The sequence below is a fragment of the Pseudomonas sp. YuFO8 genome (assembly GCF_035065025.1).
In the GTDB taxonomy this organism is placed as follows: Bacteria; Pseudomonadota; Gammaproteobacteria; order Pseudomonadales; family Pseudomonadaceae; genus Aquipseudomonas; species Aquipseudomonas putida_AE.
This window is the reverse complement of sequence record NZ_JAXDEQ010000007.1, coordinates 112,781-169,797: the sequence shown is the minus strand read 5'-3', so window position 1 is coordinate 169,797 and position 57,017 is coordinate 112,781. Positions and strand designations below refer to the sequence as shown.

Here is a 57,017-nt window from a genome sequence, read left to right as displayed (position 1 = left end):
GCGACGTCGAAGTAGCGGTCGTCGTGGGAGATCACGATGATGGTCTTGCCCAGGCGCTTGAGGTCCGGCAGCAGCTCGGTGTAGAAAATCCGCCGGAAGGTCGGGTCCTGGTCGGCCGCCCACTCGTCGAACACCAGCACAGGACGCTCTTCCAGCCAGGCATTGACCAGCGCCAGGCGCTTGCGCTGGCCGGTGGACAGGTCGGTGGTGGTGAAGTTGCCGTCCTTGACGCTGACCTTGTGCGCGATCTCCAGGCGCTGCAGGTACTTGTTGGCGTCTTCGGGGATATGCGTATCGCCCTGGACCACGTCGTCGAACAGGTAGTAGTCGGCAAAGATGGTGGTGAACAGCTGGCGATAGTCGTCGCGGTTGTGCGCGTCGATGGCCTCGCCGTTGACCCGGATCTGCCCCTGTTGCGGCGTGTATAGACCCAGCAGCAACTTGATCAGGGTGGTCTTGCCACAGCCGTTCTCGCCGACGATGAAGGTGATGTCGCCCTGCTTGATCGACAGGTTGACCGGGCCCAGCTGGAACGGCGCCGCGCCCTCGACCGCCGGGAAGGCGTAGCGTACGTCCGCCAGTTGCAGTTCGTGCACGGTCTGTTTGACCTTGCCCTGGTCGCTGAGCAGCAGGTGCGGTTCCGGGGTGGAAAACTGTTCGGACAGTTCGGCGATGCGGCGGAAGGCGATCTGCGCGCGGCTGACGATCGGCAGGGTGCTGATCAAGTGCTCCAGCGGGCCTTTCATGTACAGCAGCACCAGGACAAAGCCGCTCATCACGGTTTTGTCGGCGCTAGGCCAGAAGGTTTGCAGGGCCAGGGCCAGGCCGATGACCACGAAGAACAGCATCGAGCCGAAGGTCTTGGCGATGACGAAGGTGTTGATCGAGCGCACCTGGGTGTTGCAGATGAACTCGGCGGTGCCCTTGATGCCCGCGGTGAACATGCGCTGGCGGCGTGGGCGATGAATGCGCAGTTCCTTGGCGCCTTCGGCAATCGCGTTGTAGTGCTTTTGCAGCTCGTCTTCAGCCTCGCGGGCGGCCATGAAACCTTGCACGCCCTTGCTCTGGGCATAGGCCTGGATCGCGGTGCCGATCAGGATCGCGGCGACCATGATCAGGAACATCGGCCACGACAGGATCGCCAGGTAACCCATGCAACCCAGGGTCACGGTGACGGAAATCGCCAGCGGCGCGAAGGCGAAGGCGAAGTCGCTGATGGTGTCGACATCGTGGGTCAGCACCGGGATCAGGCGATGGCTGCGATAGCGCTCGATCTGTTCGATCGGCGCCGACAGCACCTTCTCGCCCAACTGTTTGCGCAGCTTGGCAATGATGTGCTGGCCGACGTAGTTGGTGCCGATGTCCGAGCAGATGGAACTGGCCAGCGCCAGCAGGCACAGGCCGGCGAACAGCGCGACCACGCCCTGGGTCAGGCCACTGTCCGAATGCAGGGCATTGTTGATGGTCGCCAGCAACACCGTGACGCTCAGGCCGCCGACCATGCCCAGGAAAATGGACGCGGCGACGATGAGTCGAAAGGGTTTGAGCAGGGCGAACAGTTCGCCGATGGCGCCGCGGGTGGGCTGGGTCATGGAAGACGGTTCCTTGGGTCGGAAGGCAGATACCCAGTAGAACGTCTGGTCGAGGGGTTAATTTAGACAGTGCTGATTGGCGGTGAGGTTGCTCACACCGCAAAACCCTGTGGGAGCCAGCCTGCTGGCGATGGCGGACGGTCAGTCGACATCTTTATTGACTGAAAAGTCGTCATCGCCAGCAGGCTGGCTCCCACAGGGGGAAAGTGGTACGCCTTAGAGCTGGCGGATTACGCGAAAGCCCATCCAGTCCCCACGTTCCTGCGGGTACTGGCTGTTGCGGTTGCCTGAGCGGGAGAACACCGGGGCTTCACCCCAGTCGTTGCCGCGGATGCGCACGGCTTCGCAGTTGGCTTCCAGCCAGGCGCTGCCGTCGGTGGGGGCGCCGACGTAGTTCGGGTGTTCGCAGTCTTCGACCCATTCATAGACGTTGCCGTGCATGTCATACATGCCGAAGGCGTTCGGTGGGTAGCTGCCCACCGGCGAGCTGAAGCTGAAACCGTCGGCCGGGCCGTAGGTGTTGGCGTGTTTGGCGATGCTGTATCCCTTGCCTTCATCGAACGGGAAGGGGAATGGGCCTTTGGTGCCTGCGCGTGCGGCGTATTCACGTTGGGCCTCGCTGACCATGCCGTACTTCTGCCCGGTTTTTTTCGACAGCCAGGCGACATAGTTTTTCACGTCGTCGAAGTTCATGCACACCGCCGGCTGGCGCGGGCTCTGCGGGTAGCGCGGCTTGCTGGCGACGCACTCGCGGCCTGGGCGGGTATCGCCGTTGGCGATGGTCACGCCGCTTTCTTTCACATAGCTGTCCCACTCACCGGCGGTGATCTGGAAGCGGCTCATGGCGAAGGGCTTGGCGAAGGTGACTTCATGCATCGGACCTTCATCGGGCTCGCGGCCGACTTCGTCATCGGGGGTGCCCATGGTGAAGGTCCCGGCGGGCAGCACGACCATTTCCGGGCAGTTCTTGCAGTCCTTGAATACCTTGCCCGCTGGCGGGGCGGTGGCGGCCTGTACGGCAGATGGCAGCAGGCTGGCGAGGAGGGCAGCCAATCCAACGGTCAGCAGATTTCGGTTCATGACTCATCTCGATCGAAGAAAAAACGGGTGTCGTGCGAGGTCCAATGTGGGAGCGGGCTTGCTCGCGAATGCGGTGTGTCAGGCAACATGAGTGTCGACTGACACACCGCATTCGCGAGCAAGCCCGCTCCCACAGGGTTTCGCGTCATGCCTTCAGGCGGTTTTGTTCAGCAGGGCCATGAAGCGGTCGATTTCGTGTTCGTTGTTGAGCAGGCCGGGGGCGATGCGGATCACCGGGCCGACGTCGCGGTCCACCGAGTCGCAGACCACGCGGTTCTGCATCAGTTGGACGGCGACCTTTTCGCAGTCCTGGCCCTTGATCCGGAAGAAGGTGAAGCCGGCGGACAATTGCGGGCTCTTTGGCGTGACCAGTTCGATCAGCGGCTGTTCCAGCAGGCGATTTTTGGCATAGCTGTTGAGTTCATGGATGCGCGCCTGGACCTCGGCCTTGCCCAGGTCCAGGTGCAGCTTGAATGCTTCGTCTGCGGCCCAGCGGTGTTCGAAGCTGTGATAGCCGCCGGGGGTCATGATGGTGGCGAAGTCGCTGGATTCGCTGAAGGTCGGAATGATCGGCGTGACGTCCCTGACCTCGGCGGAGCGGGCGCAGATGATCCCGGTACCCCGGGGGCCGAACATCCATTTGTGGGTGCCGGCGATGAAGAAGTCGCAGTGCATGTCGGGAAAGTCGAGGTCCTCGACGCCAAAGCCGTGCACGCCGTCGACCACATAGAGGATGCGGTCTTTCTCGTCGCGCTGGCGGTTCAACTCTTCGACCAGCTTGCCGATTTCGCCGATCGGCAGCTTCACGCCGCTGCCCGATTGCACCCAGGTCATGCCCAGCACACGGGTCTCGGGGCGGATGCCCTGTGTGATCGAAGCGAGCACTTCATCCACGGAAACGTCGCGGCTGTTGTCGAACAGCTTGAGCTTGCGCACCTGGGTCCCCTGGCGTTGCTGACGAAATTCCAGGGTGTAGTTGGTCGAGTAGTGTTCGTGTTCGCTGACCAGGATTTCCTGGTCCGGGCGCACATGAATGCCGCCATAGATCATCGCCAGGCCTTCTGTGGTGCTGCCGGTCAGCGCGATCTGCTCAGGCTTGGCATTGAGGTAACGACCGGCCCAGACCCGCACGTTGTGCTCGCGTTTCTCGGTTTCCTGCAGGTCCCAGTCCATGGCCCGGCCAGGGTTGCGGTCGATGTTGGCGCGGTGCATGTCGATCGCGTTGCGCACCGGCGTGGGGTGCGAGGTGACGAGGAAATTGGCGAAATGGAGGTAGTCCGGGTCCTGATTGAACAACGAGCGCAATTGCGCCCATTTGCCCTTTGGCAAGGGCTGGGGATTGCCGGCCAGCGCCGGCAGGTTCACGCCAGCAGCCAGGGGCAGGCCGGCGGCGAGAATGCCGGCCTGCTTGAGGAAGGAACGACGGTTGGTCATGGCTTGGGCTTCGCTTGGCAAAAGTGGCATCAGTTTTTCGCGACGGGCCGGGCGGATTTCTCGACCTGGTCCCAGACCCGCAGGAAGTTGCCGCCCCAGAGCTTGGCGATATCAGCCTCGCTGTAACCGCGGCTGATCAACTCGGCGGTCACGTTGCGTGCCTCGCTGACGTCCTTCCAGCCGTCCAGGCCGCCGCCATCGTTGAAGTCGGAGCTGATGCCGACGTGATCGATGCCGATTTTCTTCACCGCGTAGTCGATCGCGTCGCCATAGTCCTTGAGGGTGGCCTTGGGTTCTTCGTCGACGATCGCGTAGAGCTCGCTGGCGTATTCGCCGAACCGTTGCTCAGACCACACGGTGATGATCGGGTCGCCCGGCATCAACGCCATCTCCAGTCCCTGCAGCGGTTGCAGGTCGAAACGCGCACGCAGGGCGTTGAGTTTGTCCTGGGTGGCCTGGCTCAGCGGGCGGATGTAGGTCGGGAAACCGACAATCTGCACCACGCCGCCGCTGTCCTTGATCAGCTGCATCTCGTGGTCGCTAAGGTTGCGCGGGATGTCCACCAGGGCGCGCGGGGCAGAGTGCGAGGCGACCATCGGCGTGCGGCTCAAACGGGCCACTTGCTCCAGGGCCTTGGTCGACATCTGCGACACATCGATGATCACGCCGAGGTCGTTGAGGCGCTGCACGGCTTGCTTGCCGATGTCCGAGAGACCGCCGAGGGCGTCCCGGGAATCGTTGAAGAACGGCAACGGCCGGGACGAATCGGCCCAGGCGTTGTTGCCCACATAACTGAAGCCGAACATGCGCATGCCCCGCGCCGCCCATTTGTCCAGGGCGTTGAGGTCGTTGCCCAGCGGGTAGGCGTTGAGCATGCTCATGAAGATCGCGAACTTGCCTTCGCCATGCAGGCGGCGGAAGTCGTCGGGGGTGTAGGCGATGGCGGCCTGATTGGGAAAATCCCGCACCAGGGCGCTGATGATCTTGTAGCGGGTTTCCTGCTCGAAGCGTGCCTCTTCGATGAACCCGGCGGTGGGGCGATGCGGCGCGTTGGCGCCGTTCCAGATTTCCGGCCAGCCGAAAATCGTCAGGGCCGCGCCGGACAGGCGTCCGCGCCCGCTCTTGACCAGGTCGAACTGGCCGCTGCCGTCCTTGTCGGCTTCATTGCCGGCGGTGCCGAAGTCCATGGGGATGGTGATGTGGCTGTCGAACGAGAGAAGGCGCTCATGCAGATCATCGGCCTGTTTCATCACCTTGACCGGGTAGCCGGAATTGTCCTTGAACCAGTAGTCCCAGGCAGCAAAGCCTGCGCCCGCGCTGATCGCCAGGGCCAGCGGCAGGCCGATGAAAAGAGCCTTTTTCGAACGTGGTTTTGTCATTGCCGTCTCAGTCAGGTTCGCCTTTGCTATCTGGGGGGAACGAGTGGCCGAGGAAGGAATTTAGTGTTTGTGCTGGCCTCTTCGCTGGCAAGCCAGCTCCTACAGTAGACCGCTTTTAAATTTGTGCGGGCAACATACGTTCTAGCTTGGATAAAGCCTGCTTCATGGCTGACACAGGTAGGGCAATGACGATTTCTCGACGATGGTTCATGGCAGGCCTGGCGCTGACCGGCGCTGCCGTGCCTGCGGCTTTTTATGGGCATCGTGAATGGACGAAGCCGGACCCGACGATCACGCCGGGGGAAGCTTCATTCGATGTGGCGGATGTCGCCGGTCAACGCCTGGCGGACACCTTGCGCGGGGTCTGGCAGATCCGTTTCGAAGGTCGCGATGCCGGGCTTGAGGGCTTGCCACAGGACGGGTTGGAGCTGTTTCTCGACATCGGCCACAAGGGCCGTGGCCTGATCGGCTTTCTCGACACCGCCGAGCGTTTGCGTGGCAGCGAAGCGCCGCGTTATCGGGTGCTCGGCGATGTGGCCGGGGTCAAGCCGGCCCAATTGAGTTGGCGCTTGCTCAGCGCCGGTGGCAGCTGTGATTACGAATTCAGCATGGCACTGGACGAAGTCTGGGCCGGTTTCGGTAACGCCGGCAGCGGCAGCCTCAGTGGTCGCGTGCTGGATCTGGATCGTCCCTTGATGCTGACGGCCCAGGACAATCGCTTCGTCGCGGTCAAGAAAGTGTTCCCCGAAGCCCGCGAGCGAACCGGTCTGAATCCGCCACTGCTGGCCTGGCTGACGTCCCAGGAACATCGGTTGTTCCACCAGCTCTGGCATGCGTCCCGGGACAAATGGCACACCTTGCCCGAAGACAAACGCAACGCCTTGCGCGGCATCGGCTGGCAGCCCGGGCCGCGGGACCAGGAGCGTGACGCCCGGGGCAAGCGCAAGGATCGCAACGGCTCGGGGGTGGACTTTTTCTTCATGCACCGGCACATGCTCGGCACGGCGCGTTCGATGATGGACTTGCCGTCGTGGACGCAGTTCCCCTTGCCGCAACCGGAGCTGGCCCGGGACCGCATCGGCTTCGCCAATTATTTCGACAACCACGACGGTACGGCGCTGCCGCCGACCTGGTTGGCCGAAGACGATGACGAGTATTCGCAGTGGGTCAGCGACATCAAGACCGCCGAGACCTACCACAGCAATTTCCAGGTCTGGGAGTCGCAATACCGCGATCCGCGTTACCTGTCGAAGCTGACCCTGGGGCAGTTCGGCTCAGAGGTCGAGTTGGGCCTGCACGACTGGCTGCACATGCGTTGGGCCTCGGTGCCGCGCGATCCGTCCAACGGCCAGCCGGTACCGTTCGCCCGCGATCCGTCGGACTTTTCCGCGCGCTGGTATGCGCCGGAAAACGACTTCCTCGGCGATCCGTTCTCGTCCCATGTGAACCCGGTGTTCTGGCACTTCCACGGCTGGATCGACGATCGCCTGGAAGACTGGTTCCGCGCCCATGAGCGTTTTCATCCGGGGGAGGTGAGTCGGCTTGAGGTCAATGGCGTGCAATGGTTCGCGCCGGGGCGGTGGGTCGAGATCGATGATCCGTGGCTCGGCCCGGGGACCCATGGTTGCAGCACCACGCCGGGGTTGCAGGCGGGGAAGTCGGTGGAGATGGACCCGGAGACCATGAAACTGGCGTTGCGGATTACCTTTGGTGAGGATGAAAAGAAGCTCGCGGATCTGTTGCGCAAGGTGCCGCAGCGGCCTTGGTATGCGCGGAATCTGAAGGCCAAGACGGTTTCGAGTTAACCGCCCCCCAACCATGCGGCACACAAAAAACCTGTAGGAGCTGGCTTGCCAGCGAAGGCGGCCAGACAGGAGATATTGATATTGGATGTGCCGGCCTCTTCGCTGGCAAGCCAGCTCCTACAGGTATTGCGGCAATATCACGATCACAAGGCCTGCCACCCACCGCCAAGCGCCTTGTACAACGCAATACTCGCCTGCATCCGCGCCAACCTCAGCTGCACATTCAAATCCTGCGCCGCATACAGCGTGCGTTGCGTCTCCAGCACCGTCAGCAAATCCTCGGCCCCCGCTTCATAACGGCTTTGCGCAATGTTGAACGCGGTCTGCGCCTGGCTCAGTTCCTCGCTTTGCCATTGCCGCTGTCCGTCCAGCCCGCGAATGCTGTTGAGGGCTTTTTCCACGTCGGCGAATCCATTGATGATCGCCCCGCGATAGGTCTCCAGCAGTTCTTCCTGGCGGCCCAAAGCCTTGTCGCGTTGAGCGCCCAGGCGCCCGTTGTTGAACACTGGCGCCAGCAGCCCGGCGGTGAGGTTGTAAAAAGGGCTGCGCAGGATGTCGCCAGCACTGTCGGCACCCGAGCCGATTTCCGCGCTCAGGGTAACGGTCGGCAGCATGGCGGCGCGGGCGACGGTGACGTCGGCCTGGGCGGCGGCCAGTTGCGCTTCGGCCCGGGCGATGTCCGGGCGCCGGCTGAGCAATTCACTGGGGACACCGGCGTCGATGGCGGGCCAGGACAATTGATCGAAGTGTTCCTGGACCAGCGCCAGTTCCTGCACCGGGCGGCCGAGGAGGGTGGCGAGGCTGATCTGCGCGTCCCTGGCCTGTTGTTGCACCAGGGGCAATTGGCGTTGCTGCGCCGCCACCAGGCTTTTTTGCTGGGCCAGTTCCAGGGCGGTCGCGGAACCTGAGTCGAAGCGGGTCTGCACCAGTTTCAACACGTTCTGCGCGTTAGCCAGGTTCAGCTCGGCAATGCGACTCTGCTCCTGCAACGACAAGGTTTGCGCATAGGTGTTGGCCACGCCGCTGAGCAGCGTCAACTCGACGGTGGCCTGATCGAACTCGCTAGCCTGCAAGGCAAATTGTGCGCTGTCACGGGACGCACGCTGGCCACCCCAGAAATCGATTTCGTAGCTGGCACTGAGGCTGGCGTTGAAGTAATCGACGGCGCTGTTGTCGCTGTCCGCATCCAGTTGGCTGTAGCCATCGCCGCGCAGCAGTTTCTGCCGGTTGGCATTGAGCCCGGCCTTGACCTCCGGCAGCTGCGAACCAGCGGCGACCACCGTTTGCGCCTGAGCCTGGCGCACCCGGGCGATGGCGGCGGCCAGGTCGTAACTGCCCACCCGGGCCTGTTCGATCAGGCGACCCAGTTGCGGGCTGCCAAAGCGGTTCCACCATTGCTGGTTGTCGTGGCTGGCGCCGGCGGTGTGCGGCGATTGCCAGGCGGCGGGCGGCGTTATGCCGCTGTCCGGGCGCTGGGCAGAACTGCCACAGGCGCCGAGCAACAGGCAGAGGGTCAACACACTCAGTTGCGGCTTCATCGAGAGATCATTCACTGGTAAGGGCCGTGACCGGGTCGAGTCGGGCAGCTTTGCGGGCCGGCATGAAGCCGAAGACAACACCGGTGACCAGGGCGCAGCCGAAGGCGCCCAGCACCGCTATCAGGGAGAACGCCACGGCGACTTCGCTGAGGATCAGCACGCCGCCGACGATCAGCGCCAGGGCGATCCCGGCCAGGCCGCCGACCACCGAGAGCATCACCGCTTCGGTGAGGAACTGGCGCAGGATGTCCCGCTGGCGGGCGCCGGTGGCCATGCGGATGCCGATCTCGCGGGTGCGTTCGCGTACGGTCATGAGCATGATGTTCATCACGCCGATGCCGCCCACCAGCAGCGAAATCGCGGCAATCGACCCGAGCATCAGCGACAGGGTGTTTTGCGTGCGTGCTTCGGCCTGGATCATGGCCGCGTTGTTGGTCAGCTCGAAATCCTTTTTGCCGTTGTGCAGGCGCAGCATCAACTGTTCGATGGCGTGCTCGGTCTCCTTGACCTTGCGCGCATCGGCGGCGGCAATCGCGATGTATTCCGGGTTGTGGGTACCGAACAGCCGCACGCTGGCGGCGGAGTAGGGGATGGCGATGCGGTCGTCGCTGTCGGAGTCGCCGGAGCTGGCGCCTTTTTCCGCGAGCACGCCGACCACCTGGAACGGCACGTTTTCGATCAGGATGTACTGGCCGATGGGGTTGGCCACGTCCTTGAGCAGTTTGGTCCGCACCTTGTGGCCGATCACCGCGACCGCAGCTGCGTTCTGTTCATCGGCCTCGGTGAAGTAACTGCCTTCGACCACCGGCCAGTTGAAGATGGCCGGGAAGTTGGTGTCGTTGCCGCCGACGTAGCTCAGGTGGTCGAGGTTGCCGAAACGTACCCCGGCTTCCTGGCCATTGACCGGCATGATGCGCATCACCTGGGGCAGGCTCGCCACCGCCTTGACTTCGTCCAGGGTGACGATGCCCAGCGGCGTTCGCGGGTTGGGCGATGAGCCGCTGAGGTAAATGATGTTGGAGCCGAACGCGCCCATCTGGGCCATGACCTGGCGCTTGCTGCCTTCGCCGACGGCCAGCATCACCACCACCGACGCCACGCCGATGATGATCCCCAGCAGGGTCAGCGCGGTGCGGAACTTGTTGATCCACATCACCCGCCAGGCGGCTTGCACCGCGTCGACCAGTTCGCCTTTCCAGGCACCGTTGGCTTGCGCGCCTTCCGTCAGGCGCTTGCGCAGGTCCACGGCCTGCAGCGCACCGGGATTGGCCGAGGTTTGCGCGGCGGGATTGTCCCGGGCGCTGTCGCTGATGATCAGGCCGTCGCGGATCTCGATGATGCGCTTGGCCCGCGCCGCCACTTCGCGGTCGTGGGTGATGAGGATCACCACGTGGCCCTGGCTCGCCAGCTCGTCGAGCAGCGCCATGACTTCCTTGCCGCTGTGGCTGTCAAGGGCGCCGGTGGGTTCGTCGGCGAGAATGATATGGCCGCCGTTCATCAAGGCGCGGGCGATAGACACCCGTTGCTGCTGGCCGCCGGACAGTTGGTGCGGGCGGTTGCCGGTGCGCGTGGCCAGGCCCAGGCGTTCGAGCAGGGCCGCGGCGCGGGCATGGCGCTCGGCGGCCGGAGTGCCGGCGTAGATCGCCGGCATCTCGACGTTTTCCTGGGCCGAGCCCGACGGGATCAGGTGGTAACCCTGGAACACGAACCCGAAGGCTTCACGGCGCAGCCAGGCCAGTTCATCGCTGCCCAGGGCGGCGACGTTTTCTCCGGCGAAACGGTATTCGCCTGAGGTAGGGCGGTCGAGGCAGCCGAGGATGTTCATCAGTGTCGACTTGCCGGAACCGGAGGCGCCGACGATCGCCACGAACTCGCCGGCATGGATCGACAGGTCGATACCGCGCAACACATGGACTTCAGGGGCGTCGCCACCGCCGTAGGCTTTGCGGATGTCAGAAAGGCAGATCAGGGGCGTCTGCATTCAACCGCCACTCCCGTCGGCCGGGCCGATCAACAAGTGATCGCCCTCCTGCAGGCCGTCGAGGATCTGCACCCGCAGGCGGTCGCTGATGCCGGTGCGCACGTTGCGTTGTTCGATGCTGCCGTTCCTGGCCACCACTTGCGCGGTCTGGCTGTCGGCTTGCGCGCCGGCCTGCAGGGCGGCGATCGGCGCGGTCAGCACGTTCTGCGCCTGATCGGCGACGAAAAATACCTGGGTGGTCATTTCCGCCATCAGCGCGTTGTCGGCGTTGTCGACGTCCAGCAGCACGGTGTACAGCACCACCCGCGCGCTGCCGCTTTTGCTCGAGCTGGCGGGGCTGCCGCCACCCTGGCTGGTCTGGTCCAGGGGTTTGGGCGGTACGGGCAGAATCTGCCGCACGGTGCTTTGCCAGCGCCTGGTGCCGCCGCTGAGGGTGGTGAACCAGGCGTTCATGCCGGGTTTGACGTGGCCGATGTCGGCTTCGGAGACCTCGGCCCACACGGTCATCGGCGACAGCTTGGCGATACGCAGGATCAACGGGGTCTGCTGCTGGGCATTGAGGGTCTGGCCTTCCCGGGCATCCAGCGCGACCACGGTGCCGGACATCGGCGCATAGATCCGCGTGTAGCCGAGCTCGGCCTGATCGCTGCGCAGGCTGGCCTGGGCCTGGCGAATCTGTGCCTGGAACATGTCGATGCGCGCTTGGGTGGCACGCAGTTCGGCCTGGGCGGTCTGCACGTCTTCTTCGCGGGTGGCGTTGCCGGCCTTGAGGTGCTGCTGGCGCTGGTATTTCTGCTGGGCGAGGTCGTGTTGCGCGCGTTGCTCCTGGAGCTGCGCTTTCAGGTTTTCGATGGAGAAGCGCCCGGCATCGAGTTTGGCCTGTTGCGTGGAAGGGTCGATTTCCACCAGCAACTGACCTTCCTTGACCCGGTCACCGACTTCCACATGGATCTTCTGGATCTGCCCGGAAGCCTGGGCGCCGACGTCGACATAACGCCTGGGTTGCAGGGTACCCAATGCCGTGACACTGCTTTCGATGTCGGCGCGGGTGACCTGCACGGTGGCGAACTGGTCACGCCCGGGCGGGATGAACTGCCAGGCCGCAACGGCGATAACGGGGATCAGGCTGAGTGCTACAAGCAGGGCGCGTCGGGTGTGACGGGGACGTTTCATGCAGGGTTCCAAAGCAGTTGAACACTGCCGTGGAGCCGGCAGGGACATGGAGCTGTCCTTGTAGACGAGGACAGCAGCAGGGAATTTAGGCCCGGACACACGGCGTTACACCTGCCCCTGTAGGAGCTGCCGAAGGCTGCGATCTTTTGATTTTAAAGATCAAAGGATCGCAGCCTTCGGCAGCTCCTACGGGGGCGTGCAAGCCGTAGACCATGACTATTTGTCGGGCAAGCCAAAGCAATACTTTAAATCTATATGAGAATTACTATAAATTACGCATCTCAAACTGCCACTATCGTGCCACTGCCAGCTTTTGTGGTCGAGTAGCGGGCTCAAGGACAGTAACCGCACCCGTGCGGACGGGAGTCATGTTGGAAAACTACTATCGAGAGCTGGTGTGTTTCCTCAACGCCAAGCTCGGCAACCGCCAGGTCGCCGAAGATGTGGTGCATGACGCTTATCTGCGAGTCCTGGAGCGCTCCAGCGACACGCCGATCGAGCAGCCCCGGGCCTTCCTCTATCGCACGGCCTTGAACCTGGTGATCGACGATCACCGGCGCAATGCGTTGCGCCAGGTCGAGTCGCTGGACGTGCTCGACAACGAAGAGCGCTACTTCAGCCCATCGCCCCTCAGCAGCCTCGATCACGGCCAGCGCCTGGACATGCTCCAGCGCGCCCTGGCGGAATTGCCGCGCCTGTGCCGCGAGAGTTTCCTGCTGCGCAAGATCGAAGGCCTGTCGCACCCGCAGATCGCCGAACACCTGGGCATTTCCAAGGCCTTGGTCGAAAAACACATCGTCAATGCGATGAAGCATTGCCGGGTGCGGATGCGCCAATGGGATGCCCATTGATCTTCGCGTACATCCGTTCTTGTTAAATTTTATTTCACTGTCCTCGTTCCTAATCAACAGACGACCTGCTGTCCTGCTCAAGGCCGGTCAGGTCACTTAGGCTTATCTCCCCGCCGCTCGGGGGCTTATCCAGAGGACACTGGAAATGACACAGGCAATTGCATCGCCCATCGTTCACGACCTGATCGGCGTTGGTTTCGGCCCTTCGAACCTGGCGCTGGCCATCGCCCTGCAGGAGCGCGGGCCGACCCAGGGCGAGCTGGATGTACTGTTTCTCGACAAGCAGGCCAACTACAGCTGGCATGGCAACACCCTGTCGACCCAGAGCGAGCTGCAGATTTCCTTCCTCAAGGACCTGGTGACCCTGCGCAACCCGACCAGTCCTTATTCGTTCGTCAATTACCTCAAGGCCCACGGGCGCCTGGTGGACTTCATCAACCTGGGCACCTTCTATCCGTGCCGCATGGAGTACAACGACTATCTGCGCTGGGTGGCCGCGCAATTCGAGAAGCAGAGCCGTTACGGCGAAGAAGTGCTGACCATCGAACCGGTGCTGCACAACCAGCAGGTCGAAGCGCTGCGGGTGATTTCCCGCGATAGCACCGGGCATCAACAGGTGCGCACCACCCGTTCGGTGGTGGTCAGCGCGGGCGGTACGCCGCGTATTCCCGAGGCGTTCAAGGCGCTCAAGGGCGACAACCGCGTGTTCCACCATTCGCAGTACCTGGCGCAGATGGCCAAGCAGCCGTGCGTGAACAACCAGCCGATGAGTATCGCGATTATCGGTGGCGGGCAGAGCGCGGCTGAAGCCTTCATCGACCTCAACGACAGCTTCCCGTCGGTGCAGGTCGACATGATCCTGCGCGGTTCGGCCCTGAAGCCGGCGGACGACAGCCCGTTCGTCAACGAAGTGTTCTCGCCGGAGTTCACCGACCTGGTGTTCCAGCAGGAGAGCAGCGAGCGTGAGCGCCTGGTCAACGAGTACCACAACACCAACTATTCGGTGGTGGACATTGACCTGATCGAGCGGATCTACGGGATTTTCTACCGGCAGAAAGTTTCGGGCGTTGCCCGCCATGCGTTCCGTACCCTGACCACTCTCTCTAAAGCCACCGCCACCGAACGCGGCATTGAACTGACGATGTGCAACAAAGCCACCGGCGAAATTGCGGTCCGTCACTACGACGCCGTGGTGCTGGCCACCGGTTACGAGCGGCAGATGCACCGCAAGCTGCTGGCCCCGCTGGAACAGTACCTGGGTGATTTCGAGGTGGACCGCAACTACAAGTTGATCACCGACGAGCGCTGCAAGGCCGGCATCTATATGCAGGGCTTCTGCCAGGCCAGCCATGGCTTGAGCGATACCTTGCTGTCGATCCTGCCGATTCGTGCGGACGAGATCGCCGGGTCGTTGTATGACCATGGCAAGAACCGTGGGCATCGTTCGGTGGTGGATCTGTTGTTGGCGACTGCCAGCTGAGAACTTCGGCGGCTGTGAGGCCGCCATCGCCAGCAGGCTGGCTCCCACATTTGACCTGTGTACGCAGATCTATTGTGGGAGCCAGCCTGCTGGCGATGAGGCCCTGAAGAACCCTGCGATTCCCCCACGTATCACCAGCGTCAGATTAAGCGGGCAGTATTTCGGATTTTTCCTACAGAACGCTCGGCAGGTCTTCCGTAGTCTTGCCCCCTCATCAATCTGACCCGGGGGGGCACGTTGCCCAACAAGTCCTTACGCATCCTGATCGCTGACCCACAACACTTCAACCGGATGAAAATCGAGCGGCTGTTCAACCAGCTCGATTATTTTCGCGTGGCGCCGGTGCACAGCCTCGAAGAGCTGCTGAACCTGGTCGAGTACGGTTGCGAACCCTTCGATCTGCTGGTCATCAATGCTGGCATGGCCGACGGCAAGCTCGACCTGCTGGATTTCTGTCTCGACAACCGGCAGGTGGCGCACGCGCTGATTTTCGACGGCGAGCGCGCGCAACTGCGCCCCACCGCGCCCTCTGCAAGGCAAAAAGTCCAAGTGAGCCATGCCTTGCTGCCGGACCTGGCGACTATCCAGCGGTTGATGGCGGTCGTTGATCGACCTCTACCGTTCGTCGCGACTGTCATTTCTGTCAGGTAGTCCGATCGGTTTTTACGTGCAAGAGTCTATGCGCAGCTGCTGTGTTCATTTCGGGTTCTTGCCCATGGGCCGTCAGTGCCCGAACGTCGTGTTTATGCATAGGGAGTTGCCATGAAGTCAGCGATGGCTGTGGACGATCATCCGGTGGTTCGCGGTGCAGTCAAAAGCGTACTCAGGCATTTGGGATACAAGCGTATCCACGAAGCGGCCTGCGGTAACGAAGTTTTGCCGATGATCCGCGATAATAAACCGGAACTGATTGTGCTGGACCTCAACCTGCCGTCGCTCGACGGCCTGGATGTACTGGCACGGATCCAGATCGAGGAGATGCCATGTAAGGTGGTGGTGTTCACTGCCCAGGAACCGGCGTTTTTCCAGGATCGTTGCATGCGCGCCGGTGCCATGGCCTACGTCGCCAAGACCAACGATCTGGAGCATTTGCAAAAAGCCGTGCAGGCCGTGATGGCCGGCTACACCTATTTCACCCGGTTGCCCACAAGCTCCGTGTCCCTGAGCCAGGCGCAACGCAGTGAAAAACAGATGATCGACAGGCTTTCAGATCGCGAGTTGTCGATTTTCCAGCAACTGGCCCAGGGTAAGAGCAACAAGGCAATCGCCGAAATCATGCACCTGAGCCACAAGACCGTCAGCACCTACAAGACCCGCTTGACTGAAAAACTCAACGTGGAGTCGTCGGTGCACCTGAGGGATCTTGCCCAACGTCATCACTTGATCTGAATGAACGCCATTCGATACCTGCTGTTGGCCCTTTGCCTTTGGGTATCTAGTGTCTGCGCGCAGCCGCAAACCTTGACCTTGCTGGGCCGTTCCAGCGTGGAGGGCCAAGTGCTGCGGTTGTCGGCCGCCGATGCGCGCTGGTTGCAGCAAAAAGACCGTTTGGTGCTGGCCGTTTCAGCCCCGGATTATCCACCTTTCGACATCACCACCGACCACACGCTCGAGGGGGTGACCGCCGACTACGCCGATCTGCTCCGGCAGTTGCTGCGGGTAGAGATCGAAGTCCGGCGCTATCCATCGCGCGAAGACGCCGTTCGAGCCGTCAAGCAAGGCGCGGCAGACCTGCTGGGAACCTCCAACAGCTACGAGTCCCAGGACCCGCAACTAAAAATGTCCCGCGCCTATGCGGTGGATCAGCCGGTATTGGTGACCCGCGTTGATGCACTCCAGGTGCTGGACCCGACACTGGCCGGCAAGCGCCTGGCGATGCTCTACCACTACTTGCCTGAACAAAACGTCCAGCGGTTCTATCCCGAGGCCCAGGTTCAGCTGTTCCCCTCGACACTGGCGGCTGTCGGGGCCGTCGCCTTCGGCCAGGCGGATGTGTACCTGGGCGATGCGATCAGCGCCCATTACCTGATCAGCAAAAACTACCTGAACAACGTCCAGCTGGCTGACTTCTCGCCCATGGAATCCGGGCGCTTCGCCTTTGCCATGGCCGGCGACAACCCGGCGCTGCTGCGCATTGTCGACAAGGCCCTGGCGTTGATAACGGCCAATGAACAGATGAACATCCAGCGCCGCTGGGGAGCGAGCGGGGTGTCCATGCCGGGCACGCAGTCCCTGCAACTGAGTGTGACCGAGCAGCGATGGCTCGACCGGCACCCGCGAGTGAGCGTGGCGATCAACGAGAACATCCCGCCGATTACTTTCCTGGACAGTGAAGGCCGGTTTCGCGGCATCGGTGTCGATGTGCTGGCGAAAATCAGTTTGCGCACCGGCTTGCAATTCGACATCCGCGCCATGCCGTCGGTGGCGCAGATGGTGCAAGCGATCAAGCGTGGCGAGGTCGATGTGCTGGCGGGTATCGGCCTGAGTTCCCTGCGTGAGGAAGACCTGCTGTTTACCCGGGCGTTCCTGACCAGCCCATCGGTGCTGGTGACGCGCCTGGCGCCGGACAGCCCCAGGACCCTGGATGACCTGGCCGGAAAAACCCTGGCGCTGACCCAGGGCAATATCTCAGGCGAGTTCGTTCGCCAACACTTCCCGTTGATCCGGTGTGTGGATGCGCCCTTGTCGGCCGATGCCATGGAAATGGTCGCCCAAGGCAAGGCACAAGGTGCCATCAACTCATTGATCAGCGCCCGTTACCTGATCTCCCGGCAGTACCGTGATCGCCTCCAGGTCACCAGCACGGTGGGCATCGATCCCGCGCGCAGTACCCTGGCGACCGGGCGCGAGGCCAGCGAGTTGCACTCGATCCTGGACAAGGCCTTGCTCAGTATCCCCCCGGAAGAAATCGACGAACTGATACTGCCCTGGCGCAATGACCTGATGGTGGAACAGAGCTATTGGCTGCGCCATCGCCAGAGCATTTTCCAGGCGTTCGCGGTGGCCGGCGCCTTGCTCTTGCTGGCCCTGGCCTGGATCGCCTGGCAGCGCCGGCAGATCCGTCAGCGCCAGCAATGGCTGGCCCGATTGCAGGAGGCCAAGGACGCCGCCGACGATGCCAACCGGGCCAAGACCACGTTCCTGGCAACCATGAGCCATGAGATCCGCACGCCGATGAATGCCCTTATCGGCATGCTTGAACTGGCGCTGAAAAGCGCCGATGAGGGCGTGACCGATCGCCCGGCCATCGAGGTGGCGTCAGATGCCGGGCAACAGTTGCTTGCCTTGATCGGCGACATCCTGGACATTGCCCGTATCGAGTCCGGGCACTTGTCGCTGACGCCGGAGCGAGCCAATCTGCAGGCGCTGGTGCTGTCGGTGTGCCGGGTCTTTGAGGGCCTGGCCCGGCAGAAGAGCCTGCAGTGGCGGGTCGAACTGGACGAGCACAGCGACCGCGATGTGTTGATCGATCCCACGCGATTCAAGCAAGTGCTGTCCAATCTGCTGAGCAATGCCATCAAGTTCACCCACAAAGGCGAGGTCAGCCTGCGCTTGCGAGTCGTGCCCGCGTCGGCGGAGCGTCTCGCGGTCAGTGTGCGTATCGAGGACAGCGGCAGCGGTATCAGCGCCTTTGACCAGCAACGCCTGTTCAGCCCGTTCGTACAGGCCGGCAACCGTCAGCAATCAGGCCGTCAGGGTTCCGGCCTGGGTCTGGTGATCAGCCGCACGCTGTGCGAAATGATGGGCGGGCGCTTGCAACTCTCCAGCGTCCTGGGACGCGGAACCCGGTTGGACATCAGCCTTGAACTGCAGGCATTGCAGACGTTGCCCGGCACTGAAATGGCGCCGAGTGAATCGACGGCAAGGACCCGGCCGCTGACGATTCTGGTGGTGGACGATTACCCGGCCAACCGCTTGCTGCTTTCGCGGCAACTGAGTTACCTGGGGCACCGGGTGCTGCTCGCAGAGGATGGCCAGCAAGGGTTCGAGCAATGGCGTGAACACGCTTGCGATCTGGTCGTCACCGACTGCAACATGCCGGTGGTCAGCGGTTATGAACTGGCGGGTGCGATCCGCGATGAGGAACGCTTCCAGCTGGGGTCGCCAACGGTGATCCTGGGCTTCACCGCCAACGCTCAACCCGAGGAGAAAATGCGTTGTATCGAAGCGGGGATGGACGATTGCCTGTTCAAGCCCATTCGACTGGTCGACCTGAGCGCCTGGTTGGCCACGCGTTTTTCCAGCGAATCGCCAGGCCTGAGCGCAGCGCCTTCCAGCAGCGAAATCGATTTAAGCGGCTTGCAACGCTACACAGGGGCCGACAATGAACTGATCACTCAGTTGTTGCATGACCTGGCCGTTGCCAATCGCGATGATCGCGAACGTCTGCGGCAAGAACATGCCAGTGGTAACTACCACGGCTTGAAGGACCTGGCGCACCGCATCAAGGGTGGCGCGCAGATGGTCCGGGCGCAGGCGCTGGTGGCGTGTTGCGAGCAACTGGAGCGTGCCTGTGGCGAGGGCGATGCCGCACTGATCGACGCCGCCGTCGATCAGTTGCACCAAGTCATGACGCGCCTGGACCGCAGTCTTGAGCAGGGCTGCGGCTTGAACCCGGCGGTTTAATCCCAGGCTGGCGCCAGGCCCTTGGGCTTGCCCCGGGCGGCGTTCCGACGATGGGACGACTCGGCCTACAGGCTTAACCCCGAGCCTCAAGAATCATGCAAGTCGTCGTCCCCGTCGCATACAACCGTCCATCCACATCATAAATCCGCCCCTCGGCCAGCGCCGTCGAACGCCCCAGATGCACAATCTTGCCCTCGGCCCGCACCGGTCCGCTGGCGCTGTTCAACGCCCGGACATAACTGATGCGCAGATCCAGCGTCGTATAACCCTGGCCTTTTTTCAGTTGCGTATGGATCGCGCAGCCCATGCACGAATCCAGCAAAGTCGCGGCATAACCGCCGTGCACGGTGCCCAGCGGATTGTAATGCCGCGCATCCGGAGTGCCCTGGAAGACGAACAGCCCGGCGGACCATTCGACAGGGATGAAATCCATCAGCGTGCCTATGGGCGGCGAGGGCAGTTCACCGTTGCCGATGCCCTCGAAAAATTCGGCGGGAGTCAGCGCACTGACTTCGGCCATGGACAAACTGCCAGGCCCGGCCAAGCGGGCGCGCATGGCCTGTTCCTGGGCGATCCATTGGGCGAGCGTGGCCTCGCGGGTTGGGCTTTGCATGTGTAAGTCCTCTGAAGAAAACGAATATTATGGTTGTAATTTTCAAACCATATTATGTTCAGAATAAAATCTCCGCTACCCCTCAAATCAACTTGACGCTTGCAGCTGAAAACCTGCAGCTGCTGTCAGGCAATATCGCTGCGGCTGAACTCCTCGCCCAGAAAGTCGATCAAGCTACGCACCGACGGCAGCAGGCCACGCCGCGACGGGAAGATCGCATGAATGACGCCACTCCTGGGCGCCCAGCCCGGCACCAGTTCGACCAATTGGCCGGCCTTGATCTCATCTCGCACCACCACACTGGGCAGGTGGACAATCCCGATGCCGGCCACCGCCGCGTGGCGCAAGGCCAACAGGTCATCGGTGACCATCCGTGGCGAGTGCCTGATCAGCGCGCTGCTGCCATCACCACCGAACAATTCCCACTGGTACTCACGTTGCGCCGCCCCCCAGTGCAGGCTCGGCAAGCCACTGAGGTCGGCCGGGGAGGCGGGTGTCGACAGGCGCGGCAAAAAGGCCGGGCTGCCCACCACGCTCTGGGTGCTGTTGCCCAGCACCTTCATCACCATGTCGGTGTCTTCCAGCGGCGGAAATCGCACGCGCAAGGCGATGTCGAACCCTTCGTGGATCAGGTCGACCCGGCGGTTGGTGCTCTCGATGAACAGCTCCACCAGCGGATACTTGAGCAAGTAGCGGGTCAGCATCGGCCCGACCCAGGAGTTGAGCAGCGCCGTCGGACAACTGATGCGCACCACGCCCTGGGGCTCGGAGCGGTTACGTTCGATCAGTTCGGCGGCGCTTTCCGCCTCCACCCGCATTGCCAGGCAACGCTGGTAATACGCCTGGCCGATTTCCGTCAGCGAACAGTGGCGACTGCTACGGTGCAGCAAGCGTACGCCGAGGCGTTCTTCGAGTTCGGCGATGCGTCGGCTGAGCTTGGACTTGGGCATGTCCAGGGCCCGTCCGGCCGCGGCGAAACCCTGATGTTCGACCACTTGGGTGAAGTAATAGAGAGTGTTGAGGTCTTCCATCATCGTTCTCCAGATAGAACGCTAAAGCTGATTTTTGCAGTCTAGCGCAACAAAGGTCGCAGTTTTAAGCTCTGTCCATGGCTTCACTCACCTCATCAGGAGACACCATGAAAAACATCATCGGTATCTACACCAGCCCACGGGCCCATTGGGTCGGCGACGGTTTTCCGGTTCGCACGCTGTTTTCCTACGACAACCTGGGCAAGCACATCAGCCCGTTCCTGCTGCTGGATCACGCCGGCCCCGCGGAATTCACACCGACCACCGCGCGACGTGGCGTTGGTCAGCATCCGCACCGCGGTTTCGAAACCGTGACTATCGTTTACAAGGGTGAACTGGAACACCGCGACTCCACCGGCAGTGGCGGCAAGATCGGCCCCGGCGACGTGCAATGGATGACCGCGGCCTCGGGGATTCTCCATGAAGAGTTTCACTCCGAAGGTTTCGCCAAGAGCGGCGGCACCCTGGAAATGGTCCAGTTGTGGGTCAACCTGCCGGCCAAGGACAAGATGGCCGACGCCGGTTACCAGACGATTCTCGATAGCGACATCCCGAGCATTGCCTTGAAGAACAACGCCGGCAGCCTGCGCTTGATCGCCGGTGAATTTGAAGGCCACACGGGGCCGTCGCGCACCTTTACCCCCATCGACGTCTGGGACCTGCGCCTGAATGCTGGCAAGTTGCTCACGCTGGATCTGCATGAAGGACGCAACACCGCACTGGTGGTGTTGCGCGGCACGATCGAGGTCAACGGCCTGGAGTCGGTGCGCCAAGGGCAGTTGGCCTTGTTCGACCGTAAGGGCGATCAGATGACCCTCGAAGCCAGTGAGGACGCGGTAGTGCTGCTGCTCAGTGGCGAACCGATCGACGAGCCGATCGTCGGACACGGTCCGTTCGTGATGAACACCGAGCAGGAAATCCACCAGGCGTTCGCCGATTTCCAGTCCGGTCGCTTCGGCCAGATGCACGGTTAATCCGTTTCGCTTCAACAACCCGCTCTACACAGGATGAGTAGGCCGGTTCCCAGGCCAGGGATGGCTGTTGCCTGTCAAAAAGAGGAAACACTGATGAACACCGTCAATGCAGCCAATTTCAATGGCCAGAAACCGACGATCGACCCCAATGACAGCGCCATGCTGTTGATCGATCACCAGAGCGGACTGTTCCAGATCGTCAAGGACATGGATGTACCGCAACTGCGCGCCAACGCCATTGCCCTGGCCAAGGCGGCCACCTTGCTGAAGATGCCGGTGATCACCACCGCTTCCGTGCCCCAAGGGCCGAACGGGCCGCTGATTCCGGAAATCCACGAGGCTGCACCGCATGCCCAGTACGTGGCGCGCAAGGGCGAAATCAACGCCTGGGACAACCCGGAGTTTCACGCGGCAGTGAAAGCCACCGGCAAGAAAACCCTGGTGATCGCCGGCACCCTGACCAGCGTGTGCCTGGCGTTTCCGTCCATTGCCGCGGTGCATGAAGGCTACAAAGTGTTCGCCGTGGTCGATGCCTCGGGCAACCACTCCAAACTGGCCACTGATCTGACAGTTGCCCGCCTGGCCCAGGCCGGGGTGGTGCCGATCGACATCATGGCTACGCTCTCAGAGCTGCAAGGCTCGTGGAACCGTCCGGACGCCGAGCAGTGGGCCGCCGTCTACGCCCAGGCCATGCCGCATTATCAATTGTTGATCGAGAGTTACCTCAAGGCTCAACAAGTGGCGAACGAACATGAAACGCTGGATTCCCAGCGCTAACCGGGACACCCACGCCGACTTTTATTCGGCATCGATAACACGCGAGGACCATTGCCATGACAACTTCCTACAAACGTCTCGACAAGGACAACGCCGCCGTTCTGTTGGTGGATCACCAGACAGGCCTGCTGTCGCTGGTGCGCGACATCGACCCGGACCGGTTCAAGAACAACGTGCTGGCCCTGGCCGACCTGGCCAAGTACTTCAAGCTGCCGACCATCCTCACCACCAGTTTCGAAACCGGCCCCAACGGCCCGCTGGTGCCCGAGCTCAAGGCGCTGTTCCCGGACGCGCCCTATGTTGCGCGTCCTGGCCAGATCAATGCCTGGGACAACGAAGACTTCGTCAAGGCGATCAAGGCTACCGGCAAGAAACAACTGATCATTGCCGGGGTTGTCACTGAAGTGTGCGTGGCGTTTCCGGCACTCTCGGCGCTGGCCGAAGGCTTCGATGTGTTCGTCGTCACTGACGCCTCCGGCACCTTCAACGAGCTGACCCGTGAATCGGCGTGGAACCGCATGTCCACCGCTGGCGCGCAGCTGATGACCTGGTTCGGCCTGGCCTGTGAGCTGCATCGCGACTGGCGCAACGACATCGAAGGCCTGGGCACGCTGTTCTCCAACCACATTCCGGACTACCGCAACCTGATGACCAGCTACAGCACGCTGACCAACAGTAAATAAACCAGGCACACATTGCCCTCTGTAGGAGCTGGCTTGCCAGCGAAAGCGGTCTGTCTGGCGCCACGATGTGGAAGGTGCTGGCCTTTTCGCGAGCAAGCTTGCTCCTACAGTGTTCCGAAGCCACCAATTGCTCCTACACTCTGGCCAATCTGTGAGATCTTTCGCTCATTGTCCCGTGCCGGAGCTGCTTGATGCTGTCATTGCTCACCGAACACCCGTTGATCTGCGCTTTCGCCTTGATCCTGATCGATCTGTTGTTGTGGCGCTTGATCGGTACCCGTGGCCACAACGTGAAGCTTCTGGTTCGGCCGGTGATTTTCACCCTGTACAGCCTGGTGCTGTTCAACGAAGGCATGAACCCGTTGGAACCCGCACCCTGGGTCGACAATGTACCGTTGCATCTGGCGGCCACGGGGTTGCAGATCGGCTGGTGGCTGTTCGCTGCGCGCACCCTGACCGTGCTGATCGGTGCGGGACTGATGCAACGGGTGGGACATACCGGGCGACTGCTGCAGGACCTGCTGGGTGCTGTGATTTTTCTTGTCGCGGTCATCGCCGCCTTGGCTTATGTGCTCAATCTGCCGGTCAAGGGCGTACTGGCCACTTCCGGCGCCCTGGCGATCATCGTCGGCCTGGCCTTGCAAAGCACCCTCAGCGACGTATTTTCCGGGATCGTGCTGAACACCACCAAGCCCTATCAACTGGATGACTGGATCGCCATCGACGGCACCGAAGGCCGGGTCATCGATATCGACTGGCGGGCCACGCGATTGCAGACCTCCCAGGGCAGCATGATCGTGATTCCCAACTCGCTGGCGGCCAAGGCCAAGATCACCAACTTCAGTCGGCCCAGCGATATGTTCGGCCTGTCGATCAGCCTGCAGGTCAGCCCCCACGTCCGCCCACAAACCGTGATCGATGCCCTCGAGCGCGCGATGCAGGGCTGCCGGAACATGTTGACTTCACCCGGCCCCAAAGTCGCGCTCAAAAGCTCCAATGCTTCCGGCAACGAATACGAAATCAGCGGCTTTGTCGCCTCGATGAGCGAAAAGCGCTCGGCACGCAATCAACTGTTCGACCTGGCGTACCGGCATTTGCGAGCATCGGGGATCCATCTGCTGTCGAGTGTCGAACCCAGCCCCTCAAGCGACATCACGCGGCCACGGGCGCTACTCGACAGCTCGCCGCTGTTTTCCTCCCTGCGCCACGAAGAGAAAGAAACCTTCAGCCAGAACATGGCCCTGCAAACCTTCCGCATCGGCGAGACGATCCTGGAGGCGGGGGAGATCAGCGATCACCTGTTCATCATCGAGTCCGGGGTGGTTTCGGTCACGCTGAACCGCAACGGTATACCTATCGAATCCGGACGCATGGGGCCGGGGGAGGTGATCGGCGAGGCCGGTATCCTGACCGACAGCGCGCTGCCCGCCCATTTCACCGCGAAAACCCCATGCACGCTTTATCGCATCGAAAAGCAGTATTTGAAGCCCTGTCTGGATGCCCGCCAGGACATCAACGATGCGATGAAATCCTTGATGGAATTCCGCCTGAACAAGGCCCAGTCGCTGATCGCGGATGTGCCCGTCGTTGTGCCGAAGAAAGGGTTCTTGCAGTGGCTGCGTAGTCGGGTCTGATGGACGCGAGGGACCATTGGCCTCCTCGACTTCTGCAGGATTGGCTATTTGTGCACGCCGCCCCGGGGGCTAACTTAGTGCCACACCCACTTGCCCAGGAACATGCCATGCAACAGCGTATCGATTTCTACACCGCTTCCCCTGACGCCCTCAAGGCCATGATCGCCCTGGAATCGGCGGTATCAAAACTGCCGCTGGAAAAAAGCCTGATCGAACTGGTCAAGCTGCGCTCTTCACAAATCAACGGCTGCGCCTTCTGCATCGACATGCACACCGCCGACGCGATCAAGGACGGCGAAACCCCACGCCGCCTGTTCGCCGTGACGGCCTGGCGCGAGGCGCCATTCTTCACCGACCGCGAACGCGCCGCGCTGCTCTGGACCGAAACCCTGACCCAGTTGAGCCTGACCCATGCGCCGGACGAAGACTACGAAGTGGTCAGCGCCCAGTTCACGCCCAAGGAAATGGTCGACCTGACTGTGGCGATCAATACTATCAACGGCTGGAACCGTCTGGCAGTGGGCTTTCGCAAGACGCCTCAGGCCTGATTTATCGTCCCGGCCCCGTGTCGAGCCTCAATGCGCATCGGCACTCGGCGCGGCTGGTGGCTGCACCTTGCGCATCAAGGGCACCATCGCCGTGGCGATGATGAAGCAGACCATGATCATCAGGAACGCATCACCGTAGGTTTGCGTTTGCGCTTCGCGGTAGGTCAGCAACCAGAGCTGATGCAGGCTCGCGGTGACACCCAGGTCGCCGCTCTGGCCGAGGGCGGCGAAGTTGTTGCCGACCTGGGACAGCCACTGGTTGAGCGCTTCGTTGGTGCTGTTGAGGTTCTCCGCCAACCGGGTGAAATGCAGGTTGGTGCGGTCATTGAGGATGGTCGCGCACGCGGCAATGCCGATGGCGCCGCCCAGGTTGCGCATCAGGTTGAACAACCCCGAAGCATGCTTGAGTCGCGCCGGTGCCAGGCCGCCGAGGGTCAAGGTCACGGCGGGCGGGACCGCCAGTTGCTGGGCAATTCCGCGCAGGGCTTGCGGCAGCATCAGTTCCCTGGCCCCCCAGTCATGGGTGATCGGGCTGAAATCCCACATCGACAAGGCGAACAGGCCAAGGCCGGACATCATGATCCAGCGCAGGTCGACGCGGTTGGCCAGAAAGGCATAAAGCGGAATCGCCATGATCTGGAACACGCCGGTGGAGAAAACCGCCAGGCCAATGTCCAGCGCGCCATAACCACGGACCCGGCCGAGGAACAGCGGTGTCAGGTAGATGGTTGCGAACAGGCCGATGCCGGTGACGAACGAGAAGAAACAGCCGAGGGCGAAGTTGCGGTCTTTGAGGGCACGCAGGTCGACGATCGGGTTGGCCACGTGCAGGGTGCGGCCGATGAACGCCAGGCCGGCCAGGCCGCTGATCCACGCGGTGGTCAGGATGGTGCGGTCGCTGAACCAGTTCCAGCGCGGGCCTTCTTCGAGGGTGTATTCCAGGCAGCCGAGGAACAGCGCCAGGAACACCATGCTCAGGTAGTCGGCGCCCTTGAGCAGCGACAATTCCGGCTGGTCGATCTTCACCAGCATCGGCACGGCCACCGCGACGAAAATCCCCGGCACCAGGTTGATGTAGAACAGCCAGTGCCAGGACGATATATCGGTGATCCAGCCACCGATCACCGGCCCCAGGGTCGGGGCCAGGGACGCGACCGCGCCGATGGTCGCGGCGGCGATCACCCGTTGCTTGCCAGTGAAAAAAACGAACGCCGTGGTGAACACCAGCGGGATCATCGAGCCGCCGAGAAAGCCTTGCAGGGCGCGGAAGGCGATCATGCTCTGGATGTTCCAGGCCGCGCCGCAGAGCAGGCTGGTCAGTGTGAAACCCACTGCCGACGCGCAAAATAGCCAGCGTGTCGAGAACACTCGCGAAAGCCAACCCGACAGCGGAATCACGATGATTTCGGCGATCAGGTAACTGGTTTGCACCCAGGCGGTTTCGTCGGTGCCGGCGGAGAGCCCGCCGCCGATGTCGCGCAGCGATGCCGAGACGATCTGGATATCCAGCAGCGCAATGAACATGCCGATGCACATGCTGGCGAAGGCGAAGACCTTGGTCGCCGTCGCCATGCTCGCTGCATTGAACGGTTGGGCCGGAGCGGCGAGGGCGCGGCTCATGGCGCGCTGGCCACGGCTGGGGTTTCAGGCTCCTTGCGCGTGTCCACTTCGGCGGTGACCGACAGGCCGGGACGCAGGTGGCCAAGCACGCTGTCGGCCGGGTCGAGGTGGATGCGTACCGGTACCCGCTGGACGATCTTGGTGAAGTTACCGGTGGCGTTTTCCGGCGGCAATACGCTGAACTGCGAACCACTGGCCGGCGCCAGGCTGTCCAGGTGACCATGGAATTCCTGGCCGGAGAGCACGTCGGCACGGATGGTCACCCGTTGCCCGGGGACCATGTGCGCCAGTTGGTCCTCCTTGAAGTTGGCATCGACCCACAAGCCGCTGGACGGCACCACCGACAGCAGTTGCGAGCCGGCTTGGGCATAAGCGCCTGTGCGGGCGCGGCGGTTGCCGATCACGCCATCCACGGGAGCTTTCAATTCGGTGTAGCCGACGTTCAACTGCGCCAGGTCGCGTTCGGCTTTGGCTTGGATCAAGGCGGCGCGGGCTTGCTGTTTCTGGGTGGCGATCACATTCAATTGCCGTTGCGCGGCCAGCAGTTCGGCCTGGGCGCGGTTGCTTTGGGCCTGGGCCGTCTTGAACGTGGCGTTGGCCCGTTGCGCGCTTTCCACTGAGACGGCGCTGGTGCTGACGAGCTTTTTATAGCGCGCATCGTCGTCGCGTGAGCGGGCGGTTTCGGCACCGGCAGCATCGATGCCGGCGCGGGCCTGGCCGATCACGGCCTGTTGCAGTTGTTCGGTGGCGTCGAGATTGGCGAGCAGGGCTTCTTCCGCCGCGACCGCGCCTTCGGCCTTGGCCAGGTTGGCGCGGTAGTCCCGCGAATCGAGACGGACCAGCACATCGCCGGCCTTGACCTTCTGGTTGTCGGTCACCAGCACTTCTTCGATGTAACCCGCCACTTTTGGCCCGATCACCGTCACGTCGCCACCGATGTAGGCGTCGTCGGTTTCCTCGATGAACCGGCCATTGGTCCACCAGTGCGCGGCATACACGCCGGCCAGCACCAGCGCGGCGATGCCCAATGTCGGCAGGAGCAGGCGTTTGAGCAGCGGCTTGCGAGTGTTCACCGGGACGGCAAGGTCGGGCTCTACGGCGGGCATGCTGGTCATGAAGAGGTACCTGTGGGTTTAATTACGCACGTAATATGACGTATGTCATATTTAGTCGCAAATGATTTTTGCTGCCGGCTGTCAGGTGTTCGTTTGGAGGAGGGGGCGGGTCGTGGATGGCGGTCGAAGCGGCGGCGCGGTGATGTTGACGGTTGAGACGGTCCTGTAGGAGCTGCCGCAGGCTGCGATCTTTTGACCTTGATTTTTTTAGATCAAAAGATCGCAGCCTCGTTTCACTCGACAGCTCCTACAGCTCCTACAGCTCCTACAGCTCCTACAGGTCCTACAGGTCCTACAGGGAGCAGGGGGGTCAGGCGCGTTCGAAGATTGCCGCGATCCCCTGGCCGCCGCCGATGCACATGGTCACCAGCGCGTAACGGCCGCCGGTGCGGTGCAGTTCGTGGATGGCCTTGGTGGCGATGATGGCGCCGGTCGCGCCCACCGGGTGACCCAGGGCGATGCCCGAGCCGTTCGGGTTGACCTTGGCCGGATCCAGATCCAGTTCCTGGCTGACCGCACAGGCTTGCGCCGCGAACGCGATGTTGGCTTCGACCACGTCCATGTCGGCGACGGTCAGGCCGGCGCGCTTGAGTGCCAGGCGGGTGGCCGGGATTGGGCCCAGGCCCATCAGTGTCGGTTCGACGCCGGCGTGGGCGTAGCTGACCAGGCGGGCGAGTGGGCGCAGGTTGTTGACCTGTACCGCCGCGCCGGTGGCCATGACCAGTGCCGCAGCACCGTCGTTCAGGCCGGAGGCGTTGCCGGCGGTGACCGAGCCGTCCTTCTTGAAGGCTGGCTTCATCGCCGCCAACTGTTCCAGGGACGTGGCGCGTGGATGCTCGTCGACACTGAACAGCTTGGTGCCCTTGCGATCCGGGATTTCCACGGTCGCGATCTGCTCGGTGAAGTAGCCGTTGGCAATTGCATGGGCGGCGCGTTTCTGGTCTTCGAAAGCCAGGGCATCCTGCATTTCGCGGGTGATGCCGTTGCGTTCGGCGACGTTCTCCGCGGTGATGCCCATGTGGATGTTGTGGAACGGGTCATGCAGGATGCCCAGCATGTAGTCGACGGCCTGGACATTGCCCATGCGCGCGCCCCAACGGGCGGATGGCAGCAGGTACGGCCCGCGGCTCATGGATTCGGCACCGGCGCCGACGGCGATGTCGGCATCGCCCAGCATCAGGGTCTGCGCGGCGCTGATGATCGCTTGCAGGCCGGAGCCGCAGAGGCGGTTGACGTTGTAGGCCGGGGTTTCTTTCGGGATGCCGGCGTTCATCGCGGCGACCCGGGAGATGTAGGCGTCGCGGGTTTCGGTCGGGATCACGTGGCCCATCACCAGGTGGCCGACGAGCGCCGGGTCCACGGCGGCGCGTTCCAGGGCGGCTTTCACTGCAGTGGTCGCGAGCTCGGCCGGTGGTACGTCCTTGAGGGAACCGCCGAAGGTGCCAATGGCGGTACGGGCGGCGCTGACGACGTAAATTTCCGGAGTGTTCATGGCTGTGTTCCTTTCGGTGGATTCTTATCTGTACTGCGATTGAGCAGGGCGTTCAAGGCCGTTTTCGCCTCGACGGTATTGAGGCGCTGGATGAACAGCAGGTTTTCTTCGCGCAAGGTGGCTTGCAGTTCGGCCATGCCGGCCTGGGTCATCAGTTGTCGGGACTGACGCAAGGCTTGCGGAGGCATGGCCAGGAAGCGCTGGGCGATCTTTTCTGCCGCGGCCAGGCATTGCTCGCCGTCATCGAAGGCTTCGTTGGCCAGGCCCCAGGCCACCGCCTCGTTGCCGTCGAGGCTATCGCCCAACAGCAGCAAGCGCGCGGCGCGAGCCTGGCCCAGGCGGCGTGGCAGCAGCAGGCTGGCGCCGAACTCGGGGCACAGGCCCAGATTGACGAACGGCGTGCGCAGCTTGGCGTTGCGGGTCACCAGCACCTGGTCGCAATGCAGCAGCAGGGTGGTGCCGATGCCGATGGCCGCCCCGCACACCGCCGCAATCAACGGCTTCTGCAGGTGGGTCACGGCGCGCATCAGGCGGAATGCCGGGCTGTCCAGGTGCGTTGGCGGATCTTGCAGGAAGTCCACCAGGTCGTTGCCACTGGTAAAGCAATTCGGGCCACCGGTCACGATGACCACGCGGATTTCGTTGTTCTCGTCCGCCGCAAACAGCAGGTCGGCCAGGCGCGTGTACATGCCATTGGTCAGGGCATTGAGCTTGTCCGGGCGATCGATGGTCAGTGTCAGCACGCCATCGTGATGGTCTTGCTTGATCAGGTCGGTCATTGCTGGCTCTTGCAGAGTCGGTTCGACGGCCACTTTAAGCGTCAGCTTAGCCCCACAGCTATGACAAAACGGGTCAACCGACCTGATGCTTTTTGCCATATCGCGCCGTCAAAGCCGCCCACACACCCATTCGGGGTATGGTGCGGTCCGGCGAATCCACCAATAGTAGGGTCATCCGCTCATCCAGAGCCGAACTCGCTTGATAAGGTGCATTTGCTATGGGCAAGACACTGCTTAAGGTGATTTCCAGTCTGTTTGTTGTACCCCTGACCCTGAGTGCCCACGCTGGCGAGGTCAACGACAGCAATACGCTGCGGCTGTACAACTGGGCGGACTACATCGGCGAGAAAACCCTGGCCGATTTCGAAAAGGCCACCGGCATCAAGGTGATCTACGACACCTTCGATGCCTATGAAACGGTGCAGGCCAAGTTGCTCACCGGCCACTCCGGGTATGACTTGGTCGTGCTCAATGCCTCCCTTGCGCCGCCGCTGATCCAGGCCAAGGTGTTCCAGCCACTGGACAAGAAACTGCTGCCGGGCTGGAGCAACCTGGACCCGAAAGTCCTGCAAGACCTGCAAGGGTTCGACCCGGGCCCGACCTATTCGGCGCCTTACACCTGGGGCAGCAACGGCATCACCTACAACGTCGACAAGATCAAGGAGCGCATGCCGGATGCGCCGATCGGCTCGCTGGCGATGATTTTCGATCCGAAGATCGTCTCGCGCTTCGCCGACTGCGGCGTGACCCTGGTCGATGCGCCCACCGAAGTGATCCCCCTGGCCCTCAAGTACCTCGGCCGCGATCCACGCAGCGCCAAGCCCGAGGACCTGAAGGCGGCGCAGGAACTGCTGCTGTCGGTGCGGCCGTACATCCGCAAGTTCGATTCGGTCAATTACCTGACCAGCCTGCCCAACGGTGATGTGTGCATGGCCATGACCTGGTCAGGCGACTACGCGACGGCCATGGCTCGCGCCGAAGAAGCCAAGCTGAACATCAACCTGTCCTATTTCATTCCCAAGGAAGGCTCGTTGATCTGGTTCGACAACATGTACATCCCGGCCGACGCGCCCCATGTCGCCAATGCCCACAAGTTTCTTGAATACCTGATGCAGCCGCAGGTGATGGCGGACGTCACCGACTACATCCATTACGCCAACAGCAACGCGGCAGCCACGCCATTGTTGAACGCCGATGTGCGCAACAACCCGGCGATTTACCCCGATGAAGCCACCCGCGAGCGTCTGTTCCCGCAGAAGACCCAGGACGCCAAGGACATGCGGGCCATGACCCGGGTCTGGAGCACCGTGAAAAGCGGCATCTGATTCGTTCGATCGTTAGTCAATCCGGTTAGAGGTTTTTATGGCGACGCCAACACGCAGCGTTTTTTCCCCCGCGGACGAGTCCCGGCTGGTCAAGGCCGACAAGGCCCACCATATGCACGGCTATCACGTGTTCGACGAACACGCCGAGCAAGGTTCCCTGAACATCGTTGCCGGTGACGGCGCCTATATCTACGACACCCAGGGCAACCGCTTTCTCGATGCCGTGGGCGGCATGTGGTGCACCAACATCGGCCTGGGCCGAGAAGAAATGGCCGAGGCCATCGCCGACCAGGTGCGGCAACTGGCCTATTCCAACCCGTTTTCCGACATGTCCAATAACGTCGCCATCGAGCTGTGCGAAAAACTCGCCAGCCTGGCCCCTGGCGACCTCGACCATGTGTTCCTCACCACCGGCGGCTCAACTGCGGTGGACACCGCGTACCGGCTGATCCAGTACTACCAGAACTGCCGTGGCAAACCGGAAAAGAAGCACGTCATCGCCCGTTTCAACGCGTACCACGGCTCCACCACCCTGACGATGTCGATCGGAAACAAGGCCGCCGACCGGGTGCCGGAGTTCGATTACGCCAACCCGCTGATTCACCACGTGTCCAACCCCAACCCCTACCGCGCGCCGGAGGGCATGGACGAGGCGCAGTTCCTCGAGTTCCTGGTCAAGGAGTTCGAAGACAAGATCCACTCGATCGGCGCCGACAAGGTCGCCGGCTTCTTCGCCGAGCCAGTGATGGGCTCAGGCGGGGTGATCATTCCGCCAAAGGGTTACCTCAAGCGCATGTGGGAAGTCTGCCAGCGCTACGACATCCTCTTTGTCGCCGACGAGGTGGTGACGTCGTTCGGGCGCCTGGGCAAGTTTTTCGCCTCTCTCGATGTCTTCGACGTGCAGCCTGACATCATCACCACCGCCAAGGGCCTGACCTCGGCCTACCTGCCGCTGGGGGCGTGCATCTTTTCCGACCGCATCTGGAAGGTCATCGCCGAGCCGGGCAAGAGCCGTTGCTTTACCCACGGCTTCACCTACAGCGGCCATCCGGTTTGCTGCACGGCGGCGCTGAAGAATATCGAGATCATCGAGCGGGAAAACCTGCTGGCCCACGTCGACGATGTCGGCGGCTACCTGGAACAGCGCCTGGCCACCTTGCGCGATCTGCCCCTGGTGGGTGATGTGCGCTGCCTGAAACTGATGGCGTGCGTGGAGTTCGTCGCCGACAAGCGCACCAAGGCGTTGTTCGCCGACGAGATCAACATCGGCGAGAAAATCCATGTGCGCGCCCAGGCCCGGGGATTGTTGGTGCGGCCGATCATGCACCTGAACGTGATGTCGCCGCCGCTGATCCTCACCTATGCCCAGGTCGATGAAATCGTCGAGATCCTGCGAGTTTGCATTCTCGAAGTGGCGGCCGAGCTTGAGGCCAGCGGACAGTACGCCGGCCAATGATTTCGTCAGTCCGGCTGTTACCAAGGGGGTGTTCAGCCGCTAGACTGCGGGGCATGAGCAGACCAAACGACGATACGCTGATCGCGGTGCCCTTCGGGGCATTGCATAAATGGCATGGGGGCATGCGCGAGGCCTTCGCCCATGTCGATGAGCCTGACGCGCTGCAATACCTGGTGACGGCGTTGGGCCAACTGGTGTCCATCGAGTCGGTGATGATCAGCCTGGAGCGCAAGGACCGCGCACCGCAGTTGCTGCATCAGCGCGGCATTGCCCAGGAGTACCAGGTGTCGATCCTCGAGCGCTATTTTGCCGGGGGGTATCTGCTGGACCCGTTCTGCCTGGCGGTGGAGCAGGGCCTGGCGCAAGGTTTCTATCACCTTGCGGACATTGCGCCGGACAACTTCTTCGACAGTGACTACTACAAGACCTACTACCTGAAGGCGAACTGTTCGGAAGACAGCTACTACATCGTCGATACGGGCAATGACACGAAAATCTCCGTGAGCCTGTTTCAAGGTTTCGGCGGCGACTGCCTGGGCGTCGAGCAATTGAACCTGCTGCGCGCCGTCGAACCGCTGGTGCGAGAATTCATCAGCGAATTCAGCCGGCGTGGCCTGCAACGTAGCAGCAAGATCCAGGGCGATAACGATCAAGGCCTGCGCGATGATCTCAAGCATCGGGTGCAATCGGCGTTCGAGCAATTCGGTTGCGACCTGCTCACCGAACGCGAGCGGGAAGTGGCGCACATGGTGCTCAGGGGCCACTCGGTGAAATCCACGGCCAGCCAGATGAACATCTCACCGGAAACCGTGCGCATGCACCGCAAGAATCTGTATCTGAAGCTGGAGGTGGGGTCGCAGTCGGAGTTGTTTGCGTTGTTTATCGAGTGGTTGCGCGGGCATTGAAAGTCAAAAGCTCGTCGGAACGCGGCCCGAACCACCTCAAACCCTGTGATTCATTCAAGGGTTCGAGTGATTGATGACATGACCAGGCTGCGCATACAAATCGATACCCAGTGCGTGAATCACTTTCAAAACCGTATGGAAGCGGGGTTTTGCGCCTGGAGCGAAGGCCTTGTACAGACTTTCGCGACCCATTCCGGAATCTTTGGCTACCTGTGTCATGCCACGCGCCTTTACCACGTACCCGATGGCACGAAGAAACTCCTCATTGTCACCATCCGCTAGCACCTGGGACAGGTATTCGCTGATGGCCTCATCGCTGTCGAGCAAAGTCGCCATGTCGAAAATCGTCAAAGTCTGGCTCATGGTTAAACCTCCTTTGCCATTTTTTTTGCACGTTTGATATCAGCGTTTTGTGATGATTTGTCGCCCCCGGCGAGCAGGATAATGATGACAGTCTTGCGCATCGTGAAGTAAACCCGGTATCCGGCACCCACATCCACGCGCATTTCGCAAACGCCATCACCCACTGACTTGATATCGCCCAAATTACCCGCGAACGCGCGTTCAATGCGACGAGCAATGGCAATCCTTGCCCGCAAATCACGGATTGAGGTGTGCCATGCGGAAAAAATCGCTGTTTGCTGGACAAGATAATTCATTGCGCGACTGTATCCAAGTGGATACGGGTGCGCAGTCAGACATTTCCTGGATTACCGTTGGTTTTTCCGAGGAATGAGTAGGAATGTGTGGCACGGCGAGGAACCTTTGTGGAAGCTAGCCCCCTCCCACATTTGATCCGTGGTTGACCACAAGATCTGCGGTCAACCAGATAACTGATCAATCCTCGCGTTTGACCACCAAGGTCAGAATGTCATAGCTGGCCACCAGCTCACCCAACTGGTTGGTCACTTCCACATCCCACGCCACCACCCCTTGCGCAATGCCCTGCGGGCTCTTCTTGCCCTGGTCGATCTTGCGTTTGCAGGTCAGGCGCGCCTGGATGGTGTCGCCGATGCCCACCGGGTTGATGAAGCGCAGGGTGTCCAGGCCGTAGTTGGCCAGGACCGGGCCGACGCCAGGGGATACGAACAGCCCGGCCGCTGCCGACAGCACGAAGTAACCGTGGGCGATGCGCTTGCCGAACTGCGATTCCTTGGCGGCGATGTCATCGAAGTGCATGTAGAAGTGATCGCCCGACAGGCAGCCGAAGTTCACCAGGTCCGCTTCGGTGACGGTGCGACGGTGAGTCAGCAGCGACTCGCCGATCTGCAGGTCCTGGAAGTAGCGACGGAACGGGTGCACCTCGGTTTCGATGACCTTGGCGCCGCGCACGTATTCGCTGGTGACCGCCGCCAGCATGGTCGGCGAGCCTTGTACCGCCGCGCGTTGCAGGTAGTGCTTCACTGCGCGCAGGCCGCCGAGTTCTTCACCGCCGCCGGCGCGACCCGGGCCGCCGTGCTTGAGTTGCGGCAGCGGCGAGCCGTGGCCGGTGGATTCGCCGGCGCAGTGGCGATCCAGTACCAGCAGACGCCCATGCAACGCAGCCGCCACCGGAATGGCCTTGGCGGCGATCTGCGGGTCCTTGGTCACCAGGCTGGCGACCAGGCTGCCCTTGCCGCGCGCGGCCAGGGCCAGTGCTTCGTCCAGATCGTCGTAGGCCATCAGGGTGCTGACCGGGCCGAACGCTTCGATATCGTGGGCACCGCCTTCGGCATGCGGGTCGCGGGCTTGCAGCAGGGTCGGGGCGAAGAACGCGCCCTTGTCGACATTCTCGCCACGCGGTTCGAAACCGTCGCGGGCGCCGAACAGCATATCGCTGCTCTGCAACAGGGCTTCCAGGCGTTCGGCCACGTCTTTCTGCTGGTCGTGGGAGGCCAGCGCACCCATGCGCACACCTTCCACCGACGGGTCGCCGACCACGACTTTGGCCAGGCGATCACGCAGGCGGGTAGCAACGGCGTCGATGTGCTTGGCCGGGACGATCGCGCGGCGGATGGCGGTGCATTTCTGCCCGGCCTTGGTGGTCATTTCCCGGGCAACTTCCTTGATGAACAGCTCGAACTCTTCGTCGTCCGGGGTGACGTCCGGGGCGAGGATCGCGCAGTTCAGCGAGTCAGCTTCGGCGGTGAATGGCACCGAATTGCGGATCAGGTTCGGGTTGACCCGCAGCTTGGCCGCGGTGTCGGCGGAACCGGTGAAGGTCACCACGTCCTGGCCCTGCAGGCGGTCGAGCAGGTCGCCGGTGCCGCCGATGATCAGTTGCAGGCTGCCCGCCGGGAGCAGGCCGGATTCGTCCATCAGGCGCACCACGGCTTCGGTCAGGTAGCTGGTGGCGCTGGCCGGTTTGACGATGCATGGCATGCCGGCGAGGAAGCTCGGGGCGAATTTTTCCAGCATGCCCCAGATCGGGAAGTTGAAGGCATTGATGTGCACGGCCACGCCGCCGCGCGGCACCAGGATGTGGGTGCCGGCGAAGGTGCCCATTTTGCTCAGCTGCAGCGCCGGGCCTTCGTGCACCACGTTACCCGACGGCAGTTCCCGCGCGCCGAGGCTGGCGTAGGTGAACAGGGTGCTGTTGCCGCCCTCGATGTCGATCCAGCTGTCGGCACGGGTCGCGCCGCTGTGGTGGGAAATCGCGTAGAGCTGTTCCTTGCGTTCGCTCAGGTACAGGGCCAGGGCCTTGAGGCGCTGGGCGCGCTGCTGGAAGTCCAGCGCCATCAGGCCGCTAACGCCTTGGCGGCGACCGTGTTCGATGGCTTCTGCGAAGTCCGGGCGCTCTTCATGGGTACGGAAGATTTCATGGCCGTCGAGGGCGCTGCGCAAGACTTGTGCGCCGTGTTGGCCGATCCAGCGACCGGCGATGAAGCTCTGCAGGGTAGGGGCATGCAGTGTAGGTGAGGAGGACATCACGATTGCTCCTGATTGTGAAAAGTCTGGGTGCGGTCGCGACCGCACCCTTGCGGAATTACCAAAGCGCCAGGGTGTAACCGACGATCAATCGGTTCTCATCGAGGGCGGTCGTCAGGCCATTGCCGGAACGGAAGGTCACGTTGCGCCAGCGCAGGCTGACGTTCTTCAACACACCGCTCTGGATGACGTAGCTGATATCGGTGTCGCGTTCCCATTCGCGCCCGTTGTCGACGGTGCCTGCCTTGACGTGGCGACCATCGGTGTAGCGGGTCATGAAGGTCAGGCCAGGAATGCCTTGGGCGGCGAAGTCATAGTCGTAGCGCAGCTGCCAGGAATCTTCCTCGGCGCGGGTAAAGGTGTTGAAGGTCACCAGGTTGACCACGTACGGATCGCCGCCGTTGAGGAACGGAAAGGCGCTGTCGCCGGACAACTGCTGGTAGGCGGCACTGACCTTGTGCGCACCCTGGGATACGGTGAACATGCCGTTGAAGTTGCGGTTGTCGATGCGTCCGGCCTTTTCCGCGCCGTCGCCGCGGCTGTCGAAATAACGCAGGTCGCTGCGCAGGTTGAAACCGTTGCCCAGTGGTTGCGTATGCACCAGTCCGGCGAATTGCTGCCGATAGATCTGCTCGAGCTTGCCGTAGTAGTAGCTCACATTCAGTTGCGGGCTGAATGCGTAGCTGCCGCCGCCGAAGTCGAAGTGATCGCTGCTGGCGGCGGCGTAGCCGATGTCATCGTTGCTGGAGGAGTCGCGCAGGTTGGCCTTGGTCAGGCGTCCGGCATTGAGCGTCAGGCCGTCGATTTCCTGGCTGGTCAGCAAACCACCTTCAAAGGTCGAACCCAGCAGGCGGGTGTCGTTGTAAGTTGCCACGGGCAACAAGGGTTGCAGGGTGCCGAGCTTCAACAGGCTTTTCGATACGCGCAGTTTGCCGGTCAGGCCCAGTTCGCTGTAGTCGTCGTCGGGCTCATGGCTCTGCGGGCCAAAGGGCAGCAGGCCAGTGCCACGGCGATCCGGGCTGGAGTCGAGTTTGATCCCCAGCTCGCCCAGGGCGTCGAGACCGAAACCGAAGGTGCCGTCGGTGAACCCGGATTCGACACGCGCCGTGAAGCCCTGGGCCCATTCTTCGGCCTTGGCTTGCGGCGCGTTGTCCTGGCGGAAATCGCGATTGAGGTAGAGGTTGCGCATTTCAATACGGGCCTTGCTGTCGCCGATGAAGTCGGCCATGGCGCTGGGCGCGAACAGGGGCAGACTCAATGCGGCGGCCAGCGAAAACAGTGATTCACAAGGTGCGTTACGTGCGGGCTTCATTATTTTTATTCCCTGCCAATATTCAGTGTTTGCTGGCGCCAGAGGCACCGATACCGGTCATCGAGCGGATGAACTGCGCCAGATAACGGCCGCGCTCAAGGGCTGCACGGGGCGAGGTGTCGGTGACGGAAAACAGCCATGCACTGAAGAACGCGAGGCTCATGGAAAACAGCGCCGGGTTGGAGTACGGGAACAGCGCCTTGTCGTGATGCATCACGTTGACCCACACCGCCGGGCTCAGCACCAGCAGGACAATCGCCGAGACCAGTCCGGACAGGCTGCCGACGACGGCGCCGCGGGTGGTCAGGCCTTTCCAGTACATCGAGAGGAACAGCACCGGGAAATTCACCGACGCGGCGATGGCCAGCACCAGGCCCGAGAGGAAGGCGATGTTCTGCGACTCGAACAGCAGGCCGAGGATGATCGCCAGCACACCGATGCACAGGGTGGCGATACGCGATACGCGCATTTCCTGCTGTTCCGTGGCCTGGCCCTTGCGCATCACGCAGGCATACAGGTCATGGGACACCGCCGAGGCGCCGGACAGTGCCAGTCCGGCAACCACCGCCAGGATGGTGGCGAAGGCAACCGCCGAGATGAAGCCGAGGAACAGGTTGCCGCCCACGGCCTGGGCCAGGTGCACGGCGATCATGTTGCCGCCGCCGATGATCGCGCCGCTGGCGTCACGGAACGCCGGATCGGTGCCGACCATGACGATGGCGCCAAAGCCGACGATGATCAGCAACAAGTAGAAGTAGCCGATGAAACCGGTGGCGTAGAACACGCTTTTACGCGCTTCCTTGGCATCGCTGACGGTAAAGAAACGCATCAGGATGTGCGGCAGGCCGGCGGTGCCGAACATCATGCCCAGCCCCAGGGAAATCGCATCGATCGGGTTGGACAGCAAGCCGCCGGGGGCCATGATCGCGTTGCCCTTGGCATGCACGGCGGTGGCGCCGGCAAACATCGCTTCAGTGCTGAAACCGAAATGCTTGAGCACCATGAACGCCATGAAGCTGGTGCCGAACAACAGCATCACGGCCTTGATGATCTGCACCCAGGTGGTGGCGAGCATGCCGCCGAAGGTCACGTAGAACACCATCAATACGCCGACCAGCATGACGGCGTAGAGGTAGTCGATGCCGAACAGCAACTCGATCAGCTTGCCGGCGCCGACCATCTGCGCCACCAGGTACATCAGGGCTACGGTCAGGGTGCCGAACGCCGAAGTCAGGCGCACCGGCGTCTGTTCCAGGCGGTAGGAAACCACGTCGGCAAAGGTGTACTTGCCGAGGTTGCGCAGGCGTTCGGCGATCAGGAACAGGATGATCGGCCAGCCGGCCAATACGCCCAGTGCGTAGAGCAGGCCGTCGTAGCCATTGAGGAACATCATCGCGGAAATGCCGAGGAACGAGGCTGCCGAGATCATGTCACCGGCAATCGCCAGACCGTTCTGGAAACCGGTCATGCCGCCGCCGGCCGTGTAGAAGTCGCTGGCGGAACGGGTGCGCAGGGCAGCCCAGCGTGTCACGCCAAGGGTGAACAGGACGAACACCATGAACATGCCGATGGCGTTCCAGTTCAATGGTCGGGAAGCGCCGTCGGCGGCCACCGCCAAATCAGTGACCACCGCCAGCGGCAGCAGGAACAACGCAAGAAGACGACTCATCGGGCGCACTCCTGCTTGAGTTTTTCATTGAGCGGGTCGATCACGTTGTTGGCGCGATAGACATAGAACCCGGTCAGCGCAAAGGCCAGCCCGACGATGACGACACCCACCAGCATGCCCACGGTGGTCACGCCACCGCTCAGGGATTGGCCGAGGGTAGAAGGGGAGAAAGCCACCAGCAGCACGAAGCCGTAGTAGATCACCAGCATGGCCAGGCTCAGTGACCAGTACAGCTTCTGTTTTCGGCGCACCAGCTGGATGAAATCCGGGTGCTGGCGGATGAGTTCTATTTCCTGGGGTGTCATGACGCGCGCTCCTTTGTTGTTTTTGTTTTGGGTGAAACAGTGTGTTCAGGTCGATCACCGGCCCCCCTGTAGGAGCTGGCTTGCCAGCGAAGGCGGCCTGAAAACATACAGTGATCTCAAGGGCCTCTTCGCTGGCAAGCCAGCTCCTACAGGGTTTTGCGTTGTTTCAGAGCTGGTCGAAATCCAGCACCACCTTGTCGCTGATCGGGAAGGCCTGGCACGACAGCACATAACCGGCGGCCACTTCGTAGTCTTCCAGGGCGTGGTTGCTGTCCATTTCCACTTCGCCCTCGATGACCTTGCACTTGCAGGTCGAGCACACGCCGGCCTTGCACGAGTAGGGCAGTTCGGCGCCCTGGGCGTTGCCGGCGTCGAGGATGCTCTGGCTGTTGCGCGGCAGGTCGAAGGCCAGGGCGCGGCCGTCGCTGATCACGGTGATCTGGCTGACTGCTGCATCCACCTGGCGCGCCGCTTCGCGGGCCTGGCGTTTCTGCTGGCTGCCAGCAGCGGCGAAGAGTTCGAAGTGGATTCGCTCGGGCGCCATACCCTTGGCCTTGAGGCTGTCGCGCACGGTTTCGGTCATTTCCTGCGGGCCGCAGATGAAAGCGGCGTCGAGGGCCTTGACGTCGAGCCAGCGGCTGAACAGTTGCTCGCATTTCTCGGCGTTGATCCGGCCGTTGTACAGGTCGACATCCTGCTGCTCGCGGCTGAACACGAAGATCAGGTTCAAGCGCTGCAAGTAACGGTTCTTCAAGTCTTCAAGCTGTTCGCGGAACAGTGCGCCGGAGCTGGAGCGGTTGCCGTACAGCAGGGTGACGCGGCTGTTGGGCTCGGTTTGCAGGGTGGTCTTGATGATCGACAGGATCGGCGTGATGCCGCTGCCGGCCGCGACCGCCAGGTAGTTGCCGTGGCGAGCGGGGTCGAGTTCCACGCTGAAATGCCCGGCGGGCGGCATCACTTCCAGGCTGTGCCCGGCCTTGAGCTGTTCGTTGGCAAACGCGGAAAAGCGTCCACCGGCCACACGCTTGATGGCGACACGCAGTTCACCGTCGTTGACACCGGTGCAGATCGAATAGGAGCGGCGCACTTCTTCGCCGTCCAGTTGGGTACGCATCACCAGGTGCTGGCCCTGGGTGTAATGAAAGCTGTCTTGCAGATCCTGCGGAATCTCGAAGGCGATGGACACCGCTTCACGGGTCTCGGTGCGCACATCCTTGATGGTCAGGCTGTGGAATTTGCTCATTGTTGTTCTCCAGCTGGGTCGGCCGATTCGCCGCTCAGATGCACTTGAAATAGTCGAACGGTTCCCGGCAATCGACGCAGCGGTACAGCGCCTTGCACGCGGTGGAACCAAACTCGCTGAGCACCTCGGTGTGGGCGCTGCCGCATTGCGGGCAAAGGACCTGCGGGCTCTCGCCGAGCAGGCTGCGTTTGCTGGTGCTGCCTTCGGGCGGCGCGATGCCGTAGGCGCGCAGGCGTTCGCGGCCGCTGTCGCTGATCCAGTCGGTGGTCCAGGCCGGGGTCAATTTGCGCTCGAGTTGCGGCGCCTTGAATCCGGCGAGTTCCAGGGCCTGGCGGATATCGCTCTCGATCACTTCGGTGGCCGGGCAGCCGGAGTAGGTCGGCGTGACCACCACGTGAAGGTGGCCGGCCTGCCAATCCAGGTCGCGGACGATGCCGAGGTCGACCACGCTGACCACCGGCACTTCCGGGTCCATGACTTCGGCCAGGATCGCCCACGCGGCAGCCAGATCGGTCGGTTGAGCCGGCCGGGCGCCGAGGTCGCTGGCGATCAGCTCACCAGGTTGCATCGGGGTACGCTCGTGGCAGGAACTGCATTTCGGCCAGCAGGATGCCCAGGTGTTCGGTGTGCAGGCCCTTGCGTGCGTTCAGATAGAAATAGCTTGGCGCGGCCGGCACGGGCAGGGTGGCGGTGGTGAAGATCTGGTTGACCTTGACTTGCCACTGGGTGGCGATGCTGGCGATGTCCGGAGTGATGCCGGCTTCGCACAGGCGCAGCTCGCTGTCATCGGCCGCGATCAGTTCTACGGTGAAGCGCCAGACTTCGGGGATGGCCGCGAGCATGCGCTGGTGGCTTTCCTCGGTGCCGTCACCCATGCGCTCGATCCATTCGCCGGAGCGGCGCAGGTGATAGGTCACTTCCTTCACGGCCTTGGCAGCGATCCCGGCAATGCGTTCGTCGCTGGACTGGCTCAGGCCCTGCAACACCGGCAAATGCCAGGCGTCATAGAGGAACTGCTTGAGCATGGTCACCGCGAAGTCGCCGTTGGGTTGTTCCACCAGCAGCAGGTTGCGATAGGCGCGCTCGTCGCGGCGGAACGCCAGGTGATCGGCGTCACGGCCGTCGTCCAGCAGTTCGACGGCGTAGTCCAGCCAGTTGCGCGCCTGGCCCACCAGGTCGAGGCCGACGTTCATCAGCGCCAACTCTTCTTCCAGCGCTGGCGCCTTGCCGCACCACTGGCACAGGCGCTGGCCCTGGATCAGGGCGCTGTCGCCGAGGCGCAGCAGGTATTCGATCAGATCAGTCTTGTTGTTCATGGCCGACCTCACATGTGCCCGACTTCGGCCGGCAGCTCGTAGAAGCTGGCGTGGCGGTAGACCTTGTCGTCCGACGGATCGAACAGCGGGTCTTTTTCATCCGGCGACGAAGCGGTGATCAGCTTTGAGGGCACCACCCACAGGCTTACGCCTTCGCTTCGGCGGGTGTAGAGCTCGCGGGCGTTCTCGATGGCCATGGTGGTGTCGGCGGCATGCACGCTGCCGACGTGTTTGTGGTTGAGGCCGTGCTTGCTGCGCACGAAGACTTCGAAGAGGGTCCACTCGGACATTTCAATTACTCCACATCTGTTCGGTTTTTTGCTGACGGGGCTGAAGATCAAAAGATCGCAGCCTTCGGCAGCTCCTACATGGGATCACCGGCTCCTGTAGGAGCTGGCGCAGCCTGCGATCGTTTGGCGGCATGGAAGTCGCCGAAGATCAAGATCATCAAACGGGCCGGATCAGGCGGCGTTCTTGTTTTGTTTTTTGCGGGCGTGGGCGACGGCGGCTTCACGAACCCAGGCGCCGTCTTCGATCGCCTTGCGGCGGGTGGCGACGCGTTCGGTGTTGCACGGGCCGTTGCCCTTGAGCACTTCGTAGAATTCGCTCCACTGGATTTCGCCGAAGTCGTAGTGGCCGCGTTCGGCGTTCCACTTCAGGTCCGGATCGGGGCAAGTGCAGCCCAGCAGTTCCAGCTGCGGGATGGTCTGGTCGATGAAGCGCTGGCGCAGTTCGTCGTTGCTCTGGCGCTTGATTTTCCAGGCCATGGACTGCGCGCTGTTCGGCGAGTGTTCGTCGCTCGGGCCGAACATCATCAGCGACGGCCACCACAGGCGGTTGATCGCGTCCTGGACCATGTCTTTTTGCGCCTGGGTACCGTGACGCATCATGGTCAGGAGAATTTCGTAGCCCTGGCGCTGGTGGAAGCTCTCTTCCTTGCAGATGCGCACCATGGCCCGGGAATAGGGGCCGTAGGAGGTGCGTTGCAGCACCACCTGGTTGACGATCGCCGCGCCATCCACCAGCCAGCCCACCGCGCCCATATCGGCCCAGTTCAGCGTCGGGTAATTGAAGATGCTCGAGTACTTGGCCTTGCCGCTGTGCAGCTTGGCGATTTCTTCATCACGGTCGGCACCCAGGGTTTCCATGGCGCTGTACAGGTACAGGCCGTGACCGGCTTCGTCCTGGATCTTGGCCATCAATTGCAGCTTGCGTTTGAGGCTTGGCGCGCGGGTGACCCAGTTGCCTTCCGGGAGCATGCCGACGATTTCCGAGTGGGCGTGCTGGGAAATCTGCCGGATCAGGGTCTGGCGGTAGGCATCTGGCATCCAGTTCTTCGCTTCGATCTTGATTTCCGAATCGATTTTTTCCTGGAAGGCGCGTTCCTGTTCGGATATCTCCGAGAGGTCTTTTATGCGCTTTACGCCTGTTTCTACGAGCTGTGCGTACATGGGGGGTCTCCCGCCGTGAATCTGTTGAAGGCATGGAGAACTTTATAAGCGATACAGAATTTAATATCAAACAGAAAATGACGTGTCGTATTTATTTTTGTATCGCTTTCGGGTTGAGCGGTCCTTCATGAAACACCGTTCCCCTGTAGGAGCTGGCTTGCCAGCGAAAGCGGTGGCTCAGTTGGCAAATTTATCGACTGGACGCATGCCTTCGCTGGCAAGCCAGCTCCTACAGAGAGGGGTGTCTGTTTTTCATGAAAAAAACCCAAAAAAAAAAGCCCCGCAAAAGCGGGGCAATAAGGGGTGCAGCAGTCATGCTTTAGGGCGTTTGTCCAATACGTGGCAAGCCTTGCCCTCGGAACGCTTGATCGAGTGGAACGGCTGCAACACGATCCGCGAACTGATCCCGATATACGTCTTGATGTGCTTGCTCAACTCCCCGCAAACAGCCTTCTGCTGTTCATCGCTCAGGTGCTGATGCTCGGCCTTCAACTCGACGTGCACGTCCACGCTGTCCAGGTTGCCATTGCGATACAGATGGATCTCATAGCACTCGGCAAGTTGTTTGACTTTGAGCACCTGCTCCTCGATCTGCGTCGGGAACACGTTGACTCCGCGGATGATCAGCATGTCGTCGCTGCGCCCGGTGATCTTGTCGATGCGCCGCATCGGCCGTGCGGTGCCCGGCAGCAGGCGTGTCAGGTCGCGGGTGCGGTAGCGGATCATCGGCAGGGCTTCTTTGCTCAGGGAGGTGAACACCAGTTCGCCCATCTGCCCGTCCGGCAGCACTTCGCCGGTGACCGGGTCGATGATTTCCGGGTAGAAGTGGTCTTCCCAGATCGTCGGGCCATCCTTGGTTTCGGCGCATTCCATCGCCACGCCCGGGCCCATGATTTCCGAGAGGCCGTAGATGTCCAGGGCGGTGATGCCCATGCGCGCCTCGATGGCGCTGCGCAGTTCGGCGGTCCATGGCTCGGCGCCGAAGATGCCCAGGCGCAGGGCCAGCTTGTGCGGGTCGATGCCCTGGCGCTCGATCTCGTCGGCGATGTTGAGCATGTAGGACGGCGTGACCATGATGATGTCCGGCTGGAAATCCTTGATCAACTGCACTTGTTTTTCGGTCTGGCCGCCGGACATGGGGATCACCGTGCAACCCAGGCGTTCGGCTCCGTAGTGGGCGCCGAGGCCGCCGGTGAACAGGCCGTAGCCGTAGGAGATGTGCACCTTGTCGCCACGCCGGCCACCGGCGGCGCGGATCGAGCGCGCCACCACGTTGGCCCAGGTGTCGATGTCATTCTGGGTGTAGCCGACCACCGTCGGTTTGCCGGTGGTGCCGCTGGACGCGTGCAGGCGCACGATGTCGTGCATCGGCACGGCAAACATGCCGTAGGGGTAGTTGTCGCGCAGGTCGGACTTGGTGGTGAAGGGGAATTTCGCCAGGTCGTCGAGGGACTTGATGTCGTCCGGGTGCACGCCCAGCGCATCGAAGCGCTGACGGTACAGCGGCACATTGTTGTAGGCGTGGTTCAGGCTCCAGCGCAGGCGCTCCAGCTGATGCTGGCGCAGCTCGTCGATGCTGGCGGTTTCCAGCGGGTCCAGCACGGGATCAAGCACGGCTTGGGCAATTGGCATGTTCATGTGTTCACTCGAATTGTTTTTGTGTTCCAGCCCCTGCATGCAGGGGCTTTGAGTGCATGCCCCAAGGATACCTCTCGGCTCCCCGGGAATCGCGATTCTTTAGTGGGATAGACGCTCGATGATCAGCGCGATCCCCTGGCCGACGCCGATGCACATGGTGCACAGGGCGTAGCGGCCATTGCGTTCCTCAAGTTCATGCAGGGCGGTGGTGACCAGGCGTGCGCCGCTCATGCCCAACGGGTGGCCCAGGGCGATGGCGCCGCCGTTGGGGTTGACCCGTGGGTCGGTGTCGCTCAAGCCCAGTTCGCGCAGTACGGCCAGGCCTTGGGCGGCAAAGGCTTCGTTGAGCTCGATGACGTCCATGTCCGCCAGGCTCAGGTTGGCCACTTCCAGCACCTTGCGCGTGGCCGGTACCGGACCGATGCCCATGATGCGTGGTTCGACGCCGGCGGTGGCCATGGCGACAACGCGACCGCGGGCGGTCAGGCCGTGGCGTTTGGCGACTTCGGGGCTTGCCAGCAACAGCGCGCAGGCGCCGTCGTTGACCCCGGAGGCGTTACCGGCGGTGATGCTGCCGCCTTCGCGGAACGGCGTGCCCAGTTTGGCCAGCTGTTCCAGGGTGGTGTCGCCACGCGGATGCTCGTCGTGCTCGACCACTTTGGTCGGGCCTTTGCGCTGGGGAATTTCCACCGCGACGATTTCCCTGGCCAGGCGGCCGTTGGCCTGGGCCGCGGCGGCGCGTTGCTGGCTGCGCAGGGCGAAGGCGTCCTGGTCGGCCCGGGAGATGTTGAACTGTTCGGCGACGTTCTCTGCCGTTTCCGGCATTGAGTCGATGCCGTAGGCCTTTTTCATCAGCGGATTGACGAAACGCCAGCCGATGGTGGTGTCGAAAATTTCCGCAGAGCGGGAAAACGCCTGCTCGGCCTTGCCCATCACCAATGGCGCGCGGGACATCGATTCGACGCCACCGACCAGCATCAACCCGGTTTCGCCGCTGCGAATCGCCCGGGCTGCAGTGCCGATGGCATCCAGCCCTGAACCGCACAGGCGATTGAGGGTGGTACCCGGCACGTTGACCGGCAAACCGGCCAGCAGCGCCGACATGCGCGCGACGTTGCGGTTGTCTTCGCCGGCCTGGTTGGCGCAGCCGTAGATCACATCGTCCACGCTGCTCCAGTCGACCTGCGGGTGGCGGCGCAGCAGTTCGCGCAGGGGCACCGCGCCGAGGTCGTCGGCGCGCACGCTGCTCAGGACTCCGGCGTAGCGACCGATCGGGGTGCGGACCGCGTCGATGATCAGGGCGTCATTCATGGGGGGTCTCCTGCGCCAGCACCGAGCCGCGCACTTTGTAGGATTTGCCGTGGAACAGGGCGATCAGCTGGCCCTGCTGGTTTTCGATGCGTACGTCGTAGTTGCCGGTGCGCCCGGAGCGGCTTTGCTCGATGCAATCGGCCGTCAGCGTGTCACCCAGGCGCGCCGGGGCGATGTAGTCGATGCTGCAGCCGATGGCCACCGTGGCTTCGTTGTAGCTGTTGCAGGCAAAGGCGAATGCCGAGTCGGCCAAGGCAAACAGAAAGCCGCCGTGGCAGGTGCCGTGGCCCTGCACCATGTCTGCACGCACGGTCATGCCCACACGGGCGCAACCGGGGGCCGCGGACAGTAGACGGATGCCCATCCCCTGGCTGGCGGCGTCACGCTGGAGCAGCGTTTGTGCACAGTTGACGGCCAGGTTCATCGCTTCGTGGTTAGTCATGGAACGTTCTCCCTTCGGCGACCCGACGGCGCAGCAGCAGCGACGGCCGGTAGCGTTCTTCGCCATAGGTGGCTTGCAGGTTGTCCAGCACGGTCAGGATCTGCTCGAGCCCGATGGCGTCGGCCCAGGCCAACGGCCCCTGTGGATAATTGACCCCGGCGCGCATCGCCAGGTCGATGTCGGCCGCCGAGGCCACGCCTTGCAGCAGGGCATCGGCCGCTTCGTTGGCCAGCATCGCCACGGTGCGCAGGACGGCCAGTGCCGGGCTGTCGCTGAGCAGGCTGACCTTGAGGCCGGCGCGTTGCAGCAGGGCGATTCCTTGTTCCAGGGCCAGCGGATCAATGCCCGCCGCATGGCTGATGGCGATGCGTTGGGCCTTGCTGTAATCGAGGGTCAGATCCAGCAGGATCAGGTTGCGCAGTCCGTCTTCCCTGGCGCGGTGACAGGCCATGCGCCCGTCGCTCAAGGCCAGCACCGCGTCACCGACCCGCAGCAAGCCGCGACCATCGCGCTGGATGACGTTGATGCCTTGCTCGCGCAGACGCACAAGCAAGCCTTGGGCGATGCCCAGGTCGCCTTCGGCAATGCACGCTTCGACGGCCGCAGCACTGCTGATCTCGGCGGCGGGCGGACGCTCGGCCCCTTGGACGTAGCTGTAGAATCCCTGGCCGCTTTTACGCCCCAGGCGCCCGCCGTCCACCAGCTCTTTCTGGATCAGCGAAGGCAGGAAGCGTGTGTCCTGGTAATAGGCATCGAACACCGAGCAGGTCACGGCATAGTTGACGTCATGGCCGATCAGGTCGGTCAGCTCGAACGCGCCCATGGCAAAGCCGCCGGCCTCGCGCATCAGCGCATCCAGGGTCGCGCAGTCGGCGGCACCTTCCTGGAGCATGCGCAGGCTTTCTGCGTAGAACGGCCGGGCCACGCGGTTGACGATGAAACCCGGGGTGGAGCGGGTGTGCACTGGTTTTTTGCCCCAGGCCTTGGCGGTGTCGTACAGGCACTCGGCCAACACCGGATCGCTGGCCAGGCCGCAGACCACTTCCACCAGCGGCATGACCGGCGCCGGGTTGAAGAAGTGCAGACCGAGCAGGCGTTGCGGGTGAACGAGTTGCGCGGCGATGCCGGTGATCGACAGCGACGAGGTGTTGCTGGCCAGGATGCAGCGCTCGCCGCAAATCTCTTCCAGCTGGCGGAACAGCGCGCGCTTGACCTCGAGGTTCTCGACGATGGCTTCGATGATCAGCGCGCAATCGGCCAGGGCTTCGATCGCTTCCACGGCGTGCAGGCGTGCAATCGTCGCGCTGCGCGCATCGGCGGACAGCTTGCCGTTCTCGACCCGTTTGCCCAGTTGCCGGTCGATGCCGGCAATGGCCTGGGCCGCAGCGCCGGGACGATTGTCCAGCAGCAGCACCGGATGCCCGGCCTGCGCCGCGACCTGGGCAATGCCGGCGCCCATGGCACCGGCGCCGATCACCGCGATACGTGCAGAGGTGTTCAGTGCGGTCATGACTCAGCGCCCCTTGAAGCTTGGGCTGCGTTTTTCCATGAAGGCGCCGACACCTTCGCGATAGTCCTCGCTGCGCCCGGCCAGGCGTTGCAGGTCACGCTCCAGCTCCAGCTGTTCATCAAAGGTGTTGCTCAGGCTGGCGTTCAGGCTGCGCTTGATCAGCGCCAGGCCGTAGGTCGGCTGGGTGGCCAGGTGTTGCGCCAGTTTCAGGGCTTCATCGCGCAGTTCGGCGTCTTCCACGCAGCGATAGATCAAGCCCCATTGTTCGGCCTGCTCGGCAGTCAGGCGATTACCGAGCAGGGTCAGTGCCTTGGCGCGGGCCATGCCGACCAGGCGCGGCAGGGTCCAGGTGCCGCCGGAGTCGGGGATCAGGCCGATCTTGCAGAACGCCTGGATGAAGCTGGCCGAACGCGCTGCCAGCACCAGGTCGCAGGCCAGCGGAATGTTAGCGCCGGCACCGGCGGCCACGCCGTTGACCGCGCAGATGACCGGCATCGGCAGGTCGCGCAACTGGCGGATCAGTGGGTTGTAGAACTTCTCGATGGACTCGCCCAGGTCCGGCACGGCGCTGCCCGGCGCGACATTGCGGTCGCTCAGGTCCTGGCCGGCGCAGAAGCCACGACCTTCGCCGGTCAGCAGCAACACGCGCACGTCGGGGTTCTGCCGCACTTGCTTGAGCGCTTCCTTCACTTCGCCATGCATCTGGGTGTTGAAGCTGTTGAGCTGCTCCGGGCGATTGAGGCTGAGCAGGGCGACGCCGGCCTCGATGGAAAACAGGATGTGTTCGAAGTTCATGGTCTTGGCGCTCTCTTGGCGATCTCGAATTCGGTGATTACTGACCGGTGAAGGTCGGCGTGCGTTTTTCCTGGAAGGCGGCGATGCCTTCGTCGCGGTCGCGGGTGCCGGCCAGCACGGTGAAGGCATGGCGCTCGAAACGCAGGCCGCTGGCCAGGTCCGTGTCCATCGCCTTGAGCAGCGCTTCCTTGGCCAGGCGCACTGCCAGCGGGGCTTTGCCGGCGATGTGGCGGGCGATCTGCAGGGCGCGGTCGACGGTGAATTCCGGCTGGGTGACTTCGCTGACCAGGCCGGCGCGCTGGGCCTGGCGGGCGTCGATCGGCTCACCGGTCAGGACCATCTGCATGGCCATGGATTTGCCGACGGCGCGCAGCAGGCGTTGGGTGCCGCCTGCGCCGGGCATGATCCCGAGATTGATTTCCGGCTGGCCGAAGCGGGCGTCAACACCTGCAATGATGATGTCGGCGTGCATCGCCAGTTCGCAGCCACCGCCGAGGGCGAAGCCGTTGACTGCGGCGATCAGCGGTTTGTTGAAGCGGGTGATGGCCTGCCAGGAGGCCTGGCGCGGGTCGTCGAGGATGCCGACCAGGTCGCGCTCGGCCATTTCCTTGATGTCGGCACCGGCGGCGAAGGCCTTGCGACTACCGGTCAGGACCACGGCACGGGTCTCGGGATCGGCTTGGGCCACGCTCAATTCGTCCGCCAGTTCGCCCAGCAGCTGCGTGTTCAGGGCGTTCAGCGCTTGCGGGCGCTGCAGGGTAATCAGGCGTACGCCAGGCTCGATGAATTCGACGGCAAGGGTTTGAGGCATGGCGGAGGCCCTCACGGTGAACGCTCGGCGGTGATGCCGGCTTGTTATTGGATCGGCCTCAGGGGGCCGGTTTTGCCGGAGTATACCTGCAATGTGATACGAAAAAGCAATACGAAAGTTTGTTTAATGTGTCTTATTGATGTGACGTGAGCTGTGATCGAGTGATGTCGTATCGCTCTGAATGGCGGGGTTTATCCCTATTTTATTGGGTTTAATGGCTGTTTTTGCGCCGCGGCGCAGGTCGTCGGAAAAGCCTCATTCAAGTGATACGCTTTTTTGTCTTTATGAATGTAAAAGAGATATGATACAAAACAAGTCAATATCCGCATCGCTTTGTGAAGGAAGCTGCCATGACCTGCTACAGCCTTGATGGCCTGACCCCGGTGGTTGATCCGAGTGCCTATGTGCATCCGTCCGCCGTGTTGATCGGCGACGTGATCATCGGCCCCCAGTGTTATGTAGGGCCGCTGGCCAGCCTGCGCGGCGACTTCGGGCGGATCGTGCTGGAGGAGGGCGCCAACATCCAGGACACCTGCGTGATGCACGGCTTTCCCGACAGCGACACGGTGGTGGAGCGTAACGGTCACATCGGCCACGGCGCGGTGCTGCACGGTTGCCGGATCGGCGCCGATGCGCTGGTGGGGATGAATGCGGTGGTGATGGACAACGCGCGCATCGGCCCGCGGTCCTTCGTTTCGGCGGCGGCCTTCGTCAAGGCCGGCTTCGAATGCCCGGAGCAGTCGCTGGTGATGGGCGCACCGGCCAGCGTCAAGCGCACCCTCAGCGATCAGGAAGTGGCGTGGAAACAGGCGGGGACTCGTGAGTATCAACAGCTGGCCAGGCGGTGCCTGGAACAGATGCAGGTGTGTGAACCGCTGGCGGAGCCAGAGCCGGATCGCCCGCGTATCAGCGACAGCGGCCATCGCCCTAAAGGTGGTTGATTCCCCCGTAGGAGCTGCCGCAGGCTGCGATCTTTTGATGTTGATTTTTGAAAGATCAAGATCAAAAGATCGCAGCCTCCGGCAGCTCCTACCGGTATATTCCTTTTCTTTTTTTGCTCGGTACGCCCATGTCGTCCCTGACACCCTTGAATCACCTGATCACCCGCTTCCAGGAACAGACGCCGATCCGCGCCAGCTCGCTGATCATCACGTTGTACGGTGATGCCATCGAGCCCCATGGCGGTACCGTGTGGCTGGGCAGCCTGATCCAGTTGCTCGAACCGATCGGCATCAACGAACGTCTGATCCGCACCTCGATTTTCCGCCTGACCAAGGAAGGCTGGCTGACCGCCGAAAAGGTCGGTCGGCGCAGTTACTACAGCCTGACCGGCACCGGTCGCCGGCGTTTCGACAAGGCATTCAAGCGGGTCTACAGCACCACGATGCCGGCCTGGGATGGTTCCTGGTGCCTGGTGATGCTGTCGCAACTGACCCAGGACAAGCGCAAACAAGTGCGCGAAGAGCTGGAATGGCAAGGTTTTGGTGCGATATCACCTGTGGTGCTGGCCTGTCCGCGCAGCGACCGCACCGATGTCAACGCCACGCTGCTGGACCTCGGCGCCCAGGAAGAAACCATCGTCTTCGAAACCACCGCCCAGGACGTTCTCGCCTCCAAGGCCCTGCGCCTGCAGGTGCGCGAGAGCTGGAACATCGAGGAACTGGCCACCCACTACAGCGAATTCATCCAGCTGTTCCGACCGCTCTGGCAAGCACTTCGCGAGCAGGAAAACCTGCAGCCTTCGGACTGCTTCCTGGCGCGGATCCTGCTTATTCACGAATACCGCAAATTGCTGCTGCGTGACCCGCAACTGCCGGACGAGTTGTTGCCCGGCGATTGGGAAGGACGCGCGGCCCGACAGTTGTGCCGCAACATTTACCGTTTGATCTACGCCAAGGCCGAGGAATGGCTGAACAGTGCACTGGAAACCGCCGACGGCCCGTTGCCGGATGTGGGCGAGAGCTTTTATCGACGCTTTGGCGGGTTGAAATAACCCGTCGAGGGTAAAGGAGAGTCGCTGTTCAGGAGAACCTGTTGATTGACGTAGACAATAAAAACAAGCCTGCGTGAGGCCTGACATGATTTCTACAACTGCACAGCGCCAGGATGGGTTCGATCAGTGGATCCATCAGATCAACCAGATCTGTGGCGCCTTCAACGCACAACCCCTGGGTACCGGCTTTGCGGGCCAGATCCGCGAATACCGCAGCGATGCCCTCAACCTCAGCTTCGTCGACGCCTGCCAGGCGCGGCTGTACCGCACGCCGCAGGAAGTGGCGGCGGGCGAGGGTGGCAAATACTTTGCGGTGTTCCAGCTCGATGGCACTGCGGGCATGGCCCAGGGCGACGACCGGGTGCTGCTGTCCGCCGGGGACATCACCTTGATCGATGCGGCGCGGCCCAGTGATTTCACCTACAGCGAAAACTCCCGGCAGTTGTCGTTGATCCTGCCGTATCAACTGGTTGAGCAGACCCTGCGCTTCAACCAGGTCAAGTGCGGCCACCGCATCGCTGCGTCGTCGCCCATTGCCATGCTCTCCCATCGGCTGATCCTCGACGCCACGCGCCAACAGCATCTGACCCGGCAGGAAAGCGAAGCGACCCTGGAGGCGATCGTCAGTCTGTTGCGCCCGGCCATCAGCCAGACCGACGATTGCACCGATCCGCACGAGCGGACCTTCCGCAAGACCCTGAGCTTCATCGATCAGCACATCCGCTGCGAAGAACTGTGCCCGGAATGGCTGGCGCGGGAAGTCGGCATGTCGACCCGTGGCCTGTACCGGATGTTCGCCAAAAAAGGCCTGGTGGTGGCGCGCTACATCAAGAACCGCCGGCTGGACCTGTGCGCCGAATCCCTGCGCCAATCGCGCAAGGAAGAGAAATTGTCGGTGCTGGGGTATTCGTGGGGTTTTTCCGATTCGAGCTATTTCTCGACGGCGTTCAAATCGCGTTTCGGCATAGCGCCGGGGGAGTATCGCAAGCAGCATGCGTGACCGTTTGCATGGGCACCGCTTAACCCTGTGGGAGCGAGCCTGCTCGCGATAGCGGTCATTCAGTGACAAAGATGTCGCCTGACACTCCGTCATCGCGAGCAGGCTCGCTCCCACAGTTTTTTTGTGTGTGACTCATTTCGGGGAATTGAGGTTCAGCGTCGGCGTTTCATCGAAGAAATTCCACGGCTTGAGCAGCACATGCACCCATTCGGTCGGCATGATCGGCCATTCTTCGGCCCGGGCGATGTGGGTGGTGCCGGTGGTCAGCCAGACCACGTCGTCGGTGTTCTCGATCGAATGGTTATCCTGGGTGAATTGCCCCAGTCCCGAGTCTTTGTCCGAGCGGTTCGGGTACTTGCCTTCCGGGTACTTTTCCTCCGGGTTGTATTGCGTCACCCACAGCTGTTTGTCCATGAAGCTCAGGCGGTGGTACAGCCATTCATCGGTGCCGAAGTTGGCGCCCTTGGCCACCGGGTGCGTGCCACCGGCATAGGGGATCAGCTGGTAGGACACCGGGTTGCCGACCTTGTTTTCCTTGCTGAAGTTGGTCAGCAGGCGCACGGTCGATGGGTCGAATTTCTGTGCCGCTTGCTGCTCGGTGCTGACCACGCGGGTTTCGGTCTGCATGGTGCTGGTACGCGGGCCGCCTCGGTCGTTGGGCAGCACTACCGGGTTCACCTCTACCAGGGAGTTTTGCTCGCCGTCCACGTCCATGTCGAGGCGGAAGTTATAGATGTGCTGGTGCGTGGTGCCGACGATGTTGTGGTCCAGCAAGGTGCCATAGCGCGTGTCTTCCTTGGCGGTGTCTTCGTGCATGGTCCTGGATTTCACGCCCTTGACCGCTTCGATGCCGGTGGCGCCGGCGTCGATGCCGATGGTGCCGTTCTGCTGGAAGACCCAGTCGAAGATGTAGTCGTAGTTGCCGACGGTGCTGATCCAGCGCACCACCAGTTCGCGCCGCTCGGTGCTGAGGTTGGGCTGGCCCATTTCCTGGTGTTTGTATTCCGGCCCGGCGTAGCGCTCGAACACCGCCATGGCCCGCGGGATCGCGGTCGGTGCGCCGGTGTAGTCGGCGATGGTGGCGTCCAGCAGCACGGCGTTTTCCGGGGCGTCTTTGCCGCGGGCGATTGGCGAGGTCAGGGTGCCCATGCCGTAGTCGCCCGAGTCGAGGTAGGCCTTGAAGTACCAGCCGACGTCCGGGTCGCCGTAAGGCACGATCATGCCGCCCAGGGAGCCTTCGTACATGACCTTGCGCTTCTTGCCCTGGTCGTCATAGGTGACCGTGGACAGGATCGGGCCGACCCGCGAATCGAGGCGAACGTGGAAATCCCAGTTCTGCCAGTGAATGCTGTTGCCGGTGATGGTGTAGTTCTTGCCTTCGGGTTCGATGATTTCCAGCGGCTTGACCGCTACGCCCTTGCGCCCGCGTCCGTCGTAGGGCGTCGGTTTCATCGGCACCGGAATCAGCGCTTCGTCTTCGATCTTGATGAGCTTTTTCTGCTCCAGATCGACAATCGCTACCAGGCCCTCGATCGGGTGCGCCCAATAGTTGCCGTCATCGACGTTGAGGTAGCTGACGATCTTCAGCAGGCGCTTGTCCTGGGCCAGACCGTCCTTGCCGTCGAAGTAACCGACGGTCAGCGGCGTTGCGACGACCTTCTTCACATCGTTGATGCCGCGCTTGGCCAAGGCTTGCGCGTATTCGGGGCTGGTCTCGACAGCGGTCTGCACCGTGGCGAAATCATCCAGCAGCACCATGCCGTGGGCGCCTTCGATCGGCTTCCATGAGTTGAGCGTCTTGCTGTCTAGATCCACCAGCGCTTCGATCACATGCTTGCCGTCGAGCACCACGATAGTGGCCTGGCGCGGCTGGGTGACGTTTTGCCCGGTGAAGACGAAGTTCCACACCTGATCTTTCGGCGGTTCCTTGACCGATACTTCGGTGAAGCGAAAACCTGGCTTGTAGTGTTCCGATCGCTTGACGATGTCCACCGCCGTGGTGATTTCAGCCGCACTCAGGGGGTTGAGCGGGCTGGGACGGGTCTCGACGATGAAGGTCGTGTCCAGGCCGGACTGGAAGACCTGGTTGATGAAGTCCTTGGACATGTACGCCGTCTTGCCTTTGAACACCACGGGCACCGTCAGCTCCATGCGCTTGCCGTTGAGCATGGCCACTTTACTGTCCGGCTTGACCTTGAGATAGACGCCGTCCTTGGCAATGGTGAACAGGTTCGAGTAGTCGTCCCATTTGACGGTGGCACCGAACTCCTCCAGCCCCGCCTGTAGCGGCACCATTTCGGCGTGGCCACCGTGGGCTTGGGCGTTGCTCATGCACAAGGGCAGGCCGAGGACGCTCAGGGAAATGGCCAGGGCGAGCCGGGCAAGCGGTGATCTTTTGGGCGATGCTTTGGCGCTGGACATGGGTGCATTCCTGGAGAAAAGCCGGTGACTGGCATTGTTGCACTTTGCTACAGCCAGTCGATGCCTGCCTTTGGATTCCTGCCAGATTGCTTTGTCTGCCTGCCTTTTACTTGCGCATCGCCACATACGAATTGCGCAGGTCGCTGGCCCAGCCGTCGAGCACGCCCTTGACGTTGGCCGTGGTAATCACCTGCTTGTCGTTTTCCAGCGGTATTCCCGTGCCTTTGCGCACTACCGTGGCGACGAGGGTTTTGCTCCCGCCATCGAGAAAGGCGACCTCGGTGGCAATTTCACTGTCCTGGTCACGGATTCCGGTGGCGGTACTGACGCCTGCGACAACCAGGGTGATCGGTAGCCATTCGTAAAAGCGCAGGCCCTGGGTGCTGGCGGTCACTCGAGTGATGGCCGGCCGCACGATCAGGGTTTTAGGGCCCGGAGTGTTGACCACGGTCAAGACCTTGCCCAGCTCATGCTTGAGCACCGCATCGTAGTACCAGGTGGTGTCGCCAAGGGTGGTCTGTGGCAGGCGTTCGCTCGGCTTGGGCTCCGGGTAGTAGCGGCTCGGTTCGATGTAGACCTGGGTGTAGCGGTCGAGCTCAAGCTTCGGGTTTACCCAGCTCAGTACCGGTTGGCCCGAGGGCGACTGGTGCTCCGTCAAGGTGCTGTAGTCGTTCAAAAAACCTGAATAGTTGTCCGGCGCGACGGTTTTGCTGCTGCACGCTGAGAGGGCGATGCTGGCGACTGCCAAAAGCGGCAGCGAGAAGAGTTTTCTCATCAAGGGGTTCCTGGGTGGAGGGGGGAGCTAGGCAGGTCTTCCGAGCATTCGATACGCAGATCGCCGTTGGCCATGATCCACTGGGTGAACTCGGCAATCGGAACGCGGTGGATGTATTCCACCCAGGTCCCGGTGCTCGGGCTGTATTGCTCGAAATAGCGGCGCAACACGACGTGGGTCCGATCATCGGTCAGTCCCAGGCACGCCTGCTGGAATAGAATCGGCTC

At 62.2% G+C, this 57,017-nt stretch carries 50 protein-coding genes (2 of these 50 running past the window's edge); 17 read left to right on the top strand and 33 right to left on the bottom strand.

The features are described from left to right. The 4 genes from SOP95_RS09210 to pvdM form a co-directional block, all read right to left on the bottom strand. Positions 1–1,592, bottom strand: partial view of a cyclic peptide export ABC transporter gene (locus tag SOP95_RS09210; protein ID WP_323606889.1) — the 5' portion only. The gene continues 58 nt to the left of window position 1, outside the view; the window shows 1,592 of its 1,650 coding nt (coding positions 1–1,592); the start codon lies at positions 1,590–1,592; the stop codon falls past the left edge of the window. A gap of 216 nt (positions 1,593–1,808) precedes the next feature. Beyond that, positions 1,809–2,672: a dihydropyoverdine dehydrogenase gene (pvdO, locus tag SOP95_RS09205; protein ID WP_323606888.1), complete on the bottom strand. Its 864-nt coding sequence runs from the start codon at positions 2,670–2,672 to the stop codon at positions 1,809–1,811. 153 nt (positions 2,673–2,825) lie between these two features. Continuing rightward, a complete protein-coding gene (pvdN, locus tag SOP95_RS09200) occupies positions 2,826–4,106 on the bottom strand; it encodes a pyoverdine-tailoring periplasmic protein PvdN (RefSeq protein WP_323606901.1) in 1,281 nt (426 codons plus the stop codon). Between the two features lie 29 nt (positions 4,107–4,135). After that, positions 4,136–5,485: a pyoverdine-tailoring dipeptidase-like protein PvdM gene (gene pvdM / locus SOP95_RS09195; RefSeq protein ID WP_323606887.1), complete on the bottom strand. Its 1,350-nt coding sequence runs from the start codon at positions 5,483–5,485 to the stop codon at positions 4,136–4,138. Positions 5,486–5,670: 185 nt separating this feature from the next. On the opposite strand from pvdM, the gene pvdP reads away from it, so the two are divergent. Next, positions 5,671–7,290, top strand: coding sequence for a pyoverdine maturation tyrosinase PvdP (pvdP, locus tag SOP95_RS09190; RefSeq protein WP_323606886.1), 1,620 nt, complete (start codon positions 5,671–5,673; stop codon positions 7,288–7,290). Between the two features lie 143 nt (positions 7,291–7,433). Here the strand turns inward: pvdP and SOP95_RS09185 are convergent, their stop codons facing one another. Genes SOP95_RS09185 through SOP95_RS09175 form a run of 3 tightly spaced genes read right to left on the bottom strand, consistent with a single transcriptional unit; the run spans position 7,434 to position 11,982 of the window. After that, a complete protein-coding gene (locus SOP95_RS09185) occupies positions 7,434–8,828 on the bottom strand; it encodes an efflux transporter outer membrane subunit (protein WP_323606885.1) in 1,395 nt (464 codons plus the stop codon). 7 nt (positions 8,829–8,835) lie between these two features. Then, complete coding sequence (locus tag SOP95_RS09180) at positions 8,836–10,809, bottom strand: MacB family efflux pump subunit (RefSeq protein ID WP_274075506.1); 1,974 nt, start codon at positions 10,807–10,809, stop codon at positions 8,836–8,838. Then, a complete protein-coding gene (locus SOP95_RS09175; protein ID WP_274075505.1) occupies positions 10,810–11,982 on the bottom strand; it encodes an efflux RND transporter periplasmic adaptor subunit in 1,173 nt (390 codons plus the stop codon). A gap of 368 nt (positions 11,983–12,350) precedes the next feature. Here SOP95_RS09175 and SOP95_RS09170 point away from each other — a divergent pair, with 368 nt between their 5' ends. The 5 genes from SOP95_RS09170 to SOP95_RS09150 all read left to right on the top strand — a co-directional run bounded on the left by SOP95_RS09170 (position 12,351) and on the right by SOP95_RS09150 (position 18,939). Beyond that, the gene (locus SOP95_RS09170; protein ID WP_168758677.1) at positions 12,351–12,833 is read left to right on the top strand and encodes a sigma-70 family RNA polymerase sigma factor; all 483 of its coding nucleotides are present in this window, start codon (positions 12,351–12,353) and stop codon (positions 12,831–12,833) included. Positions 12,834–12,978: 145 nt separating this feature from the next. Beyond that, positions 12,979–14,313: a lysine N(6)-hydroxylase/L-ornithine N(5)-oxygenase family protein gene (locus tag SOP95_RS09165; RefSeq protein ID WP_274075504.1), complete on the top strand. Its 1,335-nt coding sequence runs from the start codon at positions 12,979–12,981 to the stop codon at positions 14,311–14,313. Between the two features lie 237 nt (positions 14,314–14,550). Next, positions 14,551–14,964, top strand: coding sequence for a response regulator (locus SOP95_RS09160; RefSeq protein ID WP_274075503.1), 414 nt, complete (start codon positions 14,551–14,553; stop codon positions 14,962–14,964). A 111-nt stretch (positions 14,965–15,075) separates the two neighbouring features. After that, complete coding sequence (locus SOP95_RS09155) at positions 15,076–15,702, top strand: response regulator transcription factor (protein WP_274075502.1); 627 nt, start codon at positions 15,076–15,078, stop codon at positions 15,700–15,702. Beyond that, the gene (locus tag SOP95_RS09150) at positions 15,703–18,939 is read left to right on the top strand and encodes a transporter substrate-binding domain-containing protein (protein WP_323606884.1); all 3,237 of its coding nucleotides are present in this window, start codon (positions 15,703–15,705) and stop codon (positions 18,937–18,939) included. Positions 18,940–19,012: 73 nt separating this feature from the next. Here SOP95_RS09150 and SOP95_RS09145 read toward each other — a convergent pair whose 3' ends face one another. Both SOP95_RS09145 and SOP95_RS09140 read right to left on the bottom strand, forming a co-directional pair. Next, entirely contained in the window at positions 19,013–19,552 is a 540-nt protein-coding gene (locus SOP95_RS09145; protein WP_323606883.1) for a PaaI family thioesterase, read from the bottom strand. A gap of 125 nt (positions 19,553–19,677) precedes the next feature. Continuing rightward, positions 19,678–20,586 carry a LysR substrate-binding domain-containing protein gene (locus SOP95_RS09140; RefSeq protein ID WP_323606882.1) on the bottom strand — a complete coding sequence of 303 codons (909 nt, stop codon included), beginning with the start codon at positions 20,584–20,586 and terminating at the stop codon, positions 19,678–19,680. A gap of 104 nt (positions 20,587–20,690) precedes the next feature. Here SOP95_RS09140 and SOP95_RS09135 point away from each other — a divergent pair, with 104 nt between their 5' ends. The 5 genes from SOP95_RS09135 (at position 20,691) to SOP95_RS09115 (ending at position 25,199) form a co-directional block, all read left to right on the top strand. Next, a complete protein-coding gene (locus SOP95_RS09135) occupies positions 20,691–21,557 on the top strand; it encodes a pirin family protein (protein ID WP_323606881.1) in 867 nt (288 codons plus the stop codon). A 93-nt stretch (positions 21,558–21,650) separates the two neighbouring features. Beyond that, on the top strand, positions 21,651–22,334 hold the full coding sequence (locus SOP95_RS09130; RefSeq protein ID WP_274075497.1) for an isochorismatase family protein: 684 nt from the start codon (positions 21,651–21,653) through the stop codon (positions 22,332–22,334). Positions 22,335–22,390: 56 nt separating this feature from the next. Next, complete coding sequence (gene ycaC, locus SOP95_RS09125) at positions 22,391–23,017, top strand: isochorismate family cysteine hydrolase YcaC (protein ID WP_274075496.1); 627 nt, start codon at positions 22,391–22,393, stop codon at positions 23,015–23,017. A gap of 191 nt (positions 23,018–23,208) precedes the next feature. Further along, positions 23,209–24,651, top strand: a complete 1,443-nt coding sequence (locus SOP95_RS09120) for a mechanosensitive ion channel domain-containing protein (protein ID WP_323606880.1) — start codon at positions 23,209–23,211, stop codon at positions 24,649–24,651. Positions 24,652–24,758: 107 nt separating this feature from the next. Further along, the gene (locus SOP95_RS09115; protein ID WP_274075494.1) at positions 24,759–25,199 is read left to right on the top strand and encodes a carboxymuconolactone decarboxylase family protein; all 441 of its coding nucleotides are present in this window, start codon (positions 24,759–24,761) and stop codon (positions 25,197–25,199) included. A 27-nt stretch (positions 25,200–25,226) separates the two neighbouring features. Here SOP95_RS09115 and SOP95_RS09110 read toward each other — a convergent pair whose 3' ends face one another. From SOP95_RS09110 to SOP95_RS09095, 4 genes are all read right to left on the bottom strand, one after another. Next, positions 25,227–26,819, bottom strand: a complete 1,593-nt coding sequence (locus SOP95_RS09110) for a DHA2 family efflux MFS transporter permease subunit (RefSeq protein ID WP_274075493.1) — start codon at positions 26,817–26,819, stop codon at positions 25,227–25,229. After that, a complete protein-coding gene (locus SOP95_RS09105; RefSeq protein ID WP_274075492.1) occupies positions 26,816–27,934 on the bottom strand; it encodes an HlyD family secretion protein in 1,119 nt (372 codons plus the stop codon). The genes SOP95_RS09110 and SOP95_RS09105 overlap by 4 nt, the downstream gene beginning before the upstream one ends. A 310-nt stretch (positions 27,935–28,244) precedes the next feature. Beyond that, a complete protein-coding gene (locus SOP95_RS09100; RefSeq protein WP_323606879.1) occupies positions 28,245–29,426 on the bottom strand; it encodes an acetyl-CoA C-acyltransferase family protein in 1,182 nt (393 codons plus the stop codon). Further along, positions 29,423–30,205: an enoyl-CoA hydratase-related protein gene (locus SOP95_RS09095; RefSeq protein ID WP_323606878.1), complete on the bottom strand. Its 783-nt coding sequence runs from the start codon at positions 30,203–30,205 to the stop codon at positions 29,423–29,425. Before SOP95_RS09095 ends, SOP95_RS09100 begins: the two co-directional genes overlap by 4 nt. A 218-nt stretch (positions 30,206–30,423) precedes the next feature. On the opposite strand from SOP95_RS09095, the gene SOP95_RS09090 reads away from it, so the two are divergent. The 3 genes from SOP95_RS09090 to SOP95_RS09080 are packed head-to-tail and all read left to right on the top strand — an operon-like array spanning position 30,424 to position 33,891. Further along, positions 30,424–31,530 (top strand): polyamine ABC transporter substrate-binding protein, encoded by a 1,107-nt coding sequence (locus tag SOP95_RS09090; protein ID WP_274075489.1) that lies wholly within the window; start codon positions 30,424–30,426, stop codon positions 31,528–31,530. Between the two features lie 37 nt (positions 31,531–31,567). Then, positions 31,568–32,986: an aminotransferase gene (locus SOP95_RS09085; RefSeq protein WP_323606877.1), complete on the top strand. Its 1,419-nt coding sequence runs from the start codon at positions 31,568–31,570 to the stop codon at positions 32,984–32,986. Further along, positions 32,983–33,891 (top strand): LuxR C-terminal-related transcriptional regulator, encoded by a 909-nt coding sequence (locus tag SOP95_RS09080; protein ID WP_274075487.1) that lies wholly within the window; start codon positions 32,983–32,985, stop codon positions 33,889–33,891. Before SOP95_RS09085 ends, SOP95_RS09080 begins: the two co-directional genes overlap by 4 nt. A gap of 54 nt (positions 33,892–33,945) precedes the next feature. Here SOP95_RS09080 and SOP95_RS09075 read toward each other — a convergent pair whose 3' ends face one another. The 17 genes from SOP95_RS09075 to paaF all read right to left on the bottom strand — a co-directional run bounded on the left by SOP95_RS09075 (position 33,946) and on the right by paaF (position 50,601). Continuing rightward, entirely contained in the window at positions 33,946–34,254 is a 309-nt protein-coding gene (locus SOP95_RS09075; RefSeq protein WP_274075486.1) for an addiction module antidote protein, read from the bottom strand. A 2-nt stretch (positions 34,255–34,256) separates the two neighbouring features. Beyond that, positions 34,257–34,550 (bottom strand): type II toxin-antitoxin system RelE/ParE family toxin, encoded by a 294-nt coding sequence (locus SOP95_RS09070; protein ID WP_274075485.1) that lies wholly within the window; start codon positions 34,548–34,550, stop codon positions 34,257–34,259. A 178-nt stretch (positions 34,551–34,728) separates the two neighbouring features. After that, positions 34,729–36,798, bottom strand: a complete 2,070-nt coding sequence (paaZ, locus tag SOP95_RS09065) for a phenylacetic acid degradation bifunctional protein PaaZ (protein WP_323606876.1) — start codon at positions 36,796–36,798, stop codon at positions 34,729–34,731. A 58-nt stretch (positions 36,799–36,856) separates the two neighbouring features. Further along, positions 36,857–38,110, bottom strand: coding sequence for an OprD family porin (locus tag SOP95_RS09060; protein WP_323606875.1), 1,254 nt, complete (start codon positions 38,108–38,110; stop codon positions 36,857–36,859). Positions 38,111–38,132: 22 nt separating this feature from the next. After that, positions 38,133–39,779: a cation acetate symporter gene (locus SOP95_RS09055; RefSeq protein WP_323606874.1), complete on the bottom strand. Its 1,647-nt coding sequence runs from the start codon at positions 39,777–39,779 to the stop codon at positions 38,133–38,135. Further along, entirely contained in the window at positions 39,776–40,084 is a 309-nt protein-coding gene (locus SOP95_RS09050; RefSeq protein ID WP_007978006.1) for a DUF485 domain-containing protein, read from the bottom strand. Before SOP95_RS09050 ends, SOP95_RS09055 begins: the two co-directional genes overlap by 4 nt. A gap of 166 nt (positions 40,085–40,250) precedes the next feature. After that, positions 40,251–41,327, bottom strand: a complete 1,077-nt coding sequence (gene paaE / locus SOP95_RS09045) for a 1,2-phenylacetyl-CoA epoxidase subunit PaaE (protein WP_323606873.1) — start codon at positions 41,325–41,327, stop codon at positions 40,251–40,253. 34 nt (positions 41,328–41,361) lie between these two features. Then, on the bottom strand, positions 41,362–41,895 hold the full coding sequence (gene paaD, locus SOP95_RS09040) for a 1,2-phenylacetyl-CoA epoxidase subunit PaaD (protein WP_323606872.1): 534 nt from the start codon (positions 41,893–41,895) through the stop codon (positions 41,362–41,364). Then, on the bottom strand, positions 41,882–42,643 hold the full coding sequence (paaC, locus tag SOP95_RS09035; RefSeq protein ID WP_323606871.1) for a 1,2-phenylacetyl-CoA epoxidase subunit PaaC: 762 nt from the start codon (positions 42,641–42,643) through the stop codon (positions 41,882–41,884). The genes paaD and paaC overlap by 14 nt, the downstream gene beginning before the upstream one ends. A gap of 8 nt (positions 42,644–42,651) precedes the next feature. Then, positions 42,652–42,933, bottom strand: a complete 282-nt coding sequence (gene paaB / locus SOP95_RS09030; protein WP_020795551.1) for a 1,2-phenylacetyl-CoA epoxidase subunit PaaB — start codon at positions 42,931–42,933, stop codon at positions 42,652–42,654. Between the two features lie 171 nt (positions 42,934–43,104). After that, positions 43,105–44,094 (bottom strand): 1,2-phenylacetyl-CoA epoxidase subunit PaaA, encoded by a 990-nt coding sequence (paaA, locus tag SOP95_RS09025; protein ID WP_323606870.1) that lies wholly within the window; start codon positions 44,092–44,094, stop codon positions 43,105–43,107. 312 nt (positions 44,095–44,406) lie between these two features. Further along, positions 44,407–45,732, bottom strand: coding sequence for a phenylacetate--CoA ligase PaaK (gene paaK / locus SOP95_RS09020; protein ID WP_323606869.1), 1,326 nt, complete (start codon positions 45,730–45,732; stop codon positions 44,407–44,409). Between the two features lie 99 nt (positions 45,733–45,831). After that, positions 45,832–47,043, bottom strand: a complete 1,212-nt coding sequence (gene pcaF / locus SOP95_RS09015; RefSeq protein WP_323606868.1) for a 3-oxoadipyl-CoA thiolase — start codon at positions 47,041–47,043, stop codon at positions 45,832–45,834. Then, entirely contained in the window at positions 47,036–47,485 is a 450-nt protein-coding gene (gene paaI / locus SOP95_RS09010) for a hydroxyphenylacetyl-CoA thioesterase PaaI (RefSeq protein ID WP_323606867.1), read from the bottom strand. Before paaI ends, pcaF begins: the two co-directional genes overlap by 8 nt. Beyond that, positions 47,478–48,995 carry a 3-hydroxyacyl-CoA dehydrogenase PaaH gene (gene paaH, locus SOP95_RS09005; protein ID WP_323606866.1) on the bottom strand — a complete coding sequence of 506 codons (1,518 nt, stop codon included), beginning with the start codon at positions 48,993–48,995 and terminating at the stop codon, positions 47,478–47,480. Before paaH ends, paaI begins: the two co-directional genes overlap by 8 nt. A gap of 3 nt (positions 48,996–48,998) precedes the next feature. Continuing rightward, a complete protein-coding gene (gene paaG / locus SOP95_RS09000) occupies positions 48,999–49,790 on the bottom strand; it encodes a 2-(1,2-epoxy-1,2-dihydrophenyl)acetyl-CoA isomerase PaaG (RefSeq protein ID WP_274075473.1) in 792 nt (263 codons plus the stop codon). 37 nt (positions 49,791–49,827) lie between these two features. Continuing rightward, positions 49,828–50,601, bottom strand: coding sequence for a 2,3-dehydroadipyl-CoA hydratase PaaF (gene paaF, locus SOP95_RS08995; protein ID WP_274075472.1), 774 nt, complete (start codon positions 50,599–50,601; stop codon positions 49,828–49,830). Positions 50,602–50,951: 350 nt separating this feature from the next. On the opposite strand from paaF, the gene paaY reads away from it, so the two are divergent. The 3 genes from paaY to feaR all read left to right on the top strand — a co-directional run bounded on the left by paaY (position 50,952) and on the right by feaR (position 53,594). Beyond that, entirely contained in the window at positions 50,952–51,542 is a 591-nt protein-coding gene (gene paaY, locus SOP95_RS08990) for a phenylacetic acid degradation protein PaaY (RefSeq protein ID WP_323606865.1), read from the top strand. A 128-nt stretch (positions 51,543–51,670) separates the two neighbouring features. Continuing rightward, complete coding sequence (paaX, locus tag SOP95_RS08985; protein WP_274075470.1) at positions 51,671–52,594, top strand: phenylacetic acid degradation operon negative regulatory protein PaaX; 924 nt, start codon at positions 51,671–51,673, stop codon at positions 52,592–52,594. Between the two features lie 85 nt (positions 52,595–52,679). Then, complete coding sequence (feaR, locus tag SOP95_RS08980; protein WP_274075469.1) at positions 52,680–53,594, top strand: transcriptional regulator FeaR; 915 nt, start codon at positions 52,680–52,682, stop codon at positions 53,592–53,594. Positions 53,595–53,726: 132 nt separating this feature from the next. Here the strand turns inward: feaR and tynA are convergent, their stop codons facing one another. From tynA to SOP95_RS08965, 3 genes are all read right to left on the bottom strand, one after another. Further along, positions 53,727–56,015 carry a primary-amine oxidase gene (gene tynA / locus SOP95_RS08975; RefSeq protein ID WP_323606864.1) on the bottom strand — a complete coding sequence of 763 codons (2,289 nt, stop codon included), beginning with the start codon at positions 56,013–56,015 and terminating at the stop codon, positions 53,727–53,729. Positions 56,016–56,121: 106 nt separating this feature from the next. Next, positions 56,122–56,790: a DUF3313 domain-containing protein gene (locus tag SOP95_RS08970; RefSeq protein WP_323606863.1), complete on the bottom strand. Its 669-nt coding sequence runs from the start codon at positions 56,788–56,790 to the stop codon at positions 56,122–56,124. Continuing rightward, on the bottom strand, positions 56,790–57,017 hold the 3' portion of the coding sequence (locus SOP95_RS08965; RefSeq protein ID WP_274075466.1) for a hypothetical protein. Its footprint extends 87 nt past the window's final position; the window shows 228 of its 315 coding nt (coding positions 88–315); the start codon falls outside the window, past its right edge; it ends in the stop codon at positions 56,790–56,792. Before SOP95_RS08965 ends, SOP95_RS08970 begins: the two co-directional genes overlap by 1 nt.

Bases quoted from the DNA above. Each gene is read 5' to 3' on its own strand.
- pvdO (WP_323606888.1), bottom strand. From the start codon at position 2,672: ATGAACCGAAATCTGCTGACCGTTGGATTGGCTGCCCTCCTCGCCAGC.
- pvdN (WP_323606901.1), bottom strand. From the start codon at position 4,106: ATGACCAACCGTCGTTCCTTCCTCAAGCAGGCCGGCATTCTCGCCGCC.
- pvdM (WP_323606887.1), bottom strand. From the start codon at position 5,485: ATGACAAAACCACGTTCGAAAAAGGCTCTTTTCATCGGCCTGCCGCTG.
- pvdP (WP_323606886.1), top strand. From the start codon at position 5,671: ATGACGATTTCTCGACGATGGTTCATGGCAGGCCTGGCGCTGACCGGC.
- SOP95_RS09185 (WP_323606885.1), bottom strand. From the start codon at position 8,828: ATGAAGCCGCAACTGAGTGTGTTGACCCTCTGCCTGTTGCTCGGCGCC.
- SOP95_RS09180 (WP_274075506.1), bottom strand. From the start codon at position 10,809: ATGCAGACGCCCCTGATCTGCCTTTCTGACATCCGCAAAGCCTACGGC.
- SOP95_RS09175 (WP_274075505.1), bottom strand. From the start codon at position 11,982: ATGAAACGTCCCCGTCACACCCGACGCGCCCTGCTTGTAGCACTCAGC.
- SOP95_RS09170 (WP_168758677.1), top strand. From the start codon at position 12,351: ATGTTGGAAAACTACTATCGAGAGCTGGTGTGTTTCCTCAACGCCAAG.
- SOP95_RS09165 (WP_274075504.1), top strand. From the start codon at position 12,979: ATGACACAGGCAATTGCATCGCCCATCGTTCACGACCTGATCGGCGTT.
- SOP95_RS09155 (WP_274075502.1), top strand. From the start codon at position 15,076: ATGAAGTCAGCGATGGCTGTGGACGATCATCCGGTGGTTCGCGGTGCA.
- SOP95_RS09150 (WP_323606884.1), top strand. From the start codon at position 15,703: ATGAACGCCATTCGATACCTGCTGTTGGCCCTTTGCCTTTGGGTATCT.
- SOP95_RS09145 (WP_323606883.1), bottom strand. From the start codon at position 19,552: ATGCAAAGCCCAACCCGCGAGGCCACGCTCGCCCAATGGATCGCCCAG.
- SOP95_RS09140 (WP_323606882.1), bottom strand. From the start codon at position 20,586: ATGATGGAAGACCTCAACACTCTCTATTACTTCACCCAAGTGGTCGAA.
- SOP95_RS09135 (WP_323606881.1), top strand. From the start codon at position 20,691: ATGAAAAACATCATCGGTATCTACACCAGCCCACGGGCCCATTGGGTC.
- SOP95_RS09130 (WP_274075497.1), top strand. From the start codon at position 21,651: ATGAACACCGTCAATGCAGCCAATTTCAATGGCCAGAAACCGACGATC.
- ycaC (WP_274075496.1), top strand. From the start codon at position 22,391: ATGACAACTTCCTACAAACGTCTCGACAAGGACAACGCCGCCGTTCTG.
- SOP95_RS09120 (WP_323606880.1), top strand. From the start codon at position 23,209: ATGCTGTCATTGCTCACCGAACACCCGTTGATCTGCGCTTTCGCCTTG.
- SOP95_RS09115 (WP_274075494.1), top strand. From the start codon at position 24,759: ATGCAACAGCGTATCGATTTCTACACCGCTTCCCCTGACGCCCTCAAG.
- SOP95_RS09110 (WP_274075493.1), bottom strand. From the start codon at position 26,819: ATGAGCCGCGCCCTCGCCGCTCCGGCCCAACCGTTCAATGCAGCGAGC.
- SOP95_RS09105 (WP_274075492.1), bottom strand. From the start codon at position 27,934: ATGACCAGCATGCCCGCCGTAGAGCCCGACCTTGCCGTCCCGGTGAAC.
- SOP95_RS09100 (WP_323606879.1), bottom strand. From the start codon at position 29,426: ATGAACACTCCGGAAATTTACGTCGTCAGCGCCGCCCGTACCGCCATT.
- SOP95_RS09095 (WP_323606878.1), bottom strand. From the start codon at position 30,205: ATGACCGACCTGATCAAGCAAGACCATCACGATGGCGTGCTGACACTG.
- SOP95_RS09090 (WP_274075489.1), top strand. From the start codon at position 30,424: ATGGGCAAGACACTGCTTAAGGTGATTTCCAGTCTGTTTGTTGTACCC.
- SOP95_RS09085 (WP_323606877.1), top strand. From the start codon at position 31,568: ATGGCGACGCCAACACGCAGCGTTTTTTCCCCCGCGGACGAGTCCCGG.
- SOP95_RS09080 (WP_274075487.1), top strand. From the start codon at position 32,983: ATGATTTCGTCAGTCCGGCTGTTACCAAGGGGGTGTTCAGCCGCTAGA.
- SOP95_RS09075 (WP_274075486.1), bottom strand. From the start codon at position 34,254: ATGAGCCAGACTTTGACGATTTTCGACATGGCGACTTTGCTCGACAGC.
- SOP95_RS09070 (WP_274075485.1), bottom strand. From the start codon at position 34,550: ATGAATTATCTTGTCCAGCAAACAGCGATTTTTTCCGCATGGCACACC.
- paaZ (WP_323606876.1), bottom strand. From the start codon at position 36,798: ATGTCCTCCTCACCTACACTGCATGCCCCTACCCTGCAGAGCTTCATC.
- SOP95_RS09060 (WP_323606875.1), bottom strand. From the start codon at position 38,110: ATGAAGCCCGCACGTAACGCACCTTGTGAATCACTGTTTTCGCTGGCC.
- SOP95_RS09055 (WP_323606874.1), bottom strand. From the start codon at position 39,779: ATGAGTCGTCTTCTTGCGTTGTTCCTGCTGCCGCTGGCGGTGGTCACT.
- SOP95_RS09050 (WP_007978006.1), bottom strand. From the start codon at position 40,084: ATGACACCCCAGGAAATAGAACTCATCCGCCAGCACCCGGATTTCATC.
- paaE (WP_323606873.1), bottom strand. From the start codon at position 41,327: ATGAGCAAATTCCACAGCCTGACCATCAAGGATGTGCGCACCGAGACC.
- paaD (WP_323606872.1), bottom strand. From the start codon at position 41,895: ATGCAACCTGGTGAGCTGATCGCCAGCGACCTCGGCGCCCGGCCGGCT.
- paaC (WP_323606871.1), bottom strand. From the start codon at position 42,643: ATGAACAACAAGACTGATCTGATCGAATACCTGCTGCGCCTCGGCGAC.
- paaB (WP_020795551.1), bottom strand. From the start codon at position 42,933: ATGTCCGAGTGGACCCTCTTCGAAGTCTTCGTGCGCAGCAAGCACGGC.
- paaA (WP_323606870.1), bottom strand. From the start codon at position 44,094: ATGTACGCACAGCTCGTAGAAACAGGCGTAAAGCGCATAAAAGACCTC.
- paaK (WP_323606869.1), bottom strand. From the start codon at position 45,732: ATGAACATGCCAATTGCCCAAGCCGTGCTTGATCCCGTGCTGGACCCG.
- pcaF (WP_323606868.1), bottom strand. From the start codon at position 47,043: ATGAATGACGCCCTGATCATCGACGCGGTCCGCACCCCGATCGGTCGC.
- paaI (WP_323606867.1), bottom strand. From the start codon at position 47,485: ATGACTAACCACGAAGCGATGAACCTGGCCGTCAACTGTGCACAAACG.
- paaH (WP_323606866.1), bottom strand. From the start codon at position 48,995: ATGACCGCACTGAACACCTCTGCACGTATCGCGGTGATCGGCGCCGGT.
- paaG (WP_274075473.1), bottom strand. From the start codon at position 49,790: ATGAACTTCGAACACATCCTGTTTTCCATCGAGGCCGGCGTCGCCCTG.
- paaF (WP_274075472.1), bottom strand. From the start codon at position 50,601: ATGCCTCAAACCCTTGCCGTCGAATTCATCGAGCCTGGCGTACGCCTG.
- paaY (WP_323606865.1), top strand. From the start codon at position 50,952: ATGACCTGCTACAGCCTTGATGGCCTGACCCCGGTGGTTGATCCGAGT.
- paaX (WP_274075470.1), top strand. From the start codon at position 51,671: ATGTCGTCCCTGACACCCTTGAATCACCTGATCACCCGCTTCCAGGAA.
- feaR (WP_274075469.1), top strand. From the start codon at position 52,680: ATGATTTCTACAACTGCACAGCGCCAGGATGGGTTCGATCAGTGGATC.
- tynA (WP_323606864.1), bottom strand. From the start codon at position 56,015: ATGTCCAGCGCCAAAGCATCGCCCAAAAGATCACCGCTTGCCCGGCTC.
- SOP95_RS08970 (WP_323606863.1), bottom strand. From the start codon at position 56,790: ATGAGAAAACTCTTCTCGCTGCCGCTTTTGGCAGTCGCCAGCATCGCC.